This window comes from Actinomycetospora sp. CA-053990, assembly GCF_050948445.1.
Classification (GTDB): Bacteria; Actinomycetota; Actinomycetes; order Mycobacteriales; family Pseudonocardiaceae; genus Actinomycetospora; species Actinomycetospora callitridis.
Map to the genome: position 1 here is coordinate 3,469,612 of NZ_CP192043.1, position 54,179 is coordinate 3,523,790.

62 protein-coding genes, 2 pseudogenes and 1 riboswitch (1 of these 65 running past the window's edge) are annotated in these 54,179 nt (G+C 74.3%); of the genes and pseudogenes, 24 read left to right on the top strand and 40 right to left on the bottom strand.

What is annotated here, in order from left to right; genetic code table 11:
• The first annotated feature begins 105 nt into the window (after positions 1-105).
• Complete coding sequence (locus ACQPYN_RS17835) at positions 106-492, top strand: hypothetical protein (RefSeq protein WP_433025465.1); 387 nt, start codon at positions 106-108, stop codon at positions 490-492.
• Here the strand turns inward: ACQPYN_RS17835 and ACQPYN_RS17840 are convergent.
• Complete coding sequence (locus tag ACQPYN_RS17840) at positions 428-1,231, bottom strand: YqjF family protein (RefSeq protein WP_433025468.1); 804 nt, start codon at positions 1,229-1,231, stop codon at positions 428-430. The genes ACQPYN_RS17835 and ACQPYN_RS17840 overlap by 65 nt on opposite strands.
• Before the next feature lie 92 nt (positions 1,232-1,323).
• Between ACQPYN_RS17840 and ACQPYN_RS17845 the strand changes: the two genes are divergently transcribed.
• A complete protein-coding gene (locus ACQPYN_RS17845; protein WP_433025471.1) occupies positions 1,324-1,980 on the top strand; it encodes a GOLPH3/VPS74 family protein in 657 nt (218 codons plus the stop codon).
• An 82-nt stretch (positions 1,981-2,062) separates the two neighbouring features.
• Positions 2,063-2,851 carry a DUF427 domain-containing protein gene (locus ACQPYN_RS17850; RefSeq protein WP_433025474.1) on the top strand — a complete coding sequence of 263 codons (789 nt, stop codon included), beginning with the start codon at positions 2,063-2,065 and terminating at the stop codon, positions 2,849-2,851.
• Here the strand turns inward: ACQPYN_RS17850 and ACQPYN_RS17855 are convergent.
• From ACQPYN_RS17855 to ACQPYN_RS17875, 5 genes are all read right to left on the bottom strand, one after another.
• Positions 2,838-3,410 (bottom strand): DUF664 domain-containing protein, encoded by a 573-nt coding sequence (locus tag ACQPYN_RS17855; protein WP_433025477.1) that lies wholly within the window; start codon positions 3,408-3,410, stop codon positions 2,838-2,840. The two genes, ACQPYN_RS17850 and ACQPYN_RS17855, sit on opposite strands and share 14 nt — an antisense overlap.
• A 59-nt stretch (positions 3,411-3,469) precedes the next feature.
• Positions 3,470-3,937: a MarR family winged helix-turn-helix transcriptional regulator gene (locus tag ACQPYN_RS17860; RefSeq protein ID WP_433025480.1), complete on the bottom strand. Its 468-nt coding sequence runs from the start codon at positions 3,935-3,937 to the stop codon at positions 3,470-3,472.
• A 100-nt stretch (positions 3,938-4,037) separates the two neighbouring features.
• Positions 4,038-5,012 (bottom strand): type I pantothenate kinase, encoded by a 975-nt coding sequence (gene coaA / locus ACQPYN_RS17865; RefSeq protein ID WP_433025483.1) that lies wholly within the window; start codon positions 5,010-5,012, stop codon positions 4,038-4,040.
• Between the two features lie 59 nt (positions 5,013-5,071).
• Positions 5,072-5,194, bottom strand: coding sequence for a hypothetical protein (locus tag ACQPYN_RS17870; protein ID WP_433025486.1), 123 nt, complete (start codon positions 5,192-5,194; stop codon positions 5,072-5,074).
• A complete protein-coding gene (locus ACQPYN_RS17875) occupies positions 5,176-5,823 on the bottom strand; it encodes an SDR family oxidoreductase (protein ID WP_433025489.1) in 648 nt (215 codons plus the stop codon). The genes ACQPYN_RS17870 and ACQPYN_RS17875 overlap by 19 nt, the downstream gene beginning before the upstream one ends.
• A gap of 51 nt (positions 5,824-5,874) precedes the next feature.
• Here ACQPYN_RS17875 and ACQPYN_RS17880 point away from each other — a divergent pair, with 51 nt between their 5' ends.
• The 10 genes from ACQPYN_RS17880 to ACQPYN_RS17925 all read left to right on the top strand — a co-directional run bounded on the left by ACQPYN_RS17880 (position 5,875) and on the right by ACQPYN_RS17925 (position 15,587).
• Complete coding sequence (locus ACQPYN_RS17880; protein WP_433025492.1) at positions 5,875-6,339, top strand: PPOX class F420-dependent oxidoreductase; 465 nt, start codon at positions 5,875-5,877, stop codon at positions 6,337-6,339.
• 18 nt (positions 6,340-6,357) lie between these two features.
• The gene (locus ACQPYN_RS17885) at positions 6,358-7,713 is read left to right on the top strand and encodes a hemolysin family protein (protein WP_433025495.1); all 1,356 of its coding nucleotides are present in this window, start codon (positions 6,358-6,360) and stop codon (positions 7,711-7,713) included.
• On the top strand, positions 7,710-8,891 hold the full coding sequence (locus tag ACQPYN_RS17890) for a hemolysin family protein (RefSeq protein ID WP_433025497.1): 1,182 nt from the start codon (positions 7,710-7,712) through the stop codon (positions 8,889-8,891). The genes ACQPYN_RS17885 and ACQPYN_RS17890 overlap by 4 nt, the downstream gene beginning before the upstream one ends.
• Complete coding sequence (locus ACQPYN_RS17895; protein ID WP_433025500.1) at positions 8,888-9,862, top strand: NAD(P)/FAD-dependent oxidoreductase; 975 nt, start codon at positions 8,888-8,890, stop codon at positions 9,860-9,862. Before ACQPYN_RS17890 ends, ACQPYN_RS17895 begins: the two co-directional genes overlap by 4 nt.
• 367 nt (positions 9,863-10,229) lie before the next feature.
• On the top strand, positions 10,230-11,012 hold the full coding sequence (locus tag ACQPYN_RS17900; protein WP_433025503.1) for a hypothetical protein: 783 nt from the start codon (positions 10,230-10,232) through the stop codon (positions 11,010-11,012).
• Between the two features lie 122 nt (positions 11,013-11,134).
• The gene (locus ACQPYN_RS17905; RefSeq protein WP_433038938.1) at positions 11,135-12,439 is read left to right on the top strand and encodes an MFS transporter; all 1,305 of its coding nucleotides are present in this window, start codon (positions 11,135-11,137) and stop codon (positions 12,437-12,439) included.
• Between the two features lie 115 nt (positions 12,440-12,554).
• Positions 12,555-13,964 (top strand): APC family permease, encoded by a 1,410-nt coding sequence (locus tag ACQPYN_RS17910; RefSeq protein WP_433038940.1) that lies wholly within the window; start codon positions 12,555-12,557, stop codon positions 13,962-13,964.
• The gene (locus ACQPYN_RS17915) at positions 13,961-14,752 is read left to right on the top strand and encodes a universal stress protein (protein WP_433025506.1); all 792 of its coding nucleotides are present in this window, start codon (positions 13,961-13,963) and stop codon (positions 14,750-14,752) included. The genes ACQPYN_RS17910 and ACQPYN_RS17915 overlap by 4 nt, the downstream gene beginning before the upstream one ends.
• A gap of 50 nt (positions 14,753-14,802) precedes the next feature.
• Positions 14,803-15,030, top strand: a complete 228-nt coding sequence (locus ACQPYN_RS17920; protein ID WP_433025509.1) for a helix-turn-helix domain-containing protein — start codon at positions 14,803-14,805, stop codon at positions 15,028-15,030.
• Positions 15,031-15,032: 2 nt separating this feature from the next.
• A complete protein-coding gene (locus tag ACQPYN_RS17925) occupies positions 15,033-15,587 on the top strand; it encodes a Clp protease N-terminal domain-containing protein (protein WP_433025512.1) in 555 nt (184 codons plus the stop codon).
• Between the two features lie 55 nt (positions 15,588-15,642).
• Here ACQPYN_RS17925 and gcvP read toward each other — a convergent pair whose 3' ends face one another.
• The 9 genes and pseudogenes from gcvP to ACQPYN_RS17970 form a co-directional block, all read right to left on the bottom strand.
• Positions 15,643-18,573: an aminomethyl-transferring glycine dehydrogenase gene (gene gcvP, locus ACQPYN_RS17930; RefSeq protein ID WP_433025515.1), complete on the bottom strand. Its 2,931-nt coding sequence runs from the start codon at positions 18,571-18,573 to the stop codon at positions 15,643-15,645.
• A 218-nt stretch (positions 18,574-18,791) separates the two neighbouring features.
• A riboswitch (glycine riboswitch) is annotated at positions 18,792-18,896 on the bottom strand.
• 76 nt (positions 18,897-18,972) lie between these two features.
• Positions 18,973-19,587, bottom strand: a complete 615-nt coding sequence (locus tag ACQPYN_RS17935; RefSeq protein ID WP_420791795.1) for a MerR family transcriptional regulator — start codon at positions 19,585-19,587, stop codon at positions 18,973-18,975.
• Between the two features lie 186 nt (positions 19,588-19,773).
• The gene (locus ACQPYN_RS17940) at positions 19,774-20,247 is read right to left on the bottom strand and encodes a bifunctional nuclease family protein (protein WP_133828637.1); all 474 of its coding nucleotides are present in this window, start codon (positions 20,245-20,247) and stop codon (positions 19,774-19,776) included.
• A 135-nt stretch (positions 20,248-20,382) separates the two neighbouring features.
• A complete protein-coding gene (locus tag ACQPYN_RS17945; RefSeq protein ID WP_433025519.1) occupies positions 20,383-20,808 on the bottom strand; it encodes a hypothetical protein in 426 nt (141 codons plus the stop codon).
• Positions 20,809-20,966: 158 nt separating this feature from the next.
• Positions 20,967-21,266 (bottom strand): annotated as a pseudogene (locus tag ACQPYN_RS17950) (MerR family transcriptional regulator); the annotation flags it as partial.
• Positions 21,263-21,730 (bottom strand): glycogen accumulation regulator GarA, encoded by a 468-nt coding sequence (garA, locus tag ACQPYN_RS17955; RefSeq protein ID WP_274190505.1) that lies wholly within the window; start codon positions 21,728-21,730, stop codon positions 21,263-21,265. The pseudogene ACQPYN_RS17950 and the gene garA, both read right to left, overlap by 4 nt.
• A gap of 256 nt (positions 21,731-21,986) precedes the next feature.
• A complete protein-coding gene (gcvH, locus tag ACQPYN_RS17960) occupies positions 21,987-22,376 on the bottom strand; it encodes a glycine cleavage system protein GcvH (protein WP_433025523.1) in 390 nt (129 codons plus the stop codon).
• A 108-nt stretch (positions 22,377-22,484) separates the two neighbouring features.
• Complete coding sequence (locus ACQPYN_RS17965) at positions 22,485-23,063, bottom strand: CDP-alcohol phosphatidyltransferase family protein (protein ID WP_433025526.1); 579 nt, start codon at positions 23,061-23,063, stop codon at positions 22,485-22,487.
• 39 nt (positions 23,064-23,102) lie between these two features.
• Complete coding sequence (locus ACQPYN_RS17970; protein WP_433025529.1) at positions 23,103-23,852, bottom strand: SDR family oxidoreductase; 750 nt, start codon at positions 23,850-23,852, stop codon at positions 23,103-23,105.
• 23 nt (positions 23,853-23,875) lie between these two features.
• Between ACQPYN_RS17970 and ACQPYN_RS17975 the strand changes: the two genes are divergently transcribed.
• The gene (locus tag ACQPYN_RS17975; RefSeq protein ID WP_433025532.1) at positions 23,876-25,036 is read left to right on the top strand and encodes a glycosyltransferase family 9 protein; all 1,161 of its coding nucleotides are present in this window, start codon (positions 23,876-23,878) and stop codon (positions 25,034-25,036) included.
• A 32-nt stretch (positions 25,037-25,068) separates the two neighbouring features.
• Here ACQPYN_RS17975 and selD read toward each other — a convergent pair whose 3' ends face one another.
• The 3 genes from selD to ACQPYN_RS17990 all read right to left on the bottom strand — a co-directional run bounded on the left by selD (position 25,069) and on the right by ACQPYN_RS17990 (position 27,407).
• On the bottom strand, positions 25,069-26,076 hold the full coding sequence (selD, locus tag ACQPYN_RS17980) for a selenide, water dikinase SelD (RefSeq protein WP_433025535.1): 1,008 nt from the start codon (positions 26,074-26,076) through the stop codon (positions 25,069-25,071).
• Between the two features lie 9 nt (positions 26,077-26,085).
• Entirely contained in the window at positions 26,086-26,781 is a 696-nt protein-coding gene (locus ACQPYN_RS17985) for a DUF742 domain-containing protein (protein ID WP_433025538.1), read from the bottom strand.
• Between the two features lie 392 nt (positions 26,782-27,173).
• Positions 27,174-27,407 carry an RNA-binding S4 domain-containing protein gene (locus tag ACQPYN_RS17990; RefSeq protein ID WP_433025540.1) on the bottom strand — a complete coding sequence of 78 codons (234 nt, stop codon included), beginning with the start codon at positions 27,405-27,407 and terminating at the stop codon, positions 27,174-27,176.
• Between the two features lie 53 nt (positions 27,408-27,460).
• Between ACQPYN_RS17990 and ACQPYN_RS17995 the strand changes: the two genes are divergently transcribed.
• Positions 27,461-28,204: a sulfite exporter TauE/SafE family protein gene (locus tag ACQPYN_RS17995; RefSeq protein ID WP_433025543.1), complete on the top strand. Its 744-nt coding sequence runs from the start codon at positions 27,461-27,463 to the stop codon at positions 28,202-28,204.
• 3 nt (positions 28,205-28,207) lie between these two features.
• On the opposite strand, the gene ACQPYN_RS18000 is transcribed toward ACQPYN_RS17995, so the two are convergent.
• The 4 genes and pseudogenes from ACQPYN_RS18000 to ACQPYN_RS18015 all read right to left on the bottom strand — a co-directional run bounded on the left by ACQPYN_RS18000 (position 28,208) and on the right by ACQPYN_RS18015 (position 30,561).
• Complete coding sequence (locus ACQPYN_RS18000; protein ID WP_433025546.1) at positions 28,208-28,942, bottom strand: SDR family NAD(P)-dependent oxidoreductase; 735 nt, start codon at positions 28,940-28,942, stop codon at positions 28,208-28,210.
• Positions 28,939-29,397: a GatB/YqeY domain-containing protein gene (locus tag ACQPYN_RS18005; RefSeq protein WP_433025549.1), complete on the bottom strand. Its 459-nt coding sequence runs from the start codon at positions 29,395-29,397 to the stop codon at positions 28,939-28,941. Before ACQPYN_RS18005 ends, ACQPYN_RS18000 begins: the two co-directional genes overlap by 4 nt.
• Positions 29,398-29,424: 27 nt before the next feature.
• Positions 29,425-30,155: pseudogene (locus tag ACQPYN_RS18010) on the bottom strand (SDR family oxidoreductase).
• A 19-nt stretch (positions 30,156-30,174) separates the two neighbouring features.
• Positions 30,175-30,561: a VOC family protein gene (locus tag ACQPYN_RS18015; RefSeq protein ID WP_433025552.1), complete on the bottom strand. Its 387-nt coding sequence runs from the start codon at positions 30,559-30,561 to the stop codon at positions 30,175-30,177.
• A gap of 85 nt (positions 30,562-30,646) precedes the next feature.
• Between ACQPYN_RS18015 and ACQPYN_RS18020 the strand changes: the two genes are divergently transcribed.
• The 3 genes from ACQPYN_RS18020 (at position 30,647) to ACQPYN_RS18030 (ending at position 31,975) form a co-directional block, all read left to right on the top strand.
• Positions 30,647-30,856: a sigma factor gene (locus ACQPYN_RS18020; protein WP_433025555.1), complete on the top strand. Its 210-nt coding sequence runs from the start codon at positions 30,647-30,649 to the stop codon at positions 30,854-30,856.
• A 94-nt stretch (positions 30,857-30,950) separates the two neighbouring features.
• Positions 30,951-31,214, top strand: coding sequence for an RNA polymerase sigma factor (locus ACQPYN_RS18025; RefSeq protein ID WP_433025558.1), 264 nt, complete (start codon positions 30,951-30,953; stop codon positions 31,212-31,214).
• Positions 31,211-31,975, top strand: coding sequence for a methylated-DNA--[protein]-cysteine S-methyltransferase (locus ACQPYN_RS18030; RefSeq protein ID WP_433025561.1), 765 nt, complete (start codon positions 31,211-31,213; stop codon positions 31,973-31,975). Before ACQPYN_RS18025 ends, ACQPYN_RS18030 begins: the two co-directional genes overlap by 4 nt.
• A 101-nt stretch (positions 31,976-32,076) precedes the next feature.
• Here ACQPYN_RS18030 and ACQPYN_RS18035 read toward each other — a convergent pair whose 3' ends face one another.
• The 4 genes from ACQPYN_RS18035 to ACQPYN_RS18050 all read right to left on the bottom strand — a co-directional run bounded on the left by ACQPYN_RS18035 (position 32,077) and on the right by ACQPYN_RS18050 (position 34,772).
• On the bottom strand, positions 32,077-32,922 hold the full coding sequence (locus tag ACQPYN_RS18035) for a mycofactocin-coupled SDR family oxidoreductase (RefSeq protein ID WP_433025564.1): 846 nt from the start codon (positions 32,920-32,922) through the stop codon (positions 32,077-32,079).
• Positions 32,923-32,965: 43 nt separating this feature from the next.
• The gene (locus tag ACQPYN_RS18040) at positions 32,966-33,769 is read right to left on the bottom strand and encodes a DUF1684 domain-containing protein (protein WP_433025566.1); all 804 of its coding nucleotides are present in this window, start codon (positions 33,767-33,769) and stop codon (positions 32,966-32,968) included.
• Positions 33,766-34,281, bottom strand: a complete 516-nt coding sequence (gene msrA, locus ACQPYN_RS18045; RefSeq protein ID WP_433025569.1) for a peptide-methionine (S)-S-oxide reductase MsrA — start codon at positions 34,279-34,281, stop codon at positions 33,766-33,768. Before msrA ends, ACQPYN_RS18040 begins: the two co-directional genes overlap by 4 nt.
• A gap of 62 nt (positions 34,282-34,343) precedes the next feature.
• The gene (locus ACQPYN_RS18050; RefSeq protein WP_433025572.1) at positions 34,344-34,772 is read right to left on the bottom strand and encodes a helix-turn-helix domain-containing protein; all 429 of its coding nucleotides are present in this window, start codon (positions 34,770-34,772) and stop codon (positions 34,344-34,346) included.
• 145 nt (positions 34,773-34,917) lie between these two features.
• On the opposite strand from ACQPYN_RS18050, the gene ACQPYN_RS18055 reads away from it, so the two are divergent.
• Complete coding sequence (locus tag ACQPYN_RS18055) at positions 34,918-35,385, top strand: SRPBCC family protein (RefSeq protein WP_433025575.1); 468 nt, start codon at positions 34,918-34,920, stop codon at positions 35,383-35,385.
• A 13-nt stretch (positions 35,386-35,398) separates the two neighbouring features.
• Here ACQPYN_RS18055 and ACQPYN_RS18060 read toward each other — a convergent pair whose 3' ends face one another.
• From ACQPYN_RS18060 to ACQPYN_RS18095, 8 genes are all read right to left on the bottom strand, one after another.
• Complete coding sequence (locus ACQPYN_RS18060) at positions 35,399-35,893, bottom strand: 2'-5' RNA ligase family protein (RefSeq protein WP_433025578.1); 495 nt, start codon at positions 35,891-35,893, stop codon at positions 35,399-35,401.
• 41 nt (positions 35,894-35,934) lie between these two features.
• Positions 35,935-36,612: a GNAT family N-acetyltransferase gene (locus tag ACQPYN_RS18065; RefSeq protein WP_433025581.1), complete on the bottom strand. Its 678-nt coding sequence runs from the start codon at positions 36,610-36,612 to the stop codon at positions 35,935-35,937.
• A gap of 16 nt (positions 36,613-36,628) precedes the next feature.
• Positions 36,629-36,871 carry a hypothetical protein gene (locus tag ACQPYN_RS18070; protein ID WP_433025584.1) on the bottom strand — a complete coding sequence of 81 codons (243 nt, stop codon included), beginning with the start codon at positions 36,869-36,871 and terminating at the stop codon, positions 36,629-36,631.
• Positions 36,872-36,880: 9 nt separating this feature from the next.
• Positions 36,881-38,077, bottom strand: a complete 1,197-nt coding sequence (locus ACQPYN_RS18075) for a type III PLP-dependent enzyme (protein ID WP_433025587.1) — start codon at positions 38,075-38,077, stop codon at positions 36,881-36,883.
• Positions 38,074-38,862, bottom strand: coding sequence for an HpcH/HpaI aldolase family protein (locus ACQPYN_RS18080; protein ID WP_433025590.1), 789 nt, complete (start codon positions 38,860-38,862; stop codon positions 38,074-38,076). The genes ACQPYN_RS18075 and ACQPYN_RS18080 overlap by 4 nt, the downstream gene beginning before the upstream one ends.
• The gene (locus tag ACQPYN_RS18085; protein WP_433025593.1) at positions 38,862-40,649 is read right to left on the bottom strand and encodes an IucA/IucC family protein; all 1,788 of its coding nucleotides are present in this window, start codon (positions 40,647-40,649) and stop codon (positions 38,862-38,864) included. Before ACQPYN_RS18085 ends, ACQPYN_RS18080 begins: the two co-directional genes overlap by 1 nt.
• Positions 40,646-42,310: an IucA/IucC family protein gene (locus tag ACQPYN_RS18090; RefSeq protein ID WP_433025596.1), complete on the bottom strand. Its 1,665-nt coding sequence runs from the start codon at positions 42,308-42,310 to the stop codon at positions 40,646-40,648. Before ACQPYN_RS18090 ends, ACQPYN_RS18085 begins: the two co-directional genes overlap by 4 nt.
• A 91-nt stretch (positions 42,311-42,401) precedes the next feature.
• Positions 42,402-42,998 carry a TMEM165/GDT1 family protein gene (locus ACQPYN_RS18095; protein WP_433025599.1) on the bottom strand — a complete coding sequence of 199 codons (597 nt, stop codon included), beginning with the start codon at positions 42,996-42,998 and terminating at the stop codon, positions 42,402-42,404.
• A gap of 353 nt (positions 42,999-43,351) precedes the next feature.
• On the opposite strand from ACQPYN_RS18095, the gene ACQPYN_RS18100 reads away from it, so the two are divergent.
• Genes ACQPYN_RS18100 through denD form a run of 3 tightly spaced genes read left to right on the top strand, consistent with a single transcriptional unit; the run spans position 43,352 to position 46,061 of the window.
• Positions 43,352-43,714, top strand: coding sequence for a nuclear transport factor 2 family protein (locus ACQPYN_RS18100; RefSeq protein WP_433025602.1), 363 nt, complete (start codon positions 43,352-43,354; stop codon positions 43,712-43,714).
• A 32-nt stretch (positions 43,715-43,746) separates the two neighbouring features.
• On the top strand, positions 43,747-45,111 hold the full coding sequence (locus ACQPYN_RS18105; protein ID WP_433025605.1) for a four-carbon acid sugar kinase family protein: 1,365 nt from the start codon (positions 43,747-43,749) through the stop codon (positions 45,109-45,111).
• A complete protein-coding gene (gene denD, locus ACQPYN_RS18110; RefSeq protein WP_433025608.1) occupies positions 45,102-46,061 on the top strand; it encodes a D-erythronate dehydrogenase in 960 nt (319 codons plus the stop codon). Before ACQPYN_RS18105 ends, denD begins: the two co-directional genes overlap by 10 nt.
• A 67-nt stretch (positions 46,062-46,128) precedes the next feature.
• Here the strand turns inward: denD and ACQPYN_RS18115 are convergent, their stop codons facing one another.
• Positions 46,129-46,611: a peroxiredoxin gene (locus ACQPYN_RS18115; protein WP_433025611.1), complete on the bottom strand. Its 483-nt coding sequence runs from the start codon at positions 46,609-46,611 to the stop codon at positions 46,129-46,131.
• Positions 46,612-46,729: 118 nt separating this feature from the next.
• On the opposite strand from ACQPYN_RS18115, the gene ACQPYN_RS18120 reads away from it, so the two are divergent.
• Together ACQPYN_RS18120 and ACQPYN_RS18125 are read left to right on the top strand one after the other, a co-directional pair.
• Positions 46,730-47,347 (top strand): dihydrofolate reductase family protein, encoded by a 618-nt coding sequence (locus tag ACQPYN_RS18120; protein ID WP_433025614.1) that lies wholly within the window; start codon positions 46,730-46,732, stop codon positions 47,345-47,347.
• Positions 47,344-47,940, top strand: coding sequence for a dihydrofolate reductase family protein (locus ACQPYN_RS18125; RefSeq protein ID WP_433025617.1), 597 nt, complete (start codon positions 47,344-47,346; stop codon positions 47,938-47,940). The genes ACQPYN_RS18120 and ACQPYN_RS18125 overlap by 4 nt, the downstream gene beginning before the upstream one ends.
• 27 nt (positions 47,941-47,967) lie before the next feature.
• On the opposite strand, the gene ACQPYN_RS18130 is transcribed toward ACQPYN_RS18125, so the two are convergent.
• The 5 genes from ACQPYN_RS18130 to aceE form a co-directional block, all read right to left on the bottom strand.
• Positions 47,968-48,543, bottom strand: a complete 576-nt coding sequence (locus tag ACQPYN_RS18130) for a phosphotransferase (protein WP_433025620.1) — start codon at positions 48,541-48,543, stop codon at positions 47,968-47,970.
• A complete protein-coding gene (locus tag ACQPYN_RS18135; RefSeq protein WP_433025623.1) occupies positions 48,540-48,722 on the bottom strand; it encodes a phosphotransferase in 183 nt (60 codons plus the stop codon). Before ACQPYN_RS18135 ends, ACQPYN_RS18130 begins: the two co-directional genes overlap by 4 nt.
• Positions 48,723-48,756: 34 nt before the next feature.
• Positions 48,757-50,535 (bottom strand): dihydrolipoyl dehydrogenase, encoded by a 1,779-nt coding sequence (lpdA, locus tag ACQPYN_RS18140; RefSeq protein WP_433025626.1) that lies wholly within the window; start codon positions 50,533-50,535, stop codon positions 48,757-48,759.
• A 100-nt stretch (positions 50,536-50,635) separates the two neighbouring features.
• On the bottom strand, positions 50,636-52,012 hold the full coding sequence (locus tag ACQPYN_RS18145) for a 2-oxo acid dehydrogenase subunit E2 (protein ID WP_433025629.1): 1,377 nt from the start codon (positions 52,010-52,012) through the stop codon (positions 50,636-50,638).
• 36 nt (positions 52,013-52,048) lie between these two features.
• Positions 52,049-54,179: the 3' portion of a pyruvate dehydrogenase (acetyl-transferring), homodimeric type gene (aceE, locus tag ACQPYN_RS18150; protein WP_433025632.1), read on the bottom strand. It continues 563 nt past the right edge of the window; only the last 2,131 of its 2,694 coding nucleotides appear in the window; its start codon lies off the right edge, out of view; it ends in the stop codon at positions 52,049-52,051.

Sequence of the window (54,179 nt, forward strand, 5' to 3'; positions counted from 1 at the left end):
GACGGTCCCCGCACCGGAGACCATGACCTCGGAGGTCATCGACCCGGCTACCGGGGCCGCCGCAGAGTTCTCCCCGACGCACTCGAAGGACCGGAGGAGACACCGATGACCACGACCACCGCCCTCGCCACCCGCCTCGACCTGCGCGCCGTCCTGCGCCTCGACGCCGTCGCCTCCGGCGCCCTCGGCCTCGCCGCCGTCGCCGGGGCCGGCGTGCTCGACACCGCGCTCGGGCTCCCGAGCAGCCTGCTCCTCGGGGTCGGCGTGTTCCTCGTCGTCTACGCCGCGGGGCTCGTCGCCCTGGCGGGCCGGGCGGTGATCCCGCGCCCGGCGACCTGGGTCGTCGTGCTCGGCAACTCCGCCTGGGTGCTCGCGAGCCTCGGCCTCGTCGTCGGCGCCTGGGACCGGCTCACGGTGCTCGGCGCGGTCATCGTGCTCGCCCAGGCCGCCGCCGTCGCGGTGTTCGCCGACCTCCAGTACGCGCGGCGGTGAGGATCGCCGGGCGCCGCCAGGGCCGCGGGAGACCGAAGCGCACGGAGACCCCGGGCGAGGCGGCGACGTGGTCCGGCGGGCGCCCGGCGAGCCCCGGGAAGCCCGCCCGGTCCAGCAGCGTGTCGTCGAGCTCCAGCAGCTCGGCGCGGTGCAGCGGCCAGGGCTCGTGGACGTTCGGGACGTACCAGTCGACACCCAGGTGACGCTCGTGCAGACCCCAGCGGGCGGTGAGGAACTCCTCGAGCGGGCCGGACGCCATCGGCTCCCCCACCCGCACCCGGACCCGGCTCGGGTGGGGCCTGCTCGTCTCGTAGACGACGGAGCCGCGCTCCGGGCCGTCGTCGATCCGCATCGTCGCCCACCGGTACGGCAGCCCGAACGCGGCGCGGGCCCCGGCGACCACGGCGAGCCGGGTGGCGTCGAGGCTGCGGAAGACGATGCCGCGCACCCCGCGGTCGTCGACGGTGTAGAGCCGCACGTTGGTCTCGGGGAAGGTCCCCAGCCACGGGATCGACGGCCCGCGCAGCACCCCGGCGCCCACCATCCGGAAGGGCACGAGCCCGACCCAGGTGACGCCGTCGTGGACGTCGGGGCGCACCCCGGGCGGGAGCAGCGGCGCCACCTCCGCCGGGTCGACCGCCCAGTGCAGGAAGGCCACGTCGCACCAGCGCTGGGTCATCATCGTCGGCCCGGAGTAGCCCGGTGCCTCGCGCGTCACGGGCTCGACGGGTGGGGTCATGCCCCCGTCATCCCCGGTGCGGAGGCCCGCCACGCACGATCTCCGTCCTGAGGAGGACGCCGCGCCACGGTCGGTCACGCGACGATGACGCCATGCGCACCGCCGAGGACCTGGCCCTGCTCCTGCACGACCCCGCCACCGGCGCCCCGCTGGTGGACTCGACCTCGCTCCCGCGGGTCCTCGCGGGCGCCGTCGTGCTCGAGATCGTGCTGAGCGGGCGCGCGCACCTGGCCGACGGCCGGTTCCGCACCCACCTCGTGGTGGACGACCGGCGCCCGTCCGGCGACCACGTCCTCGACCTCGCCCTCGAGCGCCTCCCGGCCGACACCACGCCGAAGGCCGCGATCGAGAAGCTGCAGAGCCGGGTCCGCGACCCGCTCATGGCCGGGCTGGTGCACGACGGCGCCGTGCGCCTCGAGGAGCGCACGATGCTCGGGTTCATCCCGCTCAGCCCGCGGTGGATCGCCGCCGACCCGACGCGCCGCGAGGCCGCGCGCGGGCGCCTGCACGCGGCGCTCGTCGACGGGGTCACCCCGAGCCCGGAGGACGCCTCCCTCGTCGCGCTCGTGCGGGCGGTGAAGGCCGAGCACAAGCTGCTCGACGCCCCGCGGCGGGAGCTGCGGGCGCGGAGCAGGCAGATCGCCGACGGCGAGTGGGCGGCGGAGGCGGTGCGGCGCGCGATCGCCGACATCTACTCCGCGGTCGCCGCGACGGCCGCCGCGGGGGCGACGGCCGCGGGCTCGACCTGATCCGGCGACCCGCGCCGGGAACATTGCCGACGACCGCGGGGGTTGCCCAGGCAGAGAGTCGCCCGGAGTCGAGGAGGTCGTCGTGGCGCTGACCATGTTCGGTGGGCCGCTGTCCCGCAAGGTGCCGGAGACGCGGACGTTCACCGTCGAGGGACCGGCCCACTCGCTGCTGCTCGAGCCGTTCACGCGGCGGGTGCGCGCGGAGGTCGACGGGGTGACGGTGCTCGACACCGTCCGCGGGGCGCTGTTGTTCGAGACCGGCCTGCCGCCCCAGCTCTACCTGCCCGAGGAGGACCTGCGCACCGACCTCCTCGAGCCCAGCGACACCACGACCCACTGCCCGTTCAAGGGCGACGCGACCTACCGCAGCCTGCGCGTGGGCGACCGCGTGGTCCCCGACGCGGTGTGGGCCTACCCGACCCCGATCGCCGAGTCGTCGTGGCTGGCCGGGCGCGCCGTGCTCGCGCCGGGAGCGGCCGACCGCTGGCTCGACGAGGACGACGAGGTCCTCGGGCACCTGCCCGACCCGTACCACCGCGTCAACCTGCGGAACACCAGCCGCCACGTCACCGCCGCCACCACCGACGGCGCGCCCGTGGCCGACGCGGCCGGCGGCATCCTGCTGGGCGAGACGGGCCTGGTCGACCGCTTCTACATCGCGCGCGACGCGCTGAGGGCCACGCTGGAGCCCAGCGAGAAGCGCACCGTGTGCCCCTACAAGGGCCGGGCCACGTACTACTCGCTGCGCCTCGACGACGGGCGCGTGCTCACCGACGCGGCGTGGTCCTACGAGGCGCCGACCGACGAGTCGCGGGCGATCAAGGACCTCGTCAGCCTCGCGCACGACGACCTGGTGGTCACGGCGAGCTGAGCGTCCCCGGTTCCTCGGCCTCCTGCGCGGCGTCGCGCAGCACCTGGGCCTGGCCGGCGTAGCGCGCGGTCTCGGTGATCAGGTGCAGGAGGATCCAGCGGAGCTCGATGTGCCCGCGCCGGTCGTCGCGCACGGCGTCGTCGAGGGACTCGGAGCCGGCCAGCGCGTCACGGCCGCGCTCGCACACCTCGAGATAGGAGCCGACGACGTCCTCGGGCTGCTCCACGTCCGCGAAGCGGAAGCCCGGGTCGGGGTCGTCGACGTAGCTCGGCGCGTGCGCCGTCGGGTTGCCGCGCTCCCCCCACCGCTCCACGAGCCACGTGCGCTCGAGCTCGGTGAGGTGCTTGACGATCCCCAGCAGGCTGGAGCCGCGCTCGGCGGGGATGCGCCGGCGCAGGGCCGTCTCGTCCAGCCCGTCGAGGGCCAGCACGACCAGGGCCCGGAAGTAGTCGAGCCATCCCTCCAGCGCCTCGCGCTCGTCGGCCACCTCCGGTGGCGTGGGTCGGCGTTGCAGGGGTGCCTGGAACCGCACCGGCTCTCCCGGGGTCGCATCGTTCACACCTGACACACCCTCTGTCGTCGGCCGAGTGCAGATCGTTACACCCCGCGACTCCTCGACTACTCCTCGACCAGACGCTCCAGTGCCGGCAGCGCCGCCTCGAGGGCCGCGCGCTGCTCGGCGTCGAGCCGGTCGAGACGCTGCGCCAGCGAGGCCGTGCGCTCCGTGCGGATGTGCCGGATGGCCTGGTGCCCCTGGTCGGAGAGGTGGATCAGCGCCGACCGGGCGTCCTGGGGGTCCGGCGTCCGGATGAGCAGACCGGCCTCGTCGAGCGCCGCCAGCACCCGGCTCATGGTCGGCGGGGTGACCGCCTCCCGTCGCGCCAGCTCGGAGAGCCGCAGCGGCGCGGCATCCTCCAGCGTCGCGAGCACCGACGTCTGCAGCGGCGGCAGGGCCGCGTTCGAGTCGACGCGGATGCGCCGGTTGAGCCGTCCGACGGCCAGCCGCAGGCGCGAAGGGAGGTCAGGGTCGGACGAACCGGACCAACCGGTCGGGTCGGCCTGTGTCCCGGTCGCGGAAGTGGACATGACTCATGGTCCCATCCCCGCGGCTCCGGCGGGCGACGTGTCGCCGTCCGTCACGGCCGTGTCATGCGGTGGGGCCACTCGGGTCACGGCGCTGCCCGGGTCACAGCTTCCGGAGCCGGATGCGCCGCACGGTGTGGTCGCCACCCTTGGTGAGGACGAGATCCGCGCGCGAGCGGGTGGGGGCGATGTTCTCCCGCAGGTTCGGCCCGTTGATCTCGTCCCACAGGGTCGCCGCCTGGGCCCGGGCCGCGGTCTCGTCCATCTCCGCGTAGCGCCGGAAGTACGACGCCGGGTCGCGGAAGGCCGTCTCCCGCAGCGCCAGGAAGCGCTCGACGTACCACCGGCGCACGTCGGTCGGGTGCGCGTCCACGTAGATGGAGAAGTCGATGAGGTCCGACACCGCGAGCGCGCTCGCCCGCTCGCCGGTCTGCGGGGCCGGCTGCAGCACGTTGAGGCCCTCGAGGACGAGGATGTCGGGGCGCGCGACGACCCGGTGCTCGTCGAGGACGTCGTAGGTCAGGTGCGAGTACGTCGGCACGGGCACCTCGGGCTTGCCCGCCTTGATGTCGGAGACGAACCGCAGCAGCGCGCGCCGGTCGTAGGACTCCGGGAAGCCCTTGCGCCGCATCAGCCCGCGCCGCTCCAGCTCGGCGTTGGAGTACAGGAACCCGTCAGTGGTCACGAGCGCGACGTTCGGGTGGTCCTGCCACCGGGCGAGCAGCAGCCGCAGCAGCCGGGCCGTCGTCGACTTGCCGACCGAGACCGACCCCGCGATCCCGATCACGAACGGCGTCGCCTGCTCGTCCTGGCGCAGGAACTGCCGATAGGCGTCGAGCAGGCCCGCCGTGGCCCGGACGTGCAGGTCGAGCAGCCGCGAGACGGGCAGGTAGACCTCGCGCACGTCGTCGAGGTCGACGGGGTCACCCAGGGAGCGCAGCTCCTCGAGCTCCTCGGCGGTGAGCGGCACGGCACTGGTGTCGCTCAGCTGCGACCAGGAGTCCCGGTCGAAGTCGACGAACGGGCTACCGCTCACGACACGTTCCCCGCTCCGGGCTCCCCGCACATGGCGCGCCATTGTTCTCGTCCGCGCCCGGTGCCGCGCCACCACGTGCGGCGCAGGTCACCCGTCGAGGGTCAGGAACGCATCTGCGCCGTCGAGGTCAGCGCGTACTCCACGACGCACACCTCCGGCGGCAGCCCGAGCACGTGGACCACGGCCGCGGCCACGTGCTCGGGCGTCAGGCCCTGGGCGTGCATGCGCTCGCGGAAGGCGGCGACGTCGTCTCGGCCGGCCCGGTCGCCCGCGGTGAGGTCGCCCGCCATGAGATCGGTGGCCACGAAGCCCGGGGCGACGGTGGTGACGCGCACGCCCCGCGCCCCGCCTCGCGGCGCAGCGTCTCGTCGACGGCGTGGGCGGCGTGCTTGCTCGCCGCGTAGACCCCACCCGCGGCCGAGGGCACGCGCCGCCCGGACATCGAGGAGATCGTCACCCAGCTCGCGCCGTCGGTGAGGTGGGGCAGCGCCGCCCGCGCGGTGGCGAGCAGGCCGTGCACGTTGACGTCGAACACCTCGCGCCAGCGCTCCGGGTCGGTCTCGCCCACGGCCCCGAGGTGCATGGTCCCGGCGGCGGCGACCACGCCGTCGAGGCCGCCGAGCTGGGCGGCCAGACGGTCCACGGCGTCGGTCAGCGCCGGGGCGTCGGTGACGTCGGCGACCCCGACGACCGCGGCGTCCCCGAGCTCCTCGGCCAGCCCGGCGAGGCGCTCGGCCCGCCGTGCCACCAGCCCGACCCGTGCACCGGCGGCGGCGACGGCCCGCGCCGCGGCCTCGCCGATGCCCGACGACGCGCCCGTCACCACGACCCGCCGGCCGTCCAGGGAAGCCACGGGATCACCGTAGGCCGGGACGCCACAGGGCACGCGGCTACGCTCGTCGGTGTGGTGAACGTGGCGACGAACGACCGGGTGGGGCGCGAGGAGCTCGACGCGTTCCTGCGCACCCGGCACAAGGCGATCGTGGTGACGCGCCGCTCCGACGGCGGTGACCAGACCTCCCCGGTGACGCTGGGCATCGACGCGGAGGGCCGCCTGCTCGTGTCCACCTACCCCGAGCGGGCGAAGGTGACCAACGTGCGCCGCGACCCCCGGGTGGCGATGTGCGTGCTCTCCGACGACTTCGACGGCCCCTGGGTGCACGTCGAGGGCACCGCCGAGGTGCTCGACCTGCCCGACGCGCTCGAGCCGCTCGTCGAGTACTTCCGCTCGATCTCCGGCGAGCACTCCGACTGGGACGACTACCGCGAGGCGATGGCCCGCCAGGGCAAGAGCCTGATCCGGTTGACGGTGCAGCGGTGGGGCCCCATCGCCACGGGCGGGTTCCCCGCCCGGTTGGCCGGAAGCTGACGGGGGACCCGGTACTCCGTGGACGTCCTCCTGTCGGTGCTCGGACTCATCGGGTTCGTCGCCGTCACCTTCGGCACCGCGATCTTCGTGGCCGCCGAGTTCTCCCTGACCAGCCTCGAGCGCAGCCAGATCGACAACCACGTCGACGAGGTCGGCGACCGGCGCTCGAAGATCGTGCAGCGCGCGCACCGCAACCTGTCGTTCGAGCTCTCCGGGGCCCAGCTCGGGATCACCATCACGACGCTGATCACCGGTTACCTCTCCGAGCCCGCGATCGCGACCCTGATCTCCCCGCTGCTCGAGGACCTCGGCCTGCCGCCCGGCGCCGCGGGCGGGACGGCCTCGGTGATCGCGCTGGTCTTCGCGACCGCGCTGTCGATGGTCTTCGGCGAGCTGGTGCCGAAGAACCTCGCCATCGCCCGCCCGATGAGCACGGCGCGGATGGTGGCCGGCATCCAGGCCGGCTTCTCCCGGGTGCTCTCGTTCTTCATCGGCGGGCTCAACGGCTCGGCCAACTGGATCGTGCGGCGCCTGGGCGTCGAGCCGGCCGAGGAGCTGCGCTCGGCGCGCTCGCCCCAGGAGCTCGGCTCGCTCCTCACCACCAGCGCCCAGCAGGGCACGATCGACGAGGGCACCGCCGAGGTCATGGCGCGCTCCCTGCGGGTGGGTGAGCGCCGCGCCGACGAGCTGATGACCCCGCGCGTGCGGGTCGAGTCGCTGTCGCAGGACGCGACGGTCGACGACATGCTCGCGGCGACGGTGCGCACCGGCTTCTCGCGCTTTCCCGTCGTCGACCGCGACCTCGACGACATCCGCGGTGTCGTCCACGTCAAGCAGGCGTTCTCCGAGCCCCGCAACCGGCGCTCGACCACCAAGCTGCGCAACCTCATGCGCACCGCCACCACCGTCCCAGACTCCCTCGACGGCGACGAGCTGCTCGACCGTCTGCGCGGGGCCGGGCTCCAGATGGCGCTCGTGGTCGACGAGTACGGCGGCACCGCGGGCATCGTCACGCTCGAGGACCTCGTCGAGGAGATCGTCGGCGACGTCCGCGACGAGCACGACCGCGGCGAGGCGGCCCGGGTGCGCGACGAGGGCGAGGACAGCTGGATCGTCTCCGGGATGCTGCGCTCCGACGAGATGGCCGAGGTCGTGGGCTGGTCGTTCCCGGAGAGCGAGGTCTACGAGACGCTCGCGGGCTACATCACCGCGGAGCTCCAGCGGCTGGCCCACGTCGGCGACGCGGTCACGCTCGACGACTGGCAGCTGATCGTCACCCGCGTCGACGCCCGACGCATCGCCGAGGTCCGCGTCGTGCGACCACCCAAGGTGCCCGCCGCGGTCGCCGTGAGCGGCGAGGAGGCCTCCCCGTGAGCGACGGCGTCGCCCTGCTCCTGATGTTCGCCCTGCTCGGGGCGAACGCGTTCTTCGTCGGCGCGGAGTTCTCGCTGATCTCCGCACGCCGCGACCGTCTCGAGGCCCTGCACGCCGAGGGCGCCGCGGGCGCCGGGACCGTGCTGCGGGCCTCCGAGCACCTCTCGATGATGCTGGCCGCCGCCCAGCTGGGCATCACGATCTGCTCGCTGGCGCTGGGCTCGCTCGGGGAGCCCGCGGTGGCCCACCAGCTCGAGGTCGTCCTCGAGCCGATCGGCGTCCCGTCGTTCCTGATCCACCCGATCGCGTTCGTGGTCGCGCTGACGATCGTCACGATCCTGCACATCGTGATCGGCGAGATGGTGCCCAAGAACATCGCCATCGCCGGGCCCGAGCGCACCTCGCTGTGGCTCGTACCCGCGCTCGTCGCGTTCCTCAAGGTCACGCGCCCGGTGATCGTGGTGCTGAACTGGGTCGCCAACCACATCCTCAAGGCCTTCGGCGTGACACCGGTGGACGAGCGCGAGTCCGCCTACACCCCGCAGGAGATCGCGGGGATGCTCTCGGAGTCCCGCGCCGAGGGCCTGCTCGACGCCTCGCAGACCCGCCGGCTGACCCAGGCGCTGAGCTCGGCGGAGCACACCGTCGCCGACGTGCTGATCCCGCTGGACCGGGTCACCGTGCTGCCCCCGAACCCCACGGTCGGGGCCGTGGAGGAGGCCGTGGCCCGCACCGGGTTCTCGCGCTTCCCCGTGCAGGCGCCGACGGCACCCGACGCGCACCCGCGCCTCGGCACCGACGCGATGGAGCCGGGCACCACCCCGATCACGCCGGAGGGCGAGAACACCGACCACGCGCCGGTCGTCGAGCTCGCGGGGTACCTGCACGTCAAGGACGTGCTCGACCTCGGTGACGGCGACGGCGACGGGGCCTCGGACGACGAGGCCGCCGACCGCCCGGTGCCGGCCGAGAGGGTGCGGGCCCTCCCGGAGATCTCGCTGTCGGCGCCGGTGGACGAGGCGCTGGCGGCCCTGCGGCGCGAGGGCTCGCACCTCGCCCGCGCCGTGGACGCCGACGGCTCCACGGTCGGGCTGGTGGCCATGGAGGACCTCGTCGAGGAGTACGTCGGCACGGTCCGCGACAGCACGCACGTGACGAGGTCGGGGGCACGCTCGTGACGTCTCCCGAGATGCGGCGCGAGGTCCTGGTCGTCGGCGGCGGCATCAGCGGCATCGCCTGTGCCCGCGCGCTCACCGAGGCCGGCACGCCGGTGCGGGTGCTGGAGCGCTCGAAGCGCGTTGGCGGCCGGATGGCGGCGCGACCGCTCCCGGAGGGAGCCGAGCACGTCGTCGACCTCGGCGCCGCCTACTTCACCGCGCGCGACGGCGAGTTCGTCGCCGTCGTCGAGGACTGGCAGCGGCGGGGGCTCGCGGTCCCGTGGACCGACACGCTGGCCGCCCGCGGCGAGGACGGCACGTGGTCGTCGACGTCGGGCCCGCAGCGGTGGTCGGCGCCCGGCGGCCTGCGCTCGCTGGTGGCCGACCTCGCCGAGGGGGTCACGGTGAGCACCGGCCACACGGTGTCGTCGGTGACGCCCGGGCCGGCGGTGGACGGGAAGGCGGCGTGCGCCGTCGTGCTCGCCATGCCCGACCCGCAGGCCGCCCGCCTGCTCGATCCCGCCCTGCGCGCGAGCGCGGCCGTCGCCGACCGGGCCTGGAACCCCGTCATCTCGGTGGCCCTGGGCTACGGGCACCGCGGCTGGGAGCGCCTGCCGGCGGCGTTCGTCAACGGCCACCCCGACGTCGACCTCATCGCCGACGACGGCGACCGCCGCGGCGACGGTGCCCCGGTGCTCGTCGCGCACTCCACCGCGGAGCGGGCGCGCCGGCACCTCGACGACCCCGACGGCGCGATCGGCCCGGTGGTCACCGCGGTCACGGAGCTGCTCGGCCTGGACGAGGCGCCGGCCTGGACCCACGCGCACCGCTGGACGTACGCGAGCCCCGCGCAGCCGCACGAGGAGGAGTTCTCCCTCGACGACGACCTCGTCGGGCTCTGCGGCGACGGCTGGGGCAGCCCGAAGGTCGAGACCGCGTGGCGCTCGGGCACCCTGCTCGGCCGGGCGATCGCGGCCCGCGTGGCGTGCTGACCGGCCACTGAGCAGCCGCTGACCGGCCACTGACCGGCCACTGACCGGCCGCCGTCGCACTGCGGGACCCGGTCGTCGCGGCCCGTGACCGCCGACCGCGGAGTTCCTCCCGTCCGCCGTCGGGGAGGCAACCCGGCCTGGTCGACGCGTCCGGTTCGTCTACTCTCGCTCACGGAACGGTTACGAGAAGGTCACGGCGCTCCCCACGACGGACCTTCGATCTCCCCGACCGGCAGCACCGACCCCGACGGTGTCGCCAGGCCGTTCCGTGATCGGAAGGCAGAACGTGACACGGCAACGCTCCCCCTGGGGCCGTGACGCAGAGGCAGGCACGAGCCGACGCGAGCCCCGAACGGTCCCCTTCGTCATGCCCGAGGGCGCCGTCCGCGGCGCGTCGCGCCACCGCTCCCCCGCCCGCTCCGCGATGCGCCACGGCGCCGTCGCGGCCGGGCTCACCGGCAGCGCGCTCGCCCTCGTCGGCCCGGCGGTCATCGCCCTGCCCGACCAGGACCCCCAGGACGCGGCCACCACGCTCGAGCTCTCCGCGCAGGGCGCCTCCCTCGCCGACACCGCGTCGGCGTCCTCGTCGTCCGTCGGTTCGGCCGTCACCCCGGTGAGCGAGCCCTCCCGCGGCGCCGCGTCCGCGGACCTCATCAAGGCCGCCGAGCGCGACCGCGCGGCCGACGCCGCGACGGCCCGCCAGGCCGCGGCGGATGCCGCCGCGCAACGGCAGAGCCAGCAGGCCGCCGCCGAGCAGGAGCGCACCGCCTCGGTGACCGGGTGCGGCGCGTCCGGCTCCTACGGCGGCGTCGCCGACTCCGTGCAGGAGGTCGGCAACGCGATGGAGTGCGTCTTCCCCGGCCACGACGTCCTGGGGGTCGGCAGCCGCGGCAACGCCTCGGACCACCCGAGCGGCTACGCGCTGGACTTCATGACCACCAGTGGCGACGCGATCGCCGACTGCGTCATCGACAACAAGGGCGACCTCGGCGTCGAGTACGTGATCTGGAACCAGCGCATCAACACCGGCTCGGGCTGGGAGAGCATGGAGGACCGTGGCGGCGCCACCGCCAATCACGAGGACCACGTCCACATCTCGTTCGAGCGCGGCGGCTCCCCCGACGTCTCGGCCCTGCGCAGCTGCGGCTGATCCCGCTCTTCACACGACCGTGACTCACCTGGTCCACTGAACGGGTGTCGACGGAGACGAGCGGGTCGAGCACGGACAGTGAGCTCGGGCGGCGGACGGTGCGCCGGGTCGTCTGGCGGCTGATGCCCCTGCTGGGGCTGCTGTACTTCATCAACTACCTCGACCGCGTCAACATCGGCTTCGCCGGGCCGAACGGCATGAACGCCGAGCTCGGCATGACCGCGACGGTCTTCGGGCTCGCGTCGGGCATCTTCTTCGTCGGGTACCTGCTGCTCGAGGTGCCGAGCAACCTCGCGCTGCACCGCTTCGGCGCGCGACGGTGGATCACCCGGATCCTCGTGTCCTGGGGCATCGTCGCCTCGATCATGGCGTTCGCGCCGAACGCGACGGTGCTGATCGTCCTGCGCTTCCTGCTCGGCGTGGCCGAGGCCGGCTTCTTCCCCGGCATCATCCTGTATCTGACCTTCTGGTTCCCGGCCGAGTACCGGGCGCGCGCGGTCGGCTGGTTCATGGTCGCGGTGCCGATCTCGACCGCGGTGGGGTCGACGGTCAGCGCCCTGATCATCTCCGTGGGCGACGGCCTCTTCGGGCTCTCGGGCTGGCGGGTGATGTTCCTGCTCGAGGGCATCCCCGCGATCATCCTGGGCATCGTCACGTTCTTCGCCCTCACCGACCGTCCGGAGCAGGCGACGTGGCTGTCCGAGGACGAGCGGACGTGGCTGAGCCGGCGGCTGGCCGCCGAGTCCGCCGAGGTGGAGGCCGCCGACCACTGGACCCTGCGCCGGGCCCTCACCGCGCCGCGCATCCTGGTGCTGGCCTTCGTCTACTTCGGCGTCACCTACGGGCTCTACGCGCTGGGCTTCTTCCTGCCCACGATCGTCTCCGGGTTCGAGCAGCAGTTCGGGACCAAGCTCGGCATCGTCGAGAAGGGCCTGGTCACGTCCGTGCCGTACGCGGTGGCGGCGATCGGCATGGTGCTCTGGAGCCGCGCGGCCGACCGCTCCGCCGCCCGGAGCGACGGCGGCTTCCTCGCCGGCGAGTCCGGACGGCGCTGGTGGCTCGCCCTGCCCATGATCCTCGGAGGGATCGCCATCCCGATCGCGCTCTACCAGAGCAACCCGTTCTGGACGATGGCGGCCGTGACGGTCTGCGCGGTCGGCACCTGCTCGGCGCTGCCCACCTTCTGGCCCCTGCCCTCGCAGTTCCTCACCGGGGCGGCCGCGGCCGGCGGCATCGCCCTGATCAACTCCCTGGGGAACCTCTCGGGCTTCGTCGCGCCGTACGTCACCGGCGGGCTCGCCGACCTCACCGGCAGCCAGCGTGCGGGGCTCTGGGTCGTCGGTGTCGTGACGATCCTGGCCGCCGTCCTCGCGCTGGTCGCCGGGCGCACGCGTCACCCTTCCGCCGTAGCGGACTCCTCGGGTTAAGCTCCCCGCCACCCGCTCGACGGCGACGCGGATCACCACCTGACCGAGGCCCTGAGGGGGACGTGTGCCCGGACCGGACCGCACCGCCTGGTTGCGGCGCAAACCGATCGCCACCATGGCGGCCGAGACCGGCGCGGACGCCTCCGCCGGCCACGAGGGCGGGGACCTCAAACGCTCGATCGGGCTCGGTCAGCTCGTGGCCATCGGCATCGGGTCGACGGTCGGCACCGGCATCTTCTTCGTGCTCTCCGAGGCCACCCCGAAGGCCGGGCCCGCGGTGGTCCTGTCCTTCGTGATCGCCGGGATCACCGCCGGGCTGACCGCGCTCTGCTACGCCGAGCTGGCCTCGGCGGTGCCGGTGTCCGGGTCGTCGTACTCCTACGCCTACGCCACCCTCGGCGAGGCGGCGGCGATGGGCGTGGCCGCCTGCCTGATCCTGGAGTACCTCGTCTCGTCGGCGGCGGTCTCGGTGGGCTGGTCGGAGTACCTCAACGCCCTGCTCCAGAGCACGGTCGGCGTCCGGGTGCCCGAGGCGCTGTCCGGGGCGCCCGGCGCCGGCGGCATCGTCAACCTGCCGGCGATCGTGCTCGTCGTCCTGTGCACCCTGCTGCTGATCCGCGGGGTGAGCGAGTCGGCCACGGCGAACGCGATCATGGTGGTCATCAAGCTCGCGGTCCTGCTGCTGTTCGTCGGGCTGGCGTTCACCGCGTTCTCCGCCGACAACTTCGCGGAGTTCGCGCCGCTCGGCGTCGGCGGCATCGGCGCGGCGGCGGGCACGGTGTTCTTCTCGTTCATCGGTCTCGACGCCGTGTCGACGGCCGGCGAGGAGGTCAAGGACCCGCGGCGCACGCTCCCCCGCGCCCTGATGCTCTCCCTCGTCGTCGTCACCGTGATCTACCTGCTGGTGGCCGTCGCGGCCCTCGGCGCGCAGCCGTGGGAGCAGTTCGAGGGCCAGGAGGCCGGGCTCGCGGCGATCCTCACGCAGGTGACGGGCGCCAGCTGGCCGGGGATCGTCCTCGCGGCGGGCGCCGTCATCTCGATCTTCAGTGTCACCCTGGTGACGATGTACGCCCAGAGCCGGATCCTGTTCTCGATGAGCCGCGACGGGATGCTGCCGCCGCTGCTCTCGCGGGTGAACCCGCGCACCCTCACCCCCGTGCCCACGACGGTCCTCGTCGGGATCGCCGTCGCCGTGCTGGCCGGTCTGGTGCCGCTCGACGTCCTCGCCGACCTCGTCAGCGTGGGGACCCTGGTGGCGTTCAGCGTCGTGTCGATCGGGGTCATGGTGCTGCGCCGCACCGCGCCGGACCTCCCCCGCGGCTTCCGCGTGCCCGGTTACCCGGTGACGCCGGTCCTCTCGATCGCGGCCTGCGTCTACCTCATCCTCGGGCTCTCCTGGATCACCCACCTCGTGTTCGTCCTCTGGCTGGCGGTCGCCCTGATCTTCTGGTGGTTCTACGGGGCCCGCCACTCACGGCTCATCGGCACTCCGGCCAGGTCGACGGACGAGGAGGCGTCATCGTGACCGTGCTCGTCGGGCACATGCCCGGGTCCGACCCCGACGCCGCGGTCTCGCTCGGGGCGCGGCTGGCGCGGGTGATCGGTGGCCCGCTCGTCGTCTGCACCGTCTCGCCGCCCGGGCACGACGAGGCCGCGGAGGTGACCCCCGAGATCGAGGGTGTCGACGTCGAGGTCGAGCACATCGAGGACCGCTCGGTGCCCGGCGGCCTGGCCCGGGCCGCGCACGCGCGCCAGGCCGACCTGGTCGTGCTCGGCGACGGCCCGCCGCGCCCGGGATCGGTCGGCGCCCGCCTCGCGCGGGCCGCCGACGTGCCCGTCGCGCTCGCCGGGCACGTCGCGCTCACCGACGGCCCCGTCACCCGCGTGACCTGCGCGTTCGGCCCCGGGCGCCGCGCCCGCGGCGTGCTCGCCACGGCCGCCGACCTCGCCCGCCGCGCCGACGCCGCCCTGCGCGTCGCGTCCTTCGCCCCGCAGCGCGGGCCGACGGTGCCGCCGGAGGCGAGCCTGCACGCCGAGCGGGTGGTCGTCGAGCAGTGGCGCGAGCAGATGATCGGCGCGCAGCGCGAGGCGCTCGAGGGCCTGGGGATCGCCGGCGCCGAGACCGTCGCGGTCGCGGACGACACGGTCGAGGAGGCCGTGCGGTCGCTGGAGTGGGGCGAGGGTGACCTGCTCGTCGCCGGGGCCTCCCCCGCCGGCGCCGCCACCCGGCTGCTCATCGGCGACCCCGGGGCCGCCGTCCTCGAGGCCTCGCCCGTGCCGATCGTCCTGTCCCCGGGGGCCACGGCGCTCTGACTGTCAACGTCGGTTGACATGCCGGGCCGTGTCAACCTAGATTGACACGTATGGCTGATGCGACGGCGGTGGCGGCGGCGGCGTCCTCGCGGGACCCGGCGACGGGGCTCGCGGCGGTGGTGTCCCTGCGGGCGCTCCTCGAGTCCCTGGAGGAGCTGCAGGTCCGCAACGCCCGCGACCAGGGCTGGTCCTGGCAGCAGATCGCCGACGGGCTGTCGGTCAGCCGGCAGGCGGTGCACAAGAAGTACCGCCGGCACGGGAACCTCGAGGAGGCCTGACCATGTTCGAACGATTCACCGATCCGGCGCGCCGGATCGTCGTGCTGGCCCAGGAGGAGTCCCGCGAGCGCGCCGACGACCACATCGGCAGCGAGCACCTCCTGCTCGGGCTCTGCCGGGCGGGCGACACCCGCGGAGCAGCGCTGCTGGCCGCCCGCGGGGTGACCCTCGCGGTGGTCGAGGAGGACCTGCGGCGCGCGGGTCCTCCCGACCTGCCCGACCGCGAGGCGCTGGCCGGCGTGGGTATCGACCTCGACGAGGTCCGCGCCCGCGTCGAGGCGGCCTTCGGCCCGGGCGCGCTCGAGAACACCCGGGCCGCGGGCGGTCGCCGCCGCCGCCTGTGGGGTCACATCCCCTTCGACCGCGGCGCGAAGAAGGTCCTCGAGCTCGCCCTGCGCGAGGCGGTGCGCCGCGGCGACCGGGCCATCGGCTCCGAGCACGTCCTGCTGGGCATGCTCCACCGCGAGACCGGGCGCGCGGCTCCCGTGCTGCACGCCCGGGGCGTCACGCTGCACGGGATCCGCGCGGCCCTCGACGAGTGGCCTACGGCCATGTGAGCAGTGAGAAGCGCTAGAGCACTCCACACTGCTCACGAGCGCCGGAGGCGCACCCTTACTCCGCGAGCTCCTCCAGCGGCGGGCAGGAGCAGACGAGGTGGCGGTCGCCGTGGGCGGCGTCGATGCGCCGCACCGGGGGCCAGATCTTCGTCGGGCGCCCGCCGGCCGGGAAGGCCGCCTCCTCGCGAGAGTAGGCGTGGTCCCACGCCCCGCCCAGCACCGAGCGGGCGGTGAAGGGCGCGTGGACCAGCGGGTTGTCGTCCGCCGGCCACTCCCCCGACTCGACGCGGGCGATCTCGCCGCGGATCGCGATCATCGCGTCGATGAACCTGTCGATCTCGGCCAGGTCCTCGGACTCGGTCGGCTCGACCATGAGCGTCCCGGCCACCGGGAACGACATCGTCGGGGCGTGGAAGCCGTAGTCGGCGAGGCGCTTCGCGACGTCGTCGACCGTGATGCCCGAGGCCTTGGTCAGCGGGCGCAGGTCGAGGATGCACTCGTGGGCGACCATGCCGCCCGGCCCGGTGTAGAGCACCGGGAAGTGCTCGTCGAGACGCTTCGCGACGTAGTTGGCCGCGGCCACGGCGGTCAGCGTCGCGCGGCGCAGCCCGTCGACGCCCATGAGCCGGACGTAGGCCCAGGAGATCGGCAGGATCGACGCCGAGCCCCAGGGTGCGCCGGCGACGGGGCCGATCCCGGTCTCGGGCCCGGCGGACGGCTGGGCGGGGTGGTTCGGCAGGAACGGCGCGAGGTGCTCGACGACGCCGACCGGGCCGACGCCCGGGCCCCCACCGCCGTGCGGGATGCAGAAGGTCTTGTGCAGGTTCAGGTGGCTGACGTCGGCGCCGAAGCGACCGGGGCGGGCGAGCCCGACCAGGGCGTTGAGGTTGGCGCCGTCGACGTAGACCTGCCCGCCGGCGTCGTGCACCGCCGCGCAGACCTTGCGGACGCGCGGCTCGTACACCCCGTGCGTCGACGGGTAGGTGATCATGATCGCCGCGAGGGTGTCGGCGTTCTCCCCGATGACCTTCTCCAGGTCCTCGACGTCGACGTCGCCGCGGTCGGTGGTCTTCACGACCTTCACCCGCATGCCCGCCGAGATCGCGGACGCGGCGTTGGTGCCGTGCGCCGACGACGGGATCAGGCACACGTCGCGGTGCTCGTCGCCCCGCGAGCGGTGGTAGGCGCGGATGGCCAGCAGGCCGGCGAGCTCGCCCTGCGAGCCGGCGTTGGGCTGCAGCGAGACCGCGTGGTAGCCGGTGAGGTGCACCAGCCAGTCCTCGAGGTCCGTGATCACCTGGAGCATCCCCGGCGCGTCGGACTCGGGCGCGAACGGGTGCAGGTCGCCGAAGCCGGGGTAGGTGATCGGCTCCATCTCGGCGGTGGCGTTGAGCTTCATCGTGCAGCTGCCCAGCGGGATCATGCTGCGGTCGAGCGCGACGTCCTTGTCGGAGAGCTCGCGCAGGTAGCGCAGCAGGGCGGTCTCGCTGCGGTGGCGGTGGAAGACCGGGTGGGTGAGGTACGACGACGTCCGCTCGAGCGTGGCGGGCACGGCGTCGGCGGTGGCGGCGTCGAGGTCCGAGACGTCGAGGTCGCCCGCGCCGAGGGCGCGCCACAGGGACCGCAGGTGCTCGCGCGTCGTGCGCTCGGAGCAGGAGACGCCGACGTGGTCGGCGTCGACCTCGCGGACGAGGATGCCCTCGGCGCGACAGGCGGCGACGGCGGCCGGGGCCTCGCCGGGCACGCGCACCAGCACGGTGTCGAAGAACTCGCGGTGCACCACCTCGACGCCGCCCTTGACCAGGCCGGCGGCCAGCACGGCCGCCATCCGGTGGGTGCGTCGCGCGATCGTCCTGAGCCCGGTCGGCCCGTGGTGCACGGCGTACATCGCGGCGATCACCGCGAGCAGGACCTGCGCGGTGCAGATGTTGCTCGTGGCCTTGTCGCGGCGGATGTGCTGCTCGCGGGTCTGCAGGGCGAGGCGGTGCGCGGGGTCGCCGTCGGCGTCGATCGACGTCCCGACGAGACGCCCCGGCAGCTGGCGCGCGAGGCCCTGGCGGACGGCGAGGAACCCGGCGTGCGGGCCGCCGAAGCCGAGCGGCACCCCGAAGCGCTGGGTGGAGCCGACCGCGACGTCGGCGCCCAGGTCGCCGGGCGGGGTGACCATGGTGGCGGCGAGCAGGTCGCAGGCGGCGATCACCGCGGCACCGCGGTCGTGCACGGCCTCGATCACCGCGCGGTGGTCGCGCAGCGCCCCGGAGGCGCCGGGCGCGGCGAGGAGGAGGCCGAAGAAGTCGTCCGTGGGTAGGTCACCGCAGACGTCGACGATCTGCAGCTCGATGCCCAGCGCCTCCGCGCGCGTCTCCAGCACCGCGACGGTCTGGGGCAGCGTGTCGGCGTCGACGAGGAAGCGGCTGGACTTCGTCTTGTCCGCCCGGCGCAGCAGCAGCATCGCCTCGGCCGCGGCCGTGGACTCGTCGAGCATCGAGGCGCCGGCGACGTCGAGGCCCGTGAGGTCGCAGACCATCGTCTGGAAGTTGAGCAGGGCCTCGAGGCGGCCCTGGCTGATCTCGGGCTGGTAGGGCGTGTACGCCGTGTACCAGGCCGGGTCCTCGAGGACGTTGCGTCGGATCACCGGCGGGGTCAGCGTGCCGTGGTAGCCGAGGCCGAGCATCGGCTCCAGCGTGGTGTTCCGCGCGGCCATCCCGCGCAGCTCGTCGAGCACCTGGGCCTCGGTCGCCGGGGGCGGCGGGGCGTGGCCGGTGGGGTCGTCCGACCAGTCGGCCGGGTCGGTGCGGATCGAGCTGGGCATCGCCGTGTCGGCGAGCTCCTCCAGCGAGCCGACGCCGATCGTCTCGAGCATCCGCGCGAGGCCCGCGGCGTCCGGACCGATGTGCCGGTCGGCGAAGGGCACCCCGTGCTCGAGCGCGGCGAGGGGAGCGGACTCCCAGGAGGAGCGGGCGGGCGAACCGTGCGGTGCGGACATGACGCCTCCGGTGGCAGGGCGAGCAGGGGCCTCGCACGCCGCGGACAGCACCATCATCGTGCCGTCCGTCGCGTACGGCCTCCCCCTCTGCCGCTGCCCGCTACCGTGCGGGCGCCTGAGAGCTTCGCCGGTGAGGTGGGCTCACCCTCGGCTTGCACCATCGGCGGGTGGTCGATCCCGGCCGGGGCCGGAACCGATCACCTCTTTCCAGAGGTCGTCTCCTCCGCGCGGTCTGGGATGCCTGAGAGGTTCCGGGGAGGAGTTGCTCCTTCGGCGCCTGCGGCCAGAGGCTTCTGTGTGCAGGTCTCTCCCGCGCGGTGTCCAAGTACGACGGGACGAGGGTAGCGCAGTCGGGCGGTCGGACCCAGCGTCCGCGTGGCCCGTGTCACCCGCTGGGTGTCAGCCGGCGGAGCGGGCTCCACGGTTGCGGCGCGAGGCCAGCTCGTCCTCCGGCGACGGGTCGACGACGGCGGTGTCGGCCCGCTCGGCGGGGAAGCGCGCGATGCTGCCGGAGATCTCCCGCATGGCCCCGCCGACGGCGATCCCGAAGACGCCCTGGCCACCCTGCAGCAGGTCGACGACCTCCTCCGGGGAGGTGCACTCGTAGACGGTGACCCCGTCGGAGAACAGGGTGATGCGCGCGAGGTCGCGCACGCCGTGGCGGCGCAGCTGCTCGACGGCGACCCGGATGTTGTTCAGCGAGACGCCGGTGTCGAGGAGGTTCTTGACCACCTTGAGCACCGCGAGGTCCTTGAACGAGTACAGCCGCTGGGAGCCGGAGCCCGTCGCGGAGCGGATGCTCGGGACCACGAGCTTGGTGCGCGCCCAGTAGTCGAGCTGGCGGTAGGTGATGCCGACGATCTGGCACGCGGCGGGCCCGCGGTACCCGACGACGTCACCCGAGGGCGGCCCGTCGCCGAACACTTCCTCGGCGAACAGCGAGCCCTGCTCGCCCTCCGGACCGAGGGGCTCGAGCTCGGGGCCGGCGGGTCCGCCGTCCTGACCACCGCTCACCGATTGCCTCCCTCGTTCCGTTGTGGCGCCGACGGTACGAGCGGCGGAGATGGGGGTCAACGCGACGCGCGGCGACTCTCGACCTTGACTTCAGGGTGAGAGTACCGCCCCCGTACTTCGCGCCGTCCGACGGCTGACGTCACGCGACGAAGGAGCGTGAGGTCAGCGCTCGGACCTGGCGCGACACTAAGTATCCGCCCCGCGGAAGTCCTCGGGGGACACGGAGTCGAGGAACTCGCGGAACTTCTCGACCTCGTCCTCCTGCTCGTCCGGGATCACCAGACCGGCCTCGGAGAGCACACCCTCCTCGGCGTGGATCGGCACACCGACCCGCAGCGCGAGGGCCACCGAGTCGCTGGGGCGGGCGGAGACGCGGATGTCGCCGTCGAACACCAGCTCGGCGTAGAAGGTGCCCTCCTGCAGGTCGATGATCCGGACCTGCTCGAGCCGGCGATCCAGCGCACCCAGCACGTCCTTGAGCAGGTCGTGGGTGAGCGGGCGGGCGGGCTTGACGCCCTGCTGCTCGAGGGCGATCGCCGTGGCCTCGACGGAGCCGATCCAGATCGGCAGGTACCGGTCGCCCTCGGCCTCCCGGAGAAGGAGGATCGGCTGGTTCGCGGGGAGCTCGACCCGAACCCCCACGACACGCATCTCGCTCATGCGGCTCGCCTCCTTCGATCGACGGATCGAGACGCTACACGCTCGGGAACCCCCGCGCCCGAGTCCGCGAGGGCGTCCGCGGGCTCCGTCGCCCAGCGGGCCGAGGGCCGTGTGACGCCCTCGTGACGGGCCGGTTCAGCGCTTGAGACCGTGGCGCAGGCCCGACCCGACGAGCAGCGCGTGCAGGCGTCCGGAGAGCGCCGCCAGCTCGGCCGAGAGCTCCTCGGCGCGGCGCGCGGCCTCGGGGCCGCGGCTGCGGGCGACGGGGGTGACGAGCTGGGCGAGCAGGCCCACCTCGCGGTCCGCGCTGGCGCGCGCCGAGCGCAGCAGACGCGGCTCGACGCCGAGACGCGCGAGCGAGGCCGCGGTGCGCGCGACCAGGACGTCCTCGGGCTCGTAGCGGCCGTCGGCGTCGGCACGCAGGATGCCGTGGTGCTCGAGGCCGTCGAGCAGCGAGGCGTCCACGCCGTCCTCGGCGAGCAGCACGTCGCGGCTCACGGTGTCCCCGCGCGCGGTGCGGGCGCCGTCGGGGTCCTCGTCGGGCTCGACGCGGTCGGCCACCGAGGCGAGGCTGCGCACGCGGGCGGTGGCCGCGGCGCTCGGGCCGGCGGGCGTGGTCGGGCCACCGGGGCCACCGGGGCCGCCCGGTCCCCCGGGCCCCCCGGACTCGGCGGGGCCGCCGTCGCGAGCGCGCCGTCGACGCCGCCCGGGGTCTCCCCCGGCAGCGTCGGGCCGCCGTCGACGGGGTTGCGGTCGAACTCGTCGAGCCGGGCCCGGATGACCTTGAGGGGCAGGTAGTGGTCGCGCTGCGCGGACAGCACGAAGCGCAGGCGCACGACGTCGGCGTGCGAGAACTGCCGGTAGCCCGCCGGGGTGCGCGCCGGACGGATCAGGCCCTCGGACTCGAGGAACCGGATCTTGGAGATCGTGATCTCCGGGAAGTCGGCACGCAGCGCGTCGAGCACCGAGCCGATCGAGAGGGGGGATCCCCCCGGCTCGGACAGCCCGGCGGCGGTCACTCCAGCCCCGCCCCCGCCCCGGCCGACCCGCCGTCACGGGGACCGGTGAGGAAGACGAGGCGGAACTTGCCGATCTGCACCTCGTCGCCGTTGGCGAGCACCGCGGTGTCCACGGGCTCGCGGTTGACGTACGTGCCGTTGAGGCTGCCGACGTCCACCACCACGAACTCCGCGCCGTCGCGGCGGAACTCCGCGTGCCGGCGGGAGACGGTGACGTCGTCGAGGAAGATGTCCGAGTCGGGGTGCCGCCCGGCGCTCGTGGTGTCGCGGTCGAGGAGGAAGCGCGACCCGGCGTTGGGGCCGCGCTTGACCACCAGCAGCGCGGAGCCCGTGGGCAGCGCGTCGACCCCGGACACCGGGGCGCCGCGGGACTCGGTCTCGGGCTCGGCCAGGAAGTCGGCCCGGAAGACCGACGTCGTCTCGCCCTGACGCTCGGGGGGGACCGGGGGACCGCCTGTGCTCACCGTGCTCCTCCGTCGTGTCGTGCTCGGTCTCGTGCGTGATCGAGGTGTCCCGCCCGCCCCCGGCCGGCTCCGGGACCCTGGAAGGGGCCCCGTCCCCGGCCTCGGTGACGGATCGTCGCGAGGTGGCCGTCACGGTACCGGTCCCCGTCACGGGGTCGAGGCCCTCCCCACCCACCGTGAGCGAGAGTCCGCGTGCTGTGGCGGAGCGTCAACGGTGACGGCCGTCCGGGCTCCACGGACGAGGGTCCGCGGACGGTCAGGAGCCGTCGATGATCTCCTGGTAGGCGGCCGCGTCGAGCAGGTCCTCGAGGGCGCGCGCGTCGGGCAGGCGCAGTTCCATCATCCAGCCCGAGCCGTACGGGTCGGAGTTGATGAGCTCCGGGGTGTCCGCCAGCCCGTCGTTGACCGCGGTGACCTCGCCGTCGAGCGGCGCGTAGATCTCCGAGACCGACTTGGTGGACTCGACCTCCGCGACGGACTCGCCGGAGGACACCGTCGCCCCCACCGAGGGCAGCTGGACGTACACGACGTCGCCGAGCTGGTCCTGGGCGTAGTCGGTGATGCCGACGCGGACGACCGACGGGTCGGCCTCGCTCGTGGTGATCCACTCGTGCTCGGCGGTGTAGCGCAGGCCCTCGGGGACCACCGGCGACTCCTCACGTCAGGGGTTGGTGCTCGGTGCGGCCCGGCTCCCCGGGCGGCGGCGGCAGGCTAGAGCGCCGGACACCGGCGGGCCAAGCCGGGACCGTGCACGTCACGCCGTCGCGACCGGGGAACGCACGAGTTGGACGAGGTAGAGCGCGCCGGACCACAGGTGCAGTGCGACCCCCCACACCGTGAACGCGTAGGCGAACGGGCGGGCGATGTCGGCGCCGGCCCAGTCCATCTGCGCGAGCAGCAGCAGCGGGAACGCGTAGAGCAGGTTGAGCGTCGCGGCCTTGCCGATGTAGAGCACCGGGAAGGCCAGGTAGCCCTTGCGTCGCAGCAGCGGCAGCGCGAGCGAGACGACGAGGTCACGACCGATGATCAGCACCAGCACCCACCACGGCACGATCCCGCGGATGAGGAACGCGACCAGCGTCGCCACGGTGTAGAGCCGGTCGGCCAACGGGTCGAGCAGCTCCCCGAGGCGGCTGTACTGGTCGAGGGCGCGCGCGAGCCGGCCGTCGAGCCAGTCGGTGATCCCGCTGGCCACCAGGACGACGAGCGCCCAGCCGTCGGCCTGCGGCCCCAGCAGCAGCCAGAGGAACAGCGGCACCCCGAGCAGGCGCACGAAGCTCAGCGCGTTGGGCACGGTGAGCCATCGCTCGCCGGCGAGCTCGCGGAGGGTCACGGCGGCGAGTATCCCCCGGACCCTCCGGGCACAGCAGGGTCAGCGCGCCGTCCAGCCCATGTCCATCGTCACCGGGGATCCGGTGAAGGTGGACCCGGCCGGGGTCTGCAGGAACGCGACCACGTCGGCCACCTCGGAGGGCTCGATCAGCCGCTTGCGGGCGTGCGGGGTGAGGATGACCTCCTCGATCACCCGGTCCTCGCTGATCCCGTGGGCGCGGGCCTGGTCGGCGATCTGCTTCTCGACCAGCGGGGTGCGCACGTAGCCGGGGCAGACGGCCGTGGCGGTGATCCGGTCCTCGGCGCCCTCGAGCGCGAGGGTCTTCACCAGCCCGAGGACGCCGTGCTTCGCCGAGACGTAGCCCGCCTTGTACGGCGAGGCGGCCAGGGCGTGCGCCGAGGCGATGGCGACGAAGCGCCCGCCCTCCGGGGCCGCGCGCAGGGCCTGCCACGCGTACTTGGCCAGCAGGAACGGGCTGGTCAGCAGGATCGCCTGGAGGGCGTCCCAGCGGTCCTCGTCGAAGTCGGCCACCGGCGAGACGTGCTGGAAGCCGGCGTTGGGCACGACGAGGTCGAGGCGGCCGAACTGCTCGAGCGCCGTGTCGATCGCGGCGCGGTTGCCCTCGCGGGTGGTGAGGTCGGCGCCGAGGGAGGGGCCGGGGAGGGTCTCGTCGGCCTTGAGGTCGACACCGAGGACCGACCACCCGTCCCCGTGGAGGCGATCGACGATCGCCCGGCCGATCCCGCTGCCCGATCCGGTCACCACCGCTGCGCGCTGCTCTGCTGCCATACCCCGACCGTAGGCTCTCGGCCGTGATCGTTCCCGGCTCGAGTGTCGAGCCCCGCTCTTCGGCTTCCCGCGCGACGTCCCCCGCGGCCGGTCCCGCCCTCGGCCTGCCCGCCACCCCCGCTCCCCCGGTCCCCGACGTCCGGCGCCTCGCGGTGCTGCGGGCCAACGGCCTCGGCGACTACGTCGTCGCCGAGCCCGCGCTGGCCGCCCTGCGCGCCACCTACCCCGACGCCGAGATCACGCTGCTCGGCGCCCAGCACCACGTCGGGCTGCTCGCGGGCCGGCCCTCGCCGGTCGACCGGGTCGTCACCGTGCCCCTGATGCCCGGCGTGCGGGTCGGTCCCGAGCCGGACGCGAGCGCGGACGAGGTCGAGGCCTGGGCCGTCGAGCAGCGGGCGTACGGCTACGACCTCGCGGTGCAGATGCACGGCGGCGGGCGGAACTCCAACGCGCTGCTGCTGCGGCTGGGCGCCCGCGTGACGGCGGGGTCGGCGACCCCGGACGCGCCGCGCCCCGACCGCTGGGTGCCGTACTGGCCCTTCCAGCACGACACCGTGCGCTGGCTCGAGGTGGCCGCCGCCGCCGGGGCCACGCCGACGCGCGTGGAGCCGAGCGTCGAGGTCACGGCCGAGGATCTCGCGTCCTCGCGCACGGTGGTGCCGGCCGGCGACGCGCCGCTGCTCGTCGTCCACCCCGGCGCCACCGACGCGCGGCGCTGCTACCCGGAGGAACGCCTCGGGGCGATCGCCCAGGACCTCGCCGATCGCGGTGCCCGGGTGGTCGTCGCGGGCGGGCCGTCGGAGGCCGAGCGGGTCGCCCGCGTGGTCTCGGGCATGCGCTCGACCCCCGAGACGGCCGTGGGCACCCTCGACCTGCCGGGCCTGGTCGGGCTGCTGTCGCGCGCGACGCTGGTGCTCGGCAACGACTCGGGGCCGCGGCACCTCGCGGGCGCCGTCGGCACCCCGACCGTCGCCGTCTTCACCTACGCCAACCTCGCGGACGTGGCGCCGCTGACCCGCGTCTGGCACCGGGTGCTCGTCTCCTGGCACGGCGGGTGCCGGGTGTGCGGGATGCGGGTGCTCGACGGCTGGTGCGGGCACGAGGAGAGCGCGACCCACGACGTCGACGTCGCCGAGGTCCGCGAGGCCGCGCTCGACCTCTGGGAGCAGACGCTTCGCACGTGAGTGATCTGGGTCGTCAGGACGACCCGGATCCCTCACGTGACGCGGAGCGTCATCCCCTCCTCGGCGGCGACGATCTCGCCGATCACGGGGTGGCCGGGGATCTCGCCGGCGAGCAGCAGGCCGCCGGAGGTCTGGGCGTCGGCGAGGAGCAGGGCCATCGTGTCGTCGACATCGAGGCGCGCGTGGGGGCGCACCCAGTCGAGGTTCCGCCGCGAGCCGCCGGGCACGTAGGCGTCGCGGGCGGCCTCGCGGGCGCCGTCCAGGAACGGCACCGCGCTACTGTCGATCACCGCGGTGACCCCGGACGCCCGCGCGAGCTTGTGGGCGTGGCCGAGCAGGCCGAAGCCGGTGATGTCGGTGCCCGCCCGGATGCCCGCGGCCACGGCGGCGCGCGAGGCCTCGGCGTTGAGCGTGGTCATCACCTCGACGGCCGCCGCGAACGACTCGCCGGTGGCCTTGTGCCGGTTGTTGAGCACGCCGAGGCCGAGGGGCTTGGTCAGCGTCAGCGGCGTGCCCGGGCGCGCGGCGTCGTTGCGGATCAGGGCCTCGGGGTCGGCGATCCCGGTGACCGCCATGCCGTACTTGGGCTCCGGGTCGTCCACCGAGTGCCCACCGGCGACGTGGCAGCCGGCGAGGTCGGCCACCGCCAGGCCGCCGCGCAGGACCTCGGCGGCGAGGTCGTAGGGCAGCACCTCGCGCGGCCAGCACAGCAGGTTCAGCGCGATCACCGGGCGCCCGCCCATGGCGTAGACGTCGGAGAGGGCGTTGGCCGCCGCGATCCGTCCCCAGTCGTAGGGGTCGTCGACGACGGGGGTGAAGAAGTCGGTGGTCGCGATCAGCGCGAGGCCGTCGCGGATCCGCACGGCGGCGGCGTCATCCCCGTCCTCGAGCCCGACGAGCAGCTCGCCCTCGCGCGTCGTCGACGGCGACGGCATCAGCCCGCGCACCACGTCCTCGAGCTCGCCGGGCGGGATCTTGCAGGCGCAGCCGCCGCCGTGGGCGTAGCCGGTGAGGCGCGTGGCCGGGGACGTCGCGGTCATGCCCCCGTTCTACAACCTGTGCAGCCCCTCCAGCACGCGCGCCATGATGTCGCGGGACGGGGCGCCGGAGGCGGCGACGGCCCGCGGGTGCACGAGCAGCAGGCCCGCGCCCGCCATGTCGTCGATGATCACACGGGCGACGCCGAGCGGCACCGAGAGCAGGGCGGCGACCTCGGCGACCGAGCGCGGGTCGCCGACCACGTCGCCGAGCGCGACGTGCTCGGGGTCCTCCAGCGGCGGGCGTGGCGACGGGATGGACACGAGGGTCTCGACGGCCAGGTCGGCGCGCGCCTTCGTGCGCCCGCCGGTACGGACGTACGGACGGACGCGGGTGCGCGTGCTCTCCGGCGGCGGGGTCGCGGTGATGAACAGCGGCAGGGTCGGCGCGTCGTCGGCGTCGGGCTGCGGCGACACCGCCGAACGGCGCAGCGGCGGCGCGGCCTGGGCGGGCACCACCGCGTCCTCGGCCGCCTCGCGCTCGGCCGCCCGGCGGGCGCGGCGGCCCTGCGAGCCGAACCGGGCCCCGGTGCGTCCGAGGGTGGTGTCCTCGGGGGTCTCCTCGGGCGCCTCCTGGACGGGGACGGGCTCCGAGACCGGGCCCCGGTCCTCGGGGTCGTCCTGGACGATCCCGCGCGGGAAACGGGCGCCGGTGCGACCGACGCGCGCGCGACGGCGCGGCCGCTCGGTGCCGTCGCCCTCGCTCACTCTCCGCTCCTCTCGGTGGACCCGATCGGCGTATCCCACCGGCCGAGCCGCCTCGCGCGGCGGCCGGGATGGTGACCATGACGCGAGGGCGGGAGCCACGATAGAGCAGGTCTCACCTCCGATCACACGGTCTGCCGGGACCGCCCGCGAGCGGTGACCGAACGTGATGTCACCGTCACACGGTGACGGCAGGATCACGACCGCAGGACGACCCGATGTCAACCGGATCGGCCGCCGTGTCCAGCGACGACGGTGTCGGGCGGGGGCGCTAAGCTACTGCTCAGCCCCACCTTGACCTCTCTCCGTGGGGCTGTTCCCACCGAGACTCGGGGTCGCCGTCGTTCCACCCGGTTCGCCGGGACGTCGACCCCGAGTCTCGTTGTTTGTACTCATCAACCGTCCGAGTGACGCACCCGGATCCGCTCCCCCGCGAGGGCCACGACATCCCCGGGCGCGATCTGCCGGCCACGCCGGGTCTCGCTCCGGCCGTTGACCGTCACCTCGCCGGCCTCCAGCACCTCCCGCGCCGCCGCGCCGTGCTCGACGAGACCGGCGAGCTTCAGGAGCTGACCGAGGCGGATTCCCTCGTCGCGGATGTCGACGTCACGGACGGGCGGGCGCTCCACACCCCGAGAGTGTGCCGGGCGGCGTGTGCCTCCCGGTGGTGGGATGGCGCGCGATGGACGTCGTGCTGCTGGTGGTCGCCGGCCTGGGTGCCGGGCTCACCGGGTCGATGGCCGGGCTCGCGTCGCTGTTCTCCTACCCGGCGCTGCTGGCGATCGGCCTCTCCCCGGTGGCGGCCAACCAGACCAACACCATCGCCCTCGCGGTCAGCAGCGTCGGCTCGATGCTCGGCTCCCGCCCCGAGCTGCGGGGCCAGGCGCCCCGCGTCCTGCGCCTGCTGCCGCTGACGATCCTGGGCGGGGCCATCGGCGCCGGCCTCGTGCTCGTGACGCCGTCCGACGCCTTCGCCCTCATCGTGCCGTTCCTCGTCGCCGGCGCGTCGCTCGTGCTGCTCTGGCCCCCGCGGATCGACGCGGCCCCGGTGGCGACGCGCGGCGGGCGCGCCGCGACCGTCGTCGGTGTCGTCGCCGTGGGCGTCTACAGCGGCTACTTCGGCGCCGCCGCGGGCGTCGTGATGATGGCCCTGCTCGTGCGCGCCCTCGCCGACTCGCTCGTGCGCGTCAACGCGGTGAAGAACGTGCTGCTCGGCGCGTCCAACGCCGTCGCCGCGATCGCCTTCGCGGTGGTCGGCGAGGTCGCCTGGTCGGCGGCGCTGCCGTTGACCTGCGGGTTGCTCGTCGGCAACTACTGCGGCCCCGCCATCGCCCGCCGCCTCCCGCCGACGGTGCTGCGCATCGGCATCGCCGTCGCGGGGCTGATCCTGGCCGGGGTGCTGCTGCAGCGGGCCCTGACGACCTGAGCGCTACAGCGTCTGGCCCCCGTCCACGACGATCGTCTGGCCCGTGATCGCGCGGCTCGTGACGACCCCCAGGACCGCGGCGGCGACGTCCTCGGGCGTGGTCTCCCGGTCGAGCAGGGCCGAGGCGGCGAGCGCGCGGCCCCGGTCCTCGTCGCCCGCCCACCAGCGGGTCAGCACGAGGCCCGGGGACACCTCGTTGACCCGCACGGGCGCGAGCGCGTGGGCCAGCGAGCGCGTCAGCCCGTGCAGGGCGGACTTGCTCACCGCGTAGGGCAGCGACGACCCCTTGCCGGTGAGCCCGGCGATCGAGCCGATGTTGACGACGCAGCCGTCGTCGGCGGCGCGCAGGTCGTCGACCGCGGCGCGGGCGCAGTACCAGGGCGCCATGAGGTTGACCGCGAGCATCTGCTGCCAGACGTCGTCGGTGGCGCCGTCGAGGTCGTCGAGGGGCATCGGGACCGTCGCGCCGGCGTTGTTCACCAGCACCCCGATCGGCCCCAGCTGCTCGCGGGCCGCGGCGACCATCGCCCGGACGGCCGCGTCGTCGGTGACGTCGGCCGGCACGGCGACCGCCCGGCCGCCGTCGGCGGTGATCTCGTCGACGACCGACCCGGCGTCGGCGGCGGAGCGACGGTACGAGATCGCGACGGGGTGGCCCGCCCGGTGCAGCGCGAGGCTGCAGGCCCGGCCGATGCCGGTGCCGCCGCCGGTGACGAGCGCGGTGCCCAACGGCGTCACGAGCCGCTCAGCTGGCGCTTCACCTCGCCGGACACGCGCCGGCCGTCCGCCTGCCCGGCCACCTTCGGCTGGACGACCTTCATCACCGCGCCCATCTGCTTCGGACCCTCGGCGCCGGTCTCCGCGATGGCCGCCGCGACGATCGCCGTGAGGTCGTCGTCGGAGAGCTGGGCGGGCAGGTAGTCGGCCAGCACGAGCTGCTCGGCGCGCTCCCGCTCGGCGAGCTCCGTGCGGCCCGCGCCGTCGAACGCCTCGGCGGACTCGCGGCGCTTCTTCGACTCGCGCCCGAGGACGGTGGTGACCTCCTCGTCGGTGAGCTCGCGGTGCTGCTCGCCCGCGACCTCCTCGGTGTTGATCGCCGACAGCGCCATCCGGATCGTCGAGACCCGGACCTGGTCCCGGGCCTTCATCGCGGTGGTGAGGTCGGTGCGCAGTCGTTCCTTCAGTTCGGACACGCGAACCACCGTAGTCACGTGGGGCAGTCAGGTGAGACGTCGCAGAATCGGCGTCGGCATCACCCGCAGCAGCCGGCCGAGCGCCGCCCACGGCCACGTCGGCACGTACGCGAAGGCGGGCGCGCGCTCGATCGCGACGGCCATGGCTTCGGTGCCGGTCTCCGCGTCGACGGCGAACGGCATCGACATGCCCTCGTTGAGGTCGGTGCGGATGAAGCCGGGCGCGAGCGTCGTGACGCGGATCGGGGTGTCGGCGACGTCGACGCGGATGCCCTCGGCGAGGTGGGAGAGCCCCGCCTTCGTCGCTGCGTACGTCGTCTGGGCGCCCCTCAGACCGCGGTCGGCGGCCACCGAGGACACGACGACGAGGTGTCCGGCGTTCTGGGCGCGGAAGATCTCCATGGCGGCCTCGCACTGCGCCAGGGCGGCGACGAAGTTGGTGCGCGCCGTCGCCAGGTTGGCGTCGAACGTCCCGTCCCGATCGGCGCGCCCTTGCCGAGGCCCGCGTTGACGACCACGCGGTCGAGCCCGCCGAGCTCGTCGCGCATCGCGCGGATCGTCGTGAAGACCGCGTCGTGGTCGTCGACGTCGAGCGCGGCGACGACGATCCGGACCCCGGTGGGCGCGAGCTCATCGCGCAGGGCCTCGAGACGGTCGAGGCGCCGGGCGACGAGCGCGAGGTCGTGTCCGCGCGCGGCGAGCCGGCGGGCCAGGCCCGCGCCCAGCCCCGAGCTCGCTCCGGTGATCAAGGTCCGCATGGGGCGGGAGCCTGTCAGGTCACCGGTGGGCGAGCACGTTCACCACCACGCCCTGGGGCGTGCGCACGAAGAACCGGCGCACGCCCCACGGCTCGTCGGTGAGCGGGTGGACGATCTCGTATCCCGCCGCCACGGCACCGTCGTGGACCGACTGCAGCGCCGCGAGGTCGGCGACCTCCACCGAGACGCGGCTGTCCTCCGGGGCGGTGGCGTCGCGGCTGATGAGCTGCACCTGGGCGGTGCCCGCGCTGTATGGGCCCGCGCTGTGGGGGCCCACGCTGTGGTTGACGATCCAGCCCATGTCCATCGGGGTGTCGAGCCCGAGCAGGCCGGTCCAGAACGGGGCGTCGGCGGCGGGGTCGGCGACGGCGAGGTTGGCGACGATGCGGCGCACGGTCGGGGTCATGCCGGCAGCCTGCCGTCCCGGGGCGTCGACGGCTTGGACGAATCCGACCCGCCACGGATCGCGGGCGTCTGGTGTTCTCCTGGACGTGGCGGACGACGAGCAGCTGCGCACCGCGCTGGTCGAGGACCTCGACGCGGGGTTCGAGGCGGTGGTGCGCGCCCACGGCGACGTGGTGCACGCGGTCGCGCGCCGGACCTCCGACCGCGCGGCCGACGCCGAGGACCTCGCCGCCGAGGCGCTCCTGCGGGCCTACCGCGCCCTGCGCGGCTACCCCCGGAGCGCATCGAGGGCCTGACCCTGCGGCCCTGGCTCCTGACCATCCTGCTCAACACCGCCCGCAACGACCGTCGCGACGCCGCCCGCCGGCCCCGGACCGACGGCGTCGCCCCGTGCCCGACCGCGCGAGCGCGGCCCCCGGACCGGCCGAGCGCGCCGAGACCGGCGACCTCGGCGACCGGCTGGCCGGGCTGCTCGCCGAGCTGCCGGTCGCGCAGCGCACCGCGGTGGTGCTGCGCCACGTCGTCGACCTGCCCGTCGCCGAGGTGGCCGCCGTCCTCGCCTGCAGCGAGGGCACCGCCCGCTCGCACGCCGCCCGTGGGCTCGCGGCGCTCCGGATCCGCCTGACCGCCGACACCACCGAGGAGACGGCATGACCGACGCCCCGACCGCAGAGGCCCCCGACCCCCTGCTGGCCTCCCTGCGCGACCTCGCCGAGCCGGCGCCCGCGACCCTGACCGACCGCGTGGTCGACGGCTGGGTGCGCGCGCCGAGCCCGCTCGGCGAGGTGTACGCCGTCGCCGGTGCCGGCGGCGTGCGCCTCGTCCGGACCGCCGCGTACGCGGGCGACCTGGAGGTCTTCCTCGAGGACTACCGGACGCGCCACGGCCGCCCGGTGCGCCCGGCGACGCGCCCGCCCCGGGGCCTGCTGCCCGCCCTGCGCGGGACCGGCGGGCCGCCGGAGCTCGACCTCACCGACGTCGGCGACTTCGCGCGCAAGGTCCTCGCCGCCACGGCGCGCATCCCGGCAGGCCAGATCCGTCCCTACGGCTGGGTGGCCCGCGAGGCCGGGCACCCGACGGCCGTGCGGGCGGTCGGCACGGCGCTCGCCCGCAACCCGGTCCCGCTGCTCATCCCCTGCCACCGCGTGGTGCGCGGCGACGGCGGCCTCGGGCAGTACCTCTCCGGGGCCGGGGACAAGGCGACGCTGCTGGCCGGCGAGGGCCTGGACCTCGACCGGGTCGCCGACCTCGCCGCCGCGGGCACCCGCCTGATCGGCAGTGACACCACCGGCGTCGTCTGCTTCCCGTCGTGCCACCACGCGCGCCGGATCACCGACGCCCACCGCCACGGGTTCGCGAACCTTGACCGGGCCCGCGCCGCCGGCTACCGCCCCTGCCGCGACTGCCGCCCCTGACCCACGACCCGTGAGTGAAGTTCCCGGCTATAGCCGGGAACTTCGCTCACATGGGCCGGCTCTCCGTCACAGCACATCAGCAGCAGCAGATCCTCGGTGGCTCACCGGACGGTGAACCCCGCGTCGACGGGGAGCGCGACGCCGGTGACGTAGCGGGCCTCGTCGGAGATCAGCCAGGACACTGCCGCGGTGATGTCGCCGGGCTCGAGGAGCCCGACGGGCAGCAGGTTGCCGACGTCGGGCACCTGGCCTGTTCCCGAGCCGGCCGGCGGGTCGGTGAACAGGGCGGCGACGGCGTCGTTGAGCACCATCGTCGTCGCGACGCCCGAGGGGTGCACCGAGTTGACGCGGATCGAGTGCGGCGCGAGCCAGTGCGCCCAGCCGCGCACGAGCCCGACCAGCGCGTGCTTGCTCGCGATGTAGCCGTCCATCTGGCCGCTGCCGTCGCCGCCGCGCCCGGACAGGCCCATCGACGAGCTCGTGACGACGACCGCGCCGCCGCGCCCCTGCGCGATCATGATCGGCGCGGCGGCCTGCACGGTGTTCCAGACGCCGACGGTGTTGACGTCGAGCTGGTCGCGGAACGCCTGCGCGGCGCTGACATGCGGCGACGCCATCCCGATCCCGGCGTTCGCGAGGACGACGTCCACGCCGCCGAGCTCCTCGACCCCGGCCGTGACGGCCTTGCCGAGGGCGTCGGCGTCACGGACGTCGGCGACGTGGGCGCTCACCCGCCCGCCGCGCTCACGGATGCCCGCGACGGTCTCGTCGAGGTCCTCGCGGGTGGCCATCGGGTAGGCGACGCCGTCGAGCGGCGCGCAGATGTCGACGGCGATCACATCGGCGCCCTCGGAGGCGAGCCGCAGCGCGTGGCTGCGACCCTGCCCCCGGGCGGCGCCGGTGATGAGCACGACCTTGCCCGCCTGACGCCCGGTGCGTTCGGTCATGGTCCCACCGTAGCACCGGGTGGTTGCAAAAATGAACCAGTCGTCAGGCCGGGGTCTTCTCCCCCGCCTCCACGGGCACCGTGACGACGTTGCCCGCCGGCGGCAGCGGGCAGGTCGCGAACGCGCTGAACGCGCACGGCAGGTTGATCGTGCGGTTCAGGTCGATCCGCACGGTGCCGTCGGCGGCCGGCTCGTCGGTGCTCAGGGTGCGCCCGCCGCCGTAGGTCGAGTGCCCGGACGTCCCGTCGCGGAAGTGGAGCTTGAGCTCCCCCGCCTGCCCGGCCAGCGCGACGAGCTCCTGCTCGGCGCCACCGACCGTGAGGCGCACGGTGCCGACGGCCGTCGGGTGGAAGCCCAGGCCGTCGATCACCGTGTCGACGTCGATGCGCTGCGGCGTGTCCCAGGGCTCGAACCGCCCGGTGACCACCCACGACGCGTCGACGGGGAACGCCGGCACCCCGGAGAACCGCTGGAGGGTCGGCGCCTGCGGATCGCGGACCCGCAGCGCGACGTGCTCCTCGCGACGGATCACCTCGACCCGGCGCTCGCCCACGGTCACGAGCACACCGGGCTTGCCGTCGACGGGCTCGACGCGGGCCGTGCCGTCCACCACGGCGCCGTCGACGACGACGCCGTCCGCGGCCTCGGCCGTGATGTCGGCACCGCCGTCACGGGCCCGCCAGGTGCCCGGCAGGTCCTGGTACGAGCGGGGCTCGCCCACCAGCCAGTGCAGCCCCGTGAGGCTCAGCCACCCGTGCGGAGCGCGCAGGACGTCCTCGCGCTCCGCGTGCCAGGCGGCCCAGTCGCCGGCGAGGTCCGTGTCCGCGGCGCCGACCGTCGCCGTCACGCCGAGGTCGTCTCACGGCGCGGCAGCACCCAGCCGGGACGGACGAAGTGGCAGGTGTAGCCCCAGGGCTGCTTCTGCAGGTAGTCCTGGTGCTCCGGCTCGGCCTCCCAGAAGGCACCGGCCGGCTCCACCTCGGTGACGACCTTGCCGGGCCACAGGCCCGACGCGTCGACGTCGGCGATGGTGTCGCGCGCGACGCGCTCCTGCTCGGGGTTCGTGTAGTAGATGGCCGAGCGGTAGCTGCGGCCCCTGTCGTTGCCCTGGCGGTCCCGGGTCGACGGGTCGTGGATCTGGAAGAAGAACTCCAGGATCTCGCGGTAGGAGATCACCTCGTCGTCGAACACGACCTCGACGGCCTCGGCGTGGTCGCCGTGGCGGCGGTAGGTCGCGTTCGGGGTGTTCTCGTCCCCCGAGTAGCCGACCCGGGTGGACAGGATGCCCGGGCGCTTGCGCAGGAGCTCCTGCGCGCCCCAGAAACATCCACCGGCCAGGATGGCGGTCTGTGTGGCCACTGATGGACCTCCTCGGTCTCGGCGTGCTCTCGCTGGAACGCACGCCGGCCGGGCGGTGTTCCTCACCTGTCCGGGCTGACCACCGAGCGGAAGCGGACGGGCGCCTCGAGCAGCTCGTACGGGCCGTGCTCGCCCTCGCCGTCGAGCGCCAGGACGTCGCCGGCGCGCAGCGTGTGGCGGGCGTCCCCGTGGCCGTAGACCAGGGCGCCCTCGAGGACGTAGAGCACGAGACCCCCGGCGTGGCGTTCCGGGGCCTCGTCCAGCAGGGCGGACACCGGCACCGCGAGCGCGTCGGCCAGCCGCGCGAGGGTGGACAGGCTGCACGACGTCCGGCGGTGCTCGATCTTCGACAACATCGCCTTGGAGATCCCCGCCCGGGCGGCGAGGGCGCCGTTGGACAGGCCGAGCGCCTCGCGGCGGCGACGGACCTGGGCGGCGACCGTGTCCTCGGGGCTCGGTCCGGGCACGGCGTCGGCGAGCGCGTCGGTCATGTCCTCCCGCCCCCGGCCCGATCCCTCCGGTCCGTCACCCCACAGCGTCGCCGGACGGGACGTGTCGTGGGTTACGGCGGCGTTTCCGCTCGTCCCCCGACGGGTCGGCCGCGATCGGATGACCGGGGGTGACATGCTCCGCACCGTGAGCGAGCAGCGCATCGAGGTCCCCCGCTGGATCGAGGCCGAGCCGGCGACGATCTTCGACGTCCTGCGCGACCCGCACGGACACGTCGCCATCGACAGCTCGGGCATGCTCATGCAGGCCACGGGCGAGCCGGTGGAGGCCGTCGGCGACCGCTTCACCGTCCACATGGACCGCGAGGCGCTCGGCGACCGCCCCCTCGGGCGCTACGACGTCGACGTCGTCATCACCGTCTACGAGCCCGACCACGAGATCGCCTGGACGATCGAGGGGCAGGCGCGCCCGTACATCGGGCACGTCTACGGCTACCGCCTCGAGCCCGTCGAGGACGGCACCCGGGTCGTCTCGTACTACGACTGGTCGGCCATCCACCCCGAGTGGGCCGAGCGCGACATCTTCCCGGTGATCTCGGAGCAGGCGCTCAAGGCGACGCTGGGCATCCTCGCCCGCACCGTCCAGAAGCGCTGACGGTCCGTCGGGGTCAGCCCCGCAGGAGGACCTCGGCGCCGACGTCCCAGGTCTCGGTGCGCGCCATGAGCTGCACGCGGTCGATCCGGACCGTCAGCGGCAGCTGCGGGGCGAGCGCCTCCTCGGCGGCCCGCAGCGCCGCCATGGGGGCGGCGCGGCGCAGGCCGACGGTCAGGTGCGGGACGAGCTCGCGCTCCTCGGGAGCCGGGCCGGGGACGTGACGGCGGATCCGGTCGGCGATCTCCCGGAACGGCGCCACCGGGTCCGGCGCGAGCCACAGCACCCGCGCCCCGAACCACCGCAGCGCCCCGAAGGTGCAGGGGAACGGCGCCACCGGGGCCACCGCCGCGCGCAGGGCGTCGACGGTCGCGGACGTGACGTCGGCCGGCTCGACGAAGGGGTACACGAGGGTGAGGTGCGCGCCGAGGCCCCGCCGGGCCGTCGGGTCGAGCTCGTCGCGGTACGGCCCGACCAGCGCGTCCGCCCCGGGCACGAGGGCGGCGACCATGGTGCGACGGGCGTGGGGACCGAGCGGCACGGCCTCGCGACTCAGGGGTCCAGCGGCGCGAACCCGCCGAACGCGCGCCGCCAGCGGTGCGCGTCGTCGCACTGCCACCAACCGCCGACGGGGTCGTCGTCGGCGACCACCCAGTACATGTCGAGACCGCACGCGGGACAGAACATGCGTGACTGTAGGCCCGCCGCCGGACGGGTCCGCAAGTCGTGCGCGAACCACCGCATCGACGCGCGGGGACCCGCGAGCTCCTGGGCCGGCCGGAACCCGCTGCGCTCGGCCACGCGCAGCGAGGCGGCGTTGTCGGCGTCGATGCGCAGGACGGCCAGGGTGGCGGTGGTCCGCGCCGCCAGGAACGCGCACATCAGCGCGACGGCCCTCGACCCGAACCCGCGGCCCCGGAAGGGCGGGAAGACGCTGTAGGACAGGTTCGCCGCGCCCGCCGGGAGCTCGGGCTGCACGAGCTGGACCTCGGCCGTCCCGGCCAGGGCGCCGGTCGCGGCGTCCCGGACACCCCAGGCGAGCTTCGTCCCGCCCCGGTACCAGTCGCCGCGCCAGTCCTCGGCGCGCTCGCGGATGTGCCGCTGGGCCGACGCCGGGGTCGCCGGGCCACCCGCCAGCCGCCGGACGATGGCGTCGTCCTCGCCGGCCACGAGCGCCGCGGCGTCGCCGGCGGTCATCACCGCCAGGGTGATCACGCCGTCGGTCAGCATGCGGGCCTCGTGGCGCCTACCCGGCCCGCTCCTCGGTGTAGTCCCGGTCCCGCGTGTAGCGGGGGACGCCGTCCCGGTTCTCCCCGGCGTGGGTGTAGACGAGGACCGTGACGCGGTAGATCTCCGTGCCGTCCGGTTCGGTGCGGACGAGCTCCCGCGACCCGACGATCTCGACCTCGGCCGGCGGTCCGCCGTCCGGTCCGGGCGGGCGCTCGACCCCGCCGTCGTAGCGACCCGGGCCGGCGATCACCAGATGCATGCCGGCAGCCTAGGCCCGGTCGCCGCCCAGGAACACGTGCTCCGGGTGGGGATGGCTGAGGAAGTCGTGGTGCGAGATGTCCCAGCCGTACGCACCGGCGAGCGTGAACACCAGGACGTCACCCGCGCGCAGCCGCGCGACCGGGACGTCGCGGGCCAGGACGTCCTTCGGGGTGCACAGCTCCCCCGCCACCGTCACCCGCTCGTCGGTCACCGACGGGCGGGGCACCGACGGGTCCCAGCGCTCCACGGGCAGCACCGTGAACGGGTGGCTGTGCTGCCACGAGACGGGCAGGCGGAAGTGGTGGGTCCCGCCCCGCACGAGCGCCCACGCCGTGCCGTGGGTGCGCTTCACGTCGAGCACCTCGACGGCGTAGCTCCCGCACGCGGCTGTGAGGTAGCGCCCGCACTCGAACTGGATCTCGCGCCAGTGGGCGGGGATCGAGTCGACCCAGTCGCCGAGCCCGCGGGTGAAGCCGTCCCAGTCGAAGCGGTGGGCGAGGTCCTGGTAGTCGATCCCGATCCCGCCGCCGACGTCGAGCACCTCCACGACGACCCCGAGCTCCTCCTCCCAGTCCACGACGGTGTCGCGGTAGAGACCGAGCATCTCCAGGTGCGTCTCGGCGGAGAGGTTGTTCGACAGCGAGTGCAGGTGGAAGCCCGCGAACCGCAGACCCGGGAGCGTCGTGGCGGCCTCCGTCGCGGCGGGGAGATCGGCCTCGTCGATGCCGAACTGGGTCGGACGCCCGGCCATCGCGAGGGTGGCCGACGGGAACGGGCCCGCGAGGTTGACGCGCAGCAGCACCTCGACCGTCGTGCCGCGGGCCACCGCCGCGGCGGAGATCCGGTGCAGCTCGAGCACGCTCTCCACGTGCAGGCGCGTGACCGCCGCGTCGAGGGCGTGGGAGATCTCCGACGGCGTCTTGGCCGGTCCCCCGAAGAGGATCGGCGCGGCGGGGGCGACGGCCCGGACCTTGGCGATCTCGCCACCCGAGGCGACCTCGAAGCCGGCGACGATCGGCGCCAGGGTCTCGAGGACCGGGGCGGCGCTGTTGGCCTTCATCGCGTAGTACATGCGGCACCGCGGCGGCAGCGCCGCCACCACCTCGGTGACGTGCCGGCGCAGGCCGTCGAGGTCGTAGGCGAACAGGCAGACGGGCTCCTCGCGGGCCGACCGGTCGCGGAGCAGGGCGTCGAGGGTGGTCATGGGGCCTCCCTGTCGGCCTGGTCGGCACGGTGGGCCTCGAGGTGGGCCCGCAGCGCGCGGGCGGCGATCCCGCGCTCCTCGCCGAGCACGAAGGCCCGGACGCCACGGGCGGCCCACTCCCGGTGGTCGTCGGTGGTCCGAGGGATGGCGCAGAACTCGACGCCGTGCGCCCGGCACGCGTCGGCGATGCGGGCGAGGGCCTCGCGGACCAGGGGGTGCCGCGTCTGCCACGGCACGCCGTAGGACTGCGAGAGGTCGGCGGCGCCCTCGAGGACGAGGTCGACGCCGGGCACCGCGAGGATGTCGTCGAGGGCGTCGACGCCCTCGGCGTCCTCGATCATCGCGACGACCATGATCTCGGCGTTGGCCCGGGCGACGTACTCGCGCAGGTCGAGGCGCCCGAAGCCGGGCACCCGCCCGCCGTTGAGCGACCGCATCCCCTCGGGCGCGTACCGGGCGGCGCGGACGGCGGCGGCGAGGTCGTCGGGGGTCCGCACGTGCGGGACGACGACACCCATGGCGCCGGCGTCGAGCGCGCGCAGGATCGCGCCGGGGTCGGCCGCCGGGACCCGGACGAACGGGGTGAGGTCCACCGCCTCCGCCGCCCGGATGAGGTTCTCCAGCTCCTGCGGGTCGACGAGCGCGTGCTCGCTGTCGAGGACGACGAAGTCGTAGCCGGCGCACCCGATCATCTCCACCAGCGCCGGCGCCGGGATCGCACAGAAGAGCCCGCGGACCTCCCGGCCCTGCGCCAGGGCCGCCCGGACGGCGTTGGGACGCAGCATCAGCGCCCCCCGAACCGGTGCAGCGGGTTGGACACCCGGTGCAGGGCCAGCTCGGTGTCGGGCGTGAGCCGCCGGGTGGTCAGCTTCTCGACCTCGAGGGTGGGGGCGAACAGGTCGAACGCCCCGGAGCCGTGCCGCTGGTCGTGGGCCCGGACCCGCGTGGCGACGATCGTCCAGAACGCCGTCTCGTCCATCAGCCCGTGCTCGGCGAGGAACAGCCCGAGCTCGCCGAGGTTGACGAAGAAGAACGCGTCGAGCAGGAAGTCGGTCACGAGGGTCGGCTCGTCGGTCTCGACGAACGAGTTCCGGTTGGTGTGGTGCGCCGGGGGCGGGGCGAGCACCGGGGCGTCGTCGGGGTCGGCGAGCAGGCGCCGGCAGAACCGGACGCCGTCGTGGAAGTCCTTGAGCGCCACGCGCGCGGGCAGGCCGTCGCGCAGCACCAGCGACATGTTCTGGGCGTGCGACTCGAGCGCCACCCCGTGCGCCACGAGCAGGTGCACGAGCGGCAGGGCGACGGCGTCGACGAGGGCCTCGACCCACCTCCGGGCGCCGTGCGCGGCGAGCCAGGGCGCGATCAGCGGGGTGCCGTCGTTCTCGGTCGTCGTCAGCCCCGTGACCGGGACCGCCCGCTCCCCCGGGTCGAGCCGCGGCGCGAGGCTCGTGCGCCAGATCGCGGCCAGCGCACCCTCGGTCTCGGCGCGGACCAGGTCCGACGGGGGCGGCGGGACCACGGCGACGCCGTGGACCTCGCCGAGCACGATCACCCGCGCGTCCCGGGCGAGGTGGTCGTCGCGCGCCACGATCCGCGCCAGCCAGTCGGAGATCGGGGCGGCGTTGCGGACCGTGTGCGGGGCGAGCCCGCGGGACGTGGAGGTGTTCGTGATCGACAGCGCCGTCTTGAGGTGGCTGCGCGTAGGGTCGTCGCGGCAGCTCAGGGTGCGGAGGGACTGCTGGGGCGAGAACGGCGCGGGGTCCGGGCCGAGGGCGACCAGGCGGCCGTCGGCGAGCAGGTCGGCGAACCCCCGGCGGAGGCGCTCGCGCCACTGCCACGGGTGGACGGGGAGCCACACATAGTCAGCCGGGTCGCCGCCCGCGTCGCGGATCCGGTCGTCGAACGCGGCCGCCGCCGTCGGGCCCAGCTCGGCGCGGGGATCCGGGGGGCCGACGCCCGAGCTGGTGACCTCGGCGACCGAGCGGTGCGCGGCGACCCAGAACGGGTGGAGCACCGGGAGGAACTCGGGCCCGTAGGCGAGGTCGTCGTCGAGGTCGAAGCCGATCCGCGACTTGTAGGCCGGGTGGTAGCGGTGCCCGTCGGTGATCAGGCCCTCGAGTGCCTCGTGGTCGGCGTCGGCGAGCACCTGGACGCGGCCGGCCCGCACGTACTCGGCCAGTACGTCCTTGACGCGCGTCTCCTCGAGCTCGACGGCGAAGCGCGCCAGCTGCTCGGGATGCGCACCGCCGAGGATCGCCGCGCGGACCTCGCCCAGGAACCGCGGCAGCGACGCGGCCTCGGCCACCGCGCCGTCGGCGTCCTCGCGACGGACCGGCGCCGCCGACAGCCGCACGCGGTCGAACCCCACGGCCCGGTCGGCCTCGAAGAGGTAGCGCACGGGCCGGCCGTCGCGGTCGAGCCCGGCGATCACGTGCTCGGTCCCGTCCGCCGACACGTCCACCGCACCCTCGTAGACCAGCGAGGCGAGGGTCTGGCGGAACAGGCGGCGGCGGACTCCGGTCGCGGTCGGTGCGCGCAGCGCGGGCACGAGGACGTCGTCGGCCCGATCGGTCATCCCGCGGCCTTCCTGATCGGGTTGGGCAGGTCGACGTAGAGCGGGCTCTCGCCGCGCCCGGCGAAGCGGCTCAGGAGGTTCGCCTTCGCCGGCAGGGCGGGGCTCGTGAGCAGGTCGGCCGCGTACGGAGCACCCGGGCCGGTGACCTCCGCGAGCACCTCGGCGACCACCCGCCACAGCGCCGGCTCCCCCGGCGGGAGCGCGGCACCCAGGGCCGCGACGACGCTGGTCAGCCCGTTGACCACTGCGTGGTAGCGCAACCGCTGCCACGCCTCGTCCTCGTCGTAGACCAGCGGGCTCGCCCCGTCGAGGCCGGCGGGGAGGCGGTCGCGGCTCACGTGCGCACCCTCCATGTCCCGCACCCAGAACCGCGCGGGGACCCCGTGCTCGGTGTGCAGCAGGGTGTTCTGCAGGTGGGCCTCGAAGCCCAGGCCGTGCGCGCCGAAGATCGCCAGCATGGGCACCAGCGAGACCGCGAGGTACGCCCGCAGCCAGGCCTCCGCGTCGCCCCCGGCCGCCCGGATCTCGCCGACGAGCGTCGGCTCCCCGCCCCGCGGCCCCGGCTCGAGGAGCCCTGCGAGCACCCGCGGGGCGGCGGGGTCGACGACGAACGGGTTCTCGCGGAACAGCGTGACCAGGTCCTCCGCCTCGTCCTCCCCCACCGCGGCCGGGTCGACCCCCCGCCACCCGGTCTCGACGAGCACCTCGAACCCGGGCGCCGGCCACCCCGGCCGCAGGGACGACACCAGCCGGCTCGCGTCGACCGCGCGGTGCGCGTGCTCGACCGGGATGGTGCGCACGAAGTTGGTGATCCGCAGATGCAGCGGGAGCTTCCAGGCGGTCGGGAACGCGGGGTCGCAGACGGTGCGCACCGACGACGTCGGGTAGACGGGTGCCCCGAGGGGGCCGAGGTCCCGCAGCCGCCCGTCGGCCAGCAGTGCCGAGGTCCCGGGCAGCGCGCGCAGATGCGTGATCTGCCAGGGGTGGACGGGCAGGACGGACCAGCCGTCGGGCGCGTGCGCCGCGACGTCGTCGGGGGTCCAGGGACCGGGCGCGACCCGCTGCTCCACGACGAGGTCGGGGTGGACGGCGAGGTGGTGGCGCCGGAAGGACACCCCGAGCTCGGGGGCGAAGGCGTCGGCGGCCTCGTGGTCGACCCCCTCGATGCTCTTCGGCGCGGGGTGGAACGGGTGCCCGGTGCGCACGGCCTGCTCGGCGTGCCGGGTCCGGCCGGGGGCATCCGCCGGCTCGGGGCGGACCGGGGCGGCGAGGTAGCGGGCCGTGCGGGCCACGCTGGTGCGGATCTGCGCGCCCAGAGCCCCCACCCGGTCCGTCGGGGCACGGCACGGGTCCGGCAGGCACGGGTCCGGCAGGGCCGCGTCGAGCAGGGTGAGCAGGAGGTGGACGAACTCCTCGTGCGACACCGGCCGGGTGTGCGACCCCGTGTCGAGGACGACCTCCTCGCCCCACCGGTGGTGCCCCGACGGCGACCACCCGGTCACCTCGGCCACCAGGGCGCCGCTCTCCAGCAGGTCGAGGCGCCAGGGCCCCGGCCCGCCGGGCGGGAGCTCGAGCTCCCGTGCCGCCGCGTTGAGCAGCCGCTCGCGCGCGGCGGCCCGGGCCCGGACCACGGCGTCGGCGGGGAGGGACGGCGCGGTCATGGGTGCATCCTCCGACGCCGTCCCTCGCGTCACGTCACCCCGGGTGGGAAGTCTCCCGGTCGGATGTGGGAGAAAGCGCGGGAATGGATCCTCAGCCGTTGAGGAATGCCTCGACGGCGAGCCACACCGCGAACACGAAGAACAGCACCGCGGCCCCGATCCGGATCGCCTTCTCCGGCAGGTTCCGGCCCAGCACCCGGCCGAGGATGATCGCCAGGCCGTCGGCCACGACCATGCCGATCGTCGAGCCGAGCCAGACGCCCGTGACGCCGCCGGTGCCGGGGTACTGGGTGGCGAGCGTGACGGTGGCGAGCATCGTCTTGTCACCGAGCTCGGCGAGGAAGAACGCGACGCCCACCGTGACGAACGCGGAGCGCGTGGTGGCGCCGCTCTTCTTCTTCTCGTCGGCGGAGAGCGAGTCGCCGCGCAGGGTCCACAGCCCGAACACGACGAACGCGACGGCCGCCGCCAGGGAGATCCAGAAGGTGGGGAGCGTGGCCCCGAGCAGGTAACCGACGCCGACCGAGACCGCGTGGGTGACCGCCGTGGCCGCCGTGATGCCGAGCAGCACGGGCAGGGCCCGGAAGCGCGTGGCGAACGTCAGCGCCATCAGCTGGGACTTGTCCCCGAGCTCCGCGACGAAGATGACGGCGAAGCTCAGGGCAGCGGCGGCCAGGAAGCCGGTCACGGGGGCGCGCTCCTCTCGGTCGGATCGGACCGAGGGCGCATGCTCCGGCCCGAACCCGTCGAACGGGTCGGTGCCGAAGGTCTCGCCCGCCACCGGTGGGACCGGCGGCCTCCGCGGCCGGACGCAGGGCGTCAGTGTGTCGACCGCGATGTTGGGAGCTACTCCCCTTCGCTGCGACGAACGTAGCACCCGTTCCCCGCGCATTGCGATTCCCGGTGGCGCTCCTCACCGAGGTCGTCGGCGCGAATTCGAATATTCGGCACGCCGAAATCGCGCATTCGCCGGGACGGAAACGGCCGCCGCGACGAGTGGTCGGTGGTGACGCGCCCGGCGGGCACAGGCATGATCGCCGCATGGCGACGGTCGAGGAGCTCATGCAGCGCAACCTGCTCGGGGTGTTCAACGAGCGCGACGCCGCGCGCCGCCGCGAGGCGATCGCCGCGGTGTACGCCGAGGACGTCCTGTTCCAGGACCCCGAGGGCCTCGTGCGGGGTCGCGACCAGATCGACGCCAAGGTGTCGGCGCTGCTCGACGGCGCGCCGGACTTCGCCTTCCGCCCCACCGCCATGGTGCGGGTGAGCGGCGACCTCGGCGTGCTCTCGTGGGGCTTCGGGCCCGCGGGCGGCGCGCCCGTCGTCACGGGCACCGACATCGGCCTCGTCGAGGACGGCCGCATCGTCCGGCTGCACACCCTGCTGGACTCCGGCGCCTCCTGACCGCACGCCCCGCCATCGGGGAGCATGGGCCGATGCAGCAGGACGGTGAGCGGCTGGCGGGCCTGCCGCCGGTGCGGACGGTGCCGGCCGAGGAGGTCCGGGCGGCGCTGGCCGGGACGCCGACGGTCGTGGTCCTCGACGACGACCCCACCGGCACGCAGACCGTCCGCGACCTCCCGGTGCTCACCCGATGGAGCCCCGACGACGTCGACTGGGCCCTCGCGCAGGGGGCGCCGGCGTTCTTCGTCCTGACCAACACCCGCAGCCTCGCCCCCGACGACGCCGCGGCGCGCACCCGCGAGGTCGTGCGGACGTGCCTCGACGTCGCGCGGCGCCGCGGCGTCGAGGTGATCGTCGCCAGCCGCAGCGACTCGACGCTGCGCGGGCACTTCCCGCTCGAGACCGACGTGGTCGCCGCCGAGGTCGGCGCCGACGCCGTGGTCCTCGCACCCGCCTTCCCCGACGCCGGGCGGGTGACCCTCGACGGCGTGCACTGGCTGCGCGACGGCGACACGCTCACCCGGGTGGCCGAGAGCGAGTTCGCCGCCGACGCCTCCTTCGGCTACCGCCACTCCCGCCTCGCCGACTGGGTCGCGGAGAAGAGCGGCGGGGCGATCCCGGCCGGTGACGTCGCCGAGGTCGGCCTCGGGAGCCTGCGCGCCGGTCCGGTGACGCTTCCCCGGGCCCGGGTGGTCGTCCTCGACGCCGTGGTCGACGACGACCTGCGCGCCGGGGTGCTCGCGATCCTCGCCGCCGAGCGGGACGGGGCACGGTTCGTCTACCGCGTCGGCCCGTCGTTCGTCCGCGCCCGCGTCGGCCAGGGCGAGCAGCCGCCGATCGCCGACGCCGACCTCCGTGACGCCGTCGGGACCGGCCACGGGCTCGTCGTCGTCGGGTCGCACGTGGCCCGCACGAGTCGTCAGCTCGAGCGGCTCGGGGCGCGGCGGGAGCTCGCCCGCGTCGAGATCGACGTCCCGGCGGTGCTGGCCTCCGACCACCGGCACCTCGACGACGTGGTCGCGCAGGTCACGGAGTCCCTCGAGCACCGCACCACCGTGCTGAGCACCTCGCGCACGCTCGTGACCGGGCGCGACGAGGCCGAGAGCCTGGAGATCGCGCGCCGGGTCAGCGCCGCGCTCACCGGGCTCGTCGGGCGGGTCGTCACCGCGAGCCCGCCGGCCTACGTCCTCGCGAAGGGCGGGATCACGTCCTCGGACGTCGCGACCGAGTCGCTGCGGGCCGACCGGGCGTGGGTGCGCGGGTCGCTGCTGCCGGGGATCGTGTCGCTCTGGGCGCCGGCGAGCGGCCCGCCCCTGGTGGTGTTCGCCGGGAACGTGGGCGGCGAGGACGCGCTCGCCGACGTCGTCGACCGCCTCGAGGAGGCCGCATGCGCGTGATCGTCACCGGCGGGGCCGGGTTCCTCGGGACGCTGCTGTGTCGGCGCCTGCTCGCCGGGCCGGTCGCGCTCGGCGGGGCGGCACCGGCCGACGTGACCCGGCTCGTCGTCGTCGACCTCGTCGCGCCCGCCGACGACGTCGCGGCGGACCCACGGGTGGAGCACATCGCGGGCGAGCTGAGCCGGACCCTCGGCGACGAGGCGGACGCGGTCTTCCACCTCGCGGGGGTCGTCAGCGGTGCCGCCGAGGCCGACTTCGACCTGGGCATGCGCACCAATCTCGACGGCACCCGCGCGGTGCTGGAGTACGCGCGCGGCCACGCCGTGCCCCCGGTGCTCGTCTTCACCAGCTCGCTCGCGGTCTTCGGCAGCGATCCGGCGATCGGGCCGGTCGGCCCCGTCGACGACGACACCCTGCCGCGCCCGCAGTCCAGCTACGGCATCCAGAAGTTCGTCGGCGAGCAGCTCGTCGCCGACTACACCCGCAAGGGCTTCGTGCGCGGCCGGACCGTGCGGCTGATGACGGTGTCGGTGCGGCCCGGCCCTCCCAACGCCGCGGCGTCGAGCTTCCTGTCGGGGATCATCCGCGAGCCGCTGGCCGGCGAGCGCGCCGTGTGCCCGGCGCCGCCGGACATGCCGGTGGCGCTCTCGTCGCCGCACCGCACGCTGGAGGGCATCCTCCGGGCCGCCGAGGTGGACGACGCCACCTGGGGCAGCCGGACCGCGATGAACCTCCCGGCGCTCACCACCACGCCGCGCGAGATGACCGCGGCCCTCGACCGCGTCGCCGGGCCCGGTACGAGCGCGCTCGTCGACTGGGCCGAGGACCCGGCCGTCGTCGCCATCGTGGGCAGCTGGCCGTCGCGGTTCGAGACCCCGCGCGCGGCGGCGCTGGGCCTGGCCGCCGACACGTCGTACGACGATGTCGTGCGCGCCTACCGGGACGGCTGAGCCCGCGCCCCGCAGGCACGGGACGCGGGCTCGGGTCCGTCAGAGGTGGGCCGTCAGAGGTGGGCCGTCAGAGGTGGGACAGCACCGCGTCGGCGGTGGAGACCTCGTGGTCCGGCGGGGCCGCCTCGACGTCGATCCAGGTCAAGGTGCCGTCGTCGATGATGGCCGCGTAGCGCGACGACCGGACGCCCAGCCCGAAGTCCGAGGCGTCGATGCTCAGGCCCATCGCCGTAGCGAAGAGCGCGGCGCCGTCGGCGAGCATGATCACGCTGTCGCCGACGCCCTGGTCCTTCGCCCAGGCACCCATGACGAACGGGTCGTTCACCGACACGCAGACGATCCGGTCGACGCCCTTGGAGCTGATCTCCCCGGCCTTGGCCACGAAGCCCGGGAGGTGCGCGTCGCTGCAGGTCGGGCTGAAGGCGGCGGGCACACCGAACAGGACGGTGCGCCCCGTCCCGAAGAGCTCGCCGGAGCGCACGGGGTTGGCGCCGTCGGCGCCGACCGTCGCGAGCGGCACGTCGGGGATCTTGTCTCCCACTGAGATCATCGTTCAGGTTCTCCTTCTGGGAACGGCCGGTCGCCGTCGGGTGTCCGAGTGACGGTTCGTCCTCGCCGACGACCGGGTTCACACTGTCGTCCCCGGACCTCCCACGGAAGGGCCCGCCATGGGCAGGATCGTGCTCTACATGTGGATGTCCCTGGACGGCTTCGTCACCGGACCGGAGGACGGGCCCGATCGGGGCCTGGGGATCGGCGGGGAACGGCTGCACGAGTCCCTCGTCCTCGGGGCGGACGACGACCCGGCCACCGCCCGCAGCGACGACGACGTGGACGCCCTCGTGCTCACCGAGGCGATGGCCACCGGCGCGGTCCTCACCGGCCGGCGGACCTTCGACCACGCCGGCCACTGGGGCGGCGACCACCACGACGGCGTCCCGATCATCGTGCTCACCCGCTCCGTCCCCGACGCGCCCGCCCCCGGCCACGCCCGCTACGTCACCGACGTCCGGGAGGCCGCGGCGGCGGCCCGGGAGGCCGCGGGCGAGCGGGACGTGCTGCTGCACGGCGCCGAGGCGGCCCGGGCGTTCCTGCGGGCCGGGGAGATCGACGAGCTGGCGCTGCAGGTGGTGCCCGTCCTGCTCGGGCAGGGGCGGCGCCTCTTCGACGACGAGATGCCCGCCGAGATCGTCGAGCTCGAGCCGATCCGCACCCTCGACGGGCCGGGGACGGTGGCCCTGCGCTACCGCGTGCTTCCCGCGACGGAGTCCGGGGAGAAGTCGTGACGGCCCTGCGCCTGGACATGACCGTCTCCCTCGACGGCTTCGTCGCCGGCCCGGACGACGGCCCCGAGGCGCCCCTGGGTCGCGGCGGGTTCCGCCTGTTCAACTGGCTCGACCGGCGCCACGACCCGGGGCCGAGCGGCGAGGTCTATGCGGAGGCGACGGCGACCCGCGCGGTGCTCGCCGGGCGCCGCACCTACGAGCTGGCCGGACGCTGGGGCGGTGACCACCACGATGGCGTCCCGATCGTCGTGCTGACCCACGACGTCCCCGACGAGCCGCCGCCGGGGACCGTCGAGTACGCCACCGACCCGACAGAAGCCGCGGGCCGGGCGCGCGCGGCGGCCGGGGACGGCGACGTCCTGGTCCTCGGGGCCGGCGCGGCGCAGGCCCTGCTGCGCGTCGATGCGCTCGACGAGATCGCGCTGCACGTCGTGCCCGTCCTGCTCGGGCGGGGGCGCCGCCTGTTCGAGGGTCTCCCGGCAGAGCTCGTCGAGCTCGAGCTCGTGCATCGGCGGGAGACCCCGGACACCGAAGACCTGGCCCGGCGGGTCACGCACCTGCGCTATCGCGTCCGGAAGGGACGACGGGCCTGACAAGGCCCCACTTTCCCGCCGGCACCGTCACAGCCCGGTCGTCAGGTTCCCGAGAGCCCCGACGACGAGGGCGTCGTCGCCGGTGTCGAGCCCGTGCACCACGGCGTAGCAGGGGCCCACGCGCCGCCAGTCGCGGGCGCGGGCGGTCAGGTCGGCGCCGTACGCCTCGATCACGGCCGGAGCGACGCCGGTGTCGAGGAGCAGCCACTCGAGGTCCTTGGCCGGATCCCCGGCGCGCGCGTCCCCCCAGTCGATGACGCCCGTGAGCTCGCCGTCGGCGGCCAGGACGTGCTCGGCCCGGAGATCGCCGTGGACGACGGCGTCGGCCGGCGCCGCGCGCAGACGGTCCAGCGCGGCGCGCAGCCAGCGGTCGTCGGGCAGGCGGGGCGCGACCTCGGCCTCGAACCGCGCGACCGACCGGTCCCGCCACGCGCGGGTCGTGGCCGGGTCCGGGAGCCCGTGCGCCACGGCCCCGTCGACGGGGACGTCGTGCAGCGCGCGCAGGAACGCCCCGAGCCGGCGCCCCTGGTCGGCGGACGGGGCGTCGAGCGCCGACCCCGGGACCCAGGGATGGCGCACGGTCAGCGGCGTCTCGCTCGTCACGACCGGCCGCGGCACGGGAGCGGGAGCCACGCCGCGAGCCACGGCAGCAGGCGCGCCTCGCGCCGCAGCCCCGCCTCGGCGGCGGGGCGCCGGGCCGTGCGCTCGACCCACCGGCCGTCGACCAGGACGGCGTCGGAGTCCCAGCCCGAGCCGATCGGCACGCGCCGCGGCGGGCCCACGCTCAGGAGACGGTGCCCGGCCCCGGCGCCGACCTCACTTCTTCCCGGCCTTCTTCGGGATGTAGAGGTCGGTGAGGGTGCCCTCGAAGGCCTCGGCGGCCATGCCGATGGTCTCCGAGAGCGTCGGGTGCGGGTGGATCGTCAGGCCGATGTCGGCGGCGTCGGCACCCATCTCGATGGCCAGGGCGGCCTCGGCGATGAGGTCGCCCGCCGCGGGGCCGACGATCCCGGCGCCCAGGATCCGGTCGGTCTCGGTGTCGAAGAGGACCTTGGTGACGCCCTCCGAGCGCCCGAGCGAGAGCGAGCGCCCGGACGCCGCCCACGGGAACGTCCCCGAGCCGTACGACAGGCCGCGCGCCTTCGCCTCGGTCTCGGTGACCCCGACCCACGCCACCTCCGGGTCGGTGTAGGCCACTGACGGGATGCAGCGGGCGTCGAACGCGCTCTTCTGCCCGGCGGCGACCTCGGCGGCGACCTTGCCCTCGTGCACGGCCTTGTGGGCGAGCATCGGCTGGCCGACGACGTCGCCGATGGCGAAGACGTGCGGGACGTTCGTCCGCATCTGCGCGTCGACCCCGACGAAGCCGCGCTCGTCGACCGAGACCCCGGCGGCGTCGAGATCCAGCGCCGCGCCGAGCGGACGGCGCCCGACGGCCACCAGCACGGCGTCGAAGGTGTCGGTCTCGGGGGCCTTCTTGCCCTCGAACGACACCACGAGCCCCTTCTCCGTGGCCTCGACGCCCGTGACCTTGGTGGAGAGGTGGATGTCCTCGTAGCGCGCGCCGATGTGCTTGGCCAGCGGGCCCACGATGTCCTTGTCCGCGCCGGGGATGAGCTGGTCCATCAGCTCGACGACGGTGATCCTCGAGCCCAGCTCGGCGTACACCGTCGCCATCTCGAGGCCGATGATCCCGCCGCCGAGGACGAGCAGGCGCTCCGGCACGTCGGCGATCTCGAGCGCCGAGGTCGAGTCGAGCACGCGCGGGTCGTCGTGGGGCACGAACGGCAGGCGGACCGGCTCCGAGCCCGCGGCGACGATGACCTGGTCGAAGCCGACGACGGTGGTCGCGCCGTCGGGCGCGGTGACCTCGAGGCGGTGCGGCGAGAGGAACCGCCCCGTCCCCTGCAGCGTCGAGACCTTCCGCTGCTTGGCCAGGCCCTTCAGCCCGCCGGTCAGCCGGTCGACCACGCCGTCCTTCCACGTGCGGAGCTCGTCGAGATCGATCTCCGGCGCGCCGAACTTCACTCCGTGCCCGCTCATCTCCTTGGTCTCGGCGATGACCTTGGCCGCGTGCAGCAGCGCCTTCGACGGGATGCAGCCCACGTTGAGGCAGACGCCGCCGAGGGTGTCGCGGGCGTCCACCACCAGGACCTCGAGCCCGAGGTCGGCGGCCCGGAACGCGGCGGTGTAGCCGCCCGGGCCCGCGCCGAGCACGACCAGCCCGACGTGGCGGTCCTCGGCACCGTCGGACGACGCCGCCGGCGCCTCCTGGGGCCGTGACGGCACCCGCTCGGAGGCGCCCGTCTTGGACGCCGGCGCCGGCGTCGACGGCGGTCCCGCAGCACCGCCCTCGGACGGCGTCACGACCATGATCGGCGTGCCGCGCGAGACCGTGTCGCCGACCGCGACCCGGATCTCGGTGACCGTTCCGGCGGTCTCGGCCGGCACGTCCATCGTGGCCTTGTCGGACTCGAGGGTGAGCAGCGGCTCGTCGAGGGCGACCTCGCTGCCCACGGCGACGTGGACCTCGATGATCGGGACGTCGGTGAAGTCGCCGATGTCGGGGACCTCGACCACGATCTCGCCGGCCATGGCGTACTCCTCTGCGGGGGACGGGACGGGGTGGCCTGCGGCCATGTGAGCACTTCGGAGTGCGATAGCACTCCGAAGTGCTCACATGCGCGGAGCGCACCTACAGCAGCAGACGGCGCTCGTCGCCCATGGTGTGGGCGAGGTGGCGGGTGAAGCGCGCGGCCAGGGCGCCGTCGATGACGCGGTGGTCGTAGGACAGGCACAGCGGCAGCAGGGTGCGCGGCACGAAGGCCTCGCCGTCCCAGACCGGTGCGACGCGCGAGCGCACGACGCCGAGGATGGCGACCTCGGGCGCGTTGACGATCGGGGTGAACGCCGTGCCGCCGATCCCGCCGAGGCTGGAGATCGTGAACGTGCCGCCGCTCATGTCGTCGGCCGTGAGCTTGCCGTCGCGCGCCCGCGCCGACACCTCCCCCAACTCCTTGGACAGCTCGACGATGCCCTTGCGGTCGACGTCGCGGATGACGGGGACGACCAGCCCGCCCGGGGTGTCGACGGCGACGCCGAGGTGGAAGTAGCGCTTCATGATCAGCGCGTCCTTCTCGGGCGTGAGCGAGCTGTTCAGCGTCGGGTAGGCCTTGAGCGCCGAGACCGACGCCTTCATGAGGAACGCGAGCAGCGTGACCCGGTAGCCCTCGGCCTTGCCCTGGGTGTCGAGCTCCTTGCGGTAGCGGTCGGTCTCGGTGATGTCGGCGTCGTCGTTGTGCGTGACGTGGGGGACGTTCAGCCACGAGCGGTGCAGGAACGGCCCCGAGATCCGGGTGATCCTCGACAGCGGCTGGGTCTCGACCGGACCGAACTTCGAGAAGTCCTGCGCCGGGATCTCGGGGATGCCCGAACCGCCGGACGGGGCCGCCGCCGGCGCCGCGGCGGGCGCCTGCGCGGGGCCGCGGACGTAGGCCAGCAGGTCGGACTTGGTGATCCGTCCCTTGGGCCCGGTGGCCGGCACCTGGTCCAGGTCGACCTCGAACTCGCGGGCCAGCTTGCGCACGCTCGGGCCGGCGTGGACGGGGAGCCCGGAGCCGTTGCTCGAGCCGTTGCCCGCGCCGTGGGTGGAGGGTGCGGCCGGGGGCTTTGCGCTCGACGAGGCCTTCTCCGTGACCGGCTCCTGCGCCGTGACCTCGGCGTCGGCGGCCGCGGGCGCGTCCTTCGGCATCGGGGCAGCCGACTCCGACTCCGGGGACTCGGACGGGCCGTCCTCCACCGGTTCGCCCTCGGCGGCGTCGAGCCGCAGCACCGGCGTGCCCTGGCTGACGGTGTCGCCGACCTCGACGAGCACCTCGGTGACGCGCCCGGCGTGCGACGAGGGCACGTCCATCGTCGCCTTGTCGGACTCGAGCGTGGCCAGCGGATCGTCGACGGCGATCACGTCGCCGACCGCGACGTGGAGCTCGATGATCGGGACGTCGGTGAAGTCGCCGATGTCGGGGACCGAGACCTCGGTTGTCGAATCAGCCGATGCAGTGGGGGCCGTCATGGGATGCCTCGCGGTCTCGTCGATCTCGTCGGGGGGTCAGGCGTGCGCGGGCGCGGGGCGCTCGGGGTCGATGCCGTAGCGCTCGATGGCCTCGGCGACCTTCTCGGCCGGGACGGCGCCGTCGCGGGCCAGGGCGGACAGGGTCGCGACCACCACGTAGCGCCGGTCGACCTCGAAGAAGTCGCGCAGCGCCTTGCGGTAGTCCGAGCGGCCGAAGCCGTCGGTGCCGAGCACGGCGAAGCGCCGCTCGCCCACCCACTCGCGGATCTGGTCGGGGAAGGCGCGCATGTAGTCCGTCGCCGCGACCACCGGACCGGCCGGCCGGTCTGCCAGGCACTGCTCGACCCACGAGAGCCGGGGCGTCTCGGTGGGGTGGAGCATGTTCCAGCGGGCGACGTCCATGCCGTCGCGTCGCAGCTCGGTGAAGCTCGGCGCGCTCCACACGTCGGCGACGACGCCCCACTCGTCCTCGAGCATCTCGGCGGCGGCGATCACCTCGCGCAGGATCGTCCCCGAGCCCATGAGCTGGGCGCGCGGCTTCTGCTTGGCGCGGCTCTTGCGAGCCCCCGCGCCGACGGCCGGCGTCCCCTCCCGGAACAGGTAGAGACCCTTGACGATCCCCTCCTCGACGCCCTCGGGCATCGCCGGGTGGTGGTAGTTCTCGTTCATCAGGGTCAGGTAGTAGAAGACGTCCTCCTGCTCGGCGTACATCCGCCGCAACCCGTCCGCGACGATCACCGCGACCTCGTAGGCGAAGGTCGGGTCGTAGGACACGCAGTTCGGGATCACCGACGAGAACAGGTGCGAGTGGCCGTCCTCGTGCTGCAGGCCCTCGCCGTTGAGGGTCGTGCGCCCGGCGGTGCCGCCGAGCAGGAACCCGCGGGCGCGCAGGTCGCCCGCGGCCCAGGCGAGGTCGCCGACGCGCTGGAACCCGAACATCGAGTAGTAGATGTAGAACGGGATCATCGGGACGTCGCTGGTGGAGTACGCCGTCGCCGCCGCGATCCACGAGGACATCGCGCCCAGCTCGTTGATGCCCTCCTGGAGCAGCTGACCGTTCTTGTCCTCCTTGTAGAACATCAGCTGGCCGGCGTCCTCGGGGGTGTAGAGCTGCCCGACCCGGGAGAAGATCCCGAACTGGCGGAACATGCCCTCCATGCCGAACGTGCGCGACTCGTCCGGGACGATCGGCACCACGCGCTTGCCGATCTTCTTGTCACGCAGCAGCGTGTTGAGGACGCGGACGAACGCCATCGTCGTGGAGTTCTCACGGTCGCCGGAGCCCGCGAGCTGGCCGCCGAAGGCGGAGAGGTCGGGCACCTCCAGGGCCTCCGAGGTCCGCCGGCGCGCGGGCAGCGAGCCCCCGAGCGCCTCGCGGTGCTTCCGGAGGTAGATCCCCTCCTCGCTGTCGGGGTCGAAGCGCAGGTAGGGCAGCGTCTCGATGGCGTCGTCGTCGATCGAGAGGTCGAAGCGGTCGCGGAAGAGCCGCAGGTTCTCCTGGGCCATCTTCTTCTGCTGGTGCGAGATGTTCTGGCCCTCGCCGGCCTCGCCCATGCCGTAGCCCTTGACGGTCTTGGCGAGGATCACCGTGGGCCGGTCGGGCTCGTTCACCGCCGCGGAGTAGGCCGCGTAGATCTTCGACGGGTCGTGCCCGCCGCGCGTCAGCGCCCAGATCTCCTCGTCGGTCCAGTCCTCGACCATGGCCGCGGTCTCCGGGTAGCGGCCGAAGAAGTGCTCGCGGACGTAGGCGCCGTCCTTGGACTTGAAGGTCTGGTACTCGCCGTCGACCGTCTCCTCCATGAGCTGGTGGAGCTTCCCGGTCGCGTCCGCGGCGAGCAGCTGGTCCCAGCGGCTCCCCCAGATCACCTTGATGACGTTCCAGCCCGCGCCCCGGAAGAGGCCCTCCAGCTCCTGGATGATCTTCCCGTTGCCACGGACCGGCCCGTCGAGGCGCTGCAGGTTGCAGTTGACGACGAAGATCAGGTTGTCGAGGTGCTCGCGGCCGGCCAGCGAGATCGCGCCCAGCGACTCCGGCTCGTCCATCTCGCCGTCGCCCAGGAACGCCCAGACGTGGCGGTTCTCGGTCTCGGCCAGCCCGCGGCCGTGCAGGTACTTCAGGAACCGGGCCTGGTAGATCGCCATCAGCGGGCCGAGGCCCATCGAAACG

Coding starts and splice junctions, on each gene's coding strand:
- ACQPYN_RS18115 (WP_433025611.1), bottom strand. CDS start 46,611: ATGATCTCAGTGGGAGACAAGATCCCCGACGTGCCGCTCGCGACGGTC.
- ACQPYN_RS18090 (WP_433025596.1), bottom strand. CDS start 42,310: ATGACCGCGCCGTCCCTCCCCGCCGACGCCGTGGTCCGGGCCCGGGCC.
- gcvP (WP_433025515.1), bottom strand. CDS start 18,573: ATGTCCGCACCGCACGGTTCGCCCGCCCGCTCCTCCTGGGAGTCCGCT.
- ACQPYN_RS18015 (WP_433025552.1), bottom strand. CDS start 30,561: ATGACCCCGACCGTGCGCCGCATCGTCGCCAACCTCGCCGTCGCCGAC.
- ACQPYN_RS17835 (WP_433025465.1), top strand. CDS start 106: ATGACCACGACCACCGCCCTCGCCACCCGCCTCGACCTGCGCGCCGTC.
- ACQPYN_RS18080 (WP_433025590.1), bottom strand. CDS start 38,862: ATGCTGCGTCCCAACGCCGTCCGGGCGGCCCTGGCGCAGGGCCGGGAG.
- ACQPYN_RS18145 (WP_433025629.1), bottom strand. CDS start 52,012: ATGACGGCCCCCACTGCATCGGCTGATTCGACAACCGAGGTCTCGGTC.
- ACQPYN_RS18105 (WP_433025605.1), top strand. CDS start 43,747: ATGCAGCAGGACGGTGAGCGGCTGGCGGGCCTGCCGCCGGTGCGGACG.
- ACQPYN_RS17970 (WP_433025529.1), bottom strand. CDS start 23,852: ATGGCAGCAGAGCAGCGCGCAGCGGTGGTGACCGGATCGGGCAGCGGG.
- selD (WP_433025535.1), bottom strand. CDS start 26,076: ATGACCGCGACGTCCCCGGCCACGCGCCTCACCGGCTACGCCCACGGC.
- ACQPYN_RS18120 (WP_433025614.1), top strand. CDS start 46,730: ATGGGCAGGATCGTGCTCTACATGTGGATGTCCCTGGACGGCTTCGTC.
- ACQPYN_RS18035 (WP_433025564.1), bottom strand. CDS start 32,922: ATGACCGAACGCACCGGGCGTCAGGCGGGCAAGGTCGTGCTCATCACC.
- ACQPYN_RS17860 (WP_433025480.1), bottom strand. CDS start 3,937: ATGTCCACTTCCGCGACCGGGACACAGGCCGACCCGACCGGTTGGTCC.
- ACQPYN_RS18060 (WP_433025578.1), bottom strand. CDS start 35,893: ATGGTCGCCGCCCTCGTGCCCGGGGCGGACGCGCTGGTCGGGCCGTAC.
- ACQPYN_RS17940 (WP_133828637.1), bottom strand. CDS start 20,247: ATGAGCGAGATGCGTGTCGTGGGGGTTCGGGTCGAGCTCCCCGCGAAC.
- ACQPYN_RS18075 (WP_433025587.1), bottom strand. CDS start 38,077: ATGACCACCCTCGACGCCCTGCTCCGCGACCGGTCGGCCCGCGAGGAG.
- ACQPYN_RS18050 (WP_433025572.1), bottom strand. CDS start 34,772: ATGACCGACGCGCTCGCCGACGCCGTGCCCGGACCGAGCCCCGAGGAC.
- coaA (WP_433025483.1), bottom strand. CDS start 5,012: ATGGCGCGCCATGTGCGGGGAGCCCGGAGCGGGGAACGTGTCGTGAGC.
- ACQPYN_RS18085 (WP_433025593.1), bottom strand. CDS start 40,649: ATGACCGATCGGGCCGACGACGTCCTCGTGCCCGCGCTGCGCGCACCG.
- lpdA (WP_433025626.1), bottom strand. CDS start 50,535: ATGGCCGGCGAGATCGTGGTCGAGGTCCCCGACATCGGCGACTTCACC.
- ACQPYN_RS17840 (WP_433025468.1), bottom strand. CDS start 1,231: ATGACCCCACCCGTCGAGCCCGTGACGCGCGAGGCACCGGGCTACTCC.
- ACQPYN_RS17920 (WP_433025509.1), top strand. CDS start 14,803: ATGGCTGATGCGACGGCGGTGGCGGCGGCGGCGTCCTCGCGGGACCCG.
- ACQPYN_RS17995 (WP_433025543.1), top strand. CDS start 27,461: ATGGACGTCGTGCTGCTGGTGGTCGCCGGCCTGGGTGCCGGGCTCACC.
- ACQPYN_RS18100 (WP_433025602.1), top strand. CDS start 43,352: ATGGCGACGGTCGAGGAGCTCATGCAGCGCAACCTGCTCGGGGTGTTC.
- ACQPYN_RS18065 (WP_433025581.1), bottom strand. CDS start 36,612: ATGCTGACCGACGGCGTGATCACCCTGGCGGTGATGACCGCCGGCGAC.
- ACQPYN_RS17845 (WP_433025471.1), top strand. CDS start 1,324: ATGCGCACCGCCGAGGACCTGGCCCTGCTCCTGCACGACCCCGCCACC.
- ACQPYN_RS17900 (WP_433025503.1), top strand. CDS start 10,230: ATGCCCGAGGGCGCCGTCCGCGGCGCGTCGCGCCACCGCTCCCCCGCC.
- denD (WP_433025608.1), top strand. CDS start 45,102: ATGCGCGTGATCGTCACCGGCGGGGCCGGGTTCCTCGGGACGCTGCTG.
- ACQPYN_RS18030 (WP_433025561.1), top strand. CDS start 31,211: ATGACCGACGCCCCGACCGCAGAGGCCCCCGACCCCCTGCTGGCCTCC.
- ACQPYN_RS17905 (WP_433038938.1), top strand. CDS start 11,135: ATGCCCCTGCTGGGGCTGCTGTACTTCATCAACTACCTCGACCGCGTC.
- ACQPYN_RS17870 (WP_433025486.1), bottom strand. CDS start 5,194: ATGCACGCCCAGGGCCTGACGCCCGAGCACGTGGCCGCGGCCGTGGTC.
- ACQPYN_RS17925 (WP_433025512.1), top strand. CDS start 15,033: ATGTTCGAACGATTCACCGATCCGGCGCGCCGGATCGTCGTGCTGGCC.
- ACQPYN_RS17910 (WP_433038940.1), top strand. CDS start 12,555: ATGGCGGCCGAGACCGGCGCGGACGCCTCCGCCGGCCACGAGGGCGGG.
- ACQPYN_RS18070 (WP_433025584.1), bottom strand. CDS start 36,871: ATGCATCTGGTGATCGCCGGCCCGGGTCGCTACGACGGCGGGGTCGAG.